Genomic DNA, 57,671 nt, shown 5'->3' on the forward strand with positions numbered 1-57,671 from the left:
TTTGAAGTCATTAGCTCCAGTTTTAGCTGCAGTCGCGAAGCAATAGCTCGAACAAAGAAAAGGGACCTGAAGGTCCCTTTTTTATTTCTGTCCACAACGTGCGAATTCAACGAGATTCATCGTTTTCTTTCTTTTGGTCTCCGTAACGTTGTTTATCAAGTTCGTTCAACTTGTCTAAATCGTTCTTACGGCCCTTATCCATCTGACCAAACTTCATTTTTGCGGTGTACTTTAACGCAGCTATATTACCAACCACTATGCTGACCACTATGATGATAATGACCCAAGGGTTGGTTAGTATTTCTATCATAGAGCCTCCGGCAGAGTGATATTGTGAATGAATTTGGTAGTGACCTTATCCAAATTATTCAATATGACGTCAATCCCTGCAATGCTGTCGATCTGATTTTGCTCAATTAACTGCTTTCTCAGTACTTCAGGTGTCAGATGAGCCAAGCATTGTTGCCCAACCGATTTATGACTGATGTGCCAAGGTTCAATAGCCACACCTCCCAAATCTTGTTGGTAAGGGAAGAAGAAGCCAAAGCTATCTAGGTTGGCTTCTAACCATTGATAGAAAGTTAGCTGATGACCTTCGAAGTATTCCCACGGCTCTAGCTGTAATTGCGTTTCTGGCGGCAACAAGTTACGCGCATAGACATCAAAATCACACCCCCAATGATGGCGACTGCCACCGGGTAGGGCAGACCAACGTAGAATCGCCATTAGCTTTTCTTCATCACTGAGTATCGCTTTTTCTAAAAGCTGAGAGTGGGAATCTAAGATCTTTAAGTCACCAGAAAACTTACCGTTCCAAATGGCTTTTTGACGGTGAAAGTCGCGAAAGCCACTGGCAATTTCCATCTTAAAGCCAGCCTCGGTTGCGGCTTCAATCATCTTCAACAAATCATCGACGACTTCTGGGTGAAGCATAAACGCCTTTTGCCCCACCAACGTGGATTGAAGATGCGAATCGGTGATTCCGGTAAGTTGCTCTGGTGTCATGGGGTTCTCGTTAAATACTACGTGTTCGATGTAAAATCTATTTTGCTAGCAGGTGCTTCAGAGTGTTTTCGTACATGTCGGTCAATTTCTCTAGGTCATCGACTTTCACGCACTCGTTTACTTTATGAATCGTCGCGTTAACTGGCCCAAGCTCAACCACTTGACCGCCCATACGCGCGATAAAGCGACCATCAGACGTACCGCCAGTTGTGAGAAGTGCGGGCTTAGTACTGTTTACGTCGTCAACTGCAGCAACCACTGCGTCTAGCAATGCGCCAGTATCCGTTAAGAACGGGTCGCCATTGAATGTCCATTTTAGATCGTAATCTAAGTCATGCTTATCCAGCGTTTCAGTCACACGTTGAACAATCACTTCGTTGCTCAATTCAGTACTGAAACGAAGGTTAAATTGAACGTTAAACTCGCCTGGAATCACATTAGACGCGCCAGTACCAGCTGAAACGTTCGGGATCTGGAAACTTGTCGGTGGGAAGTAGTCGTTCCCTTGGTCCCATTCAGTGGTGGCTAACTCGTGGATTGCCAATAGAGATTGATGAACCGGGTTGTTAGCAAGATGAGGGTAGGCAACGTGGCCTTGTGTTCCGTGTACGGTTAGGTCACCAGTGATTGAACCACGACGGCCATTTTTGACTACGTCACCAACCACTTCAGTACTTGAAGGTTCACCAACGATACACATATCGATGTTTTCACCGCGCTCCATCAAGGTTTCAACGACGCGAACGGTGCCGTTGATGAATGGGCCTTCTTCGTCAGAGGTGATCAAAAAGCCAATTGAGCCTTTGTGGTCTGGGTTATCTGCAATAAAGCGTTCAACTGCCACCACCATACAAGCGAGTGAGCCTTTCATGTCAGCAGCGCCACGACCGTGAAGGTAGCCATCTACAATCGTTGGTTCAAATGGCGGCGTATCCCATTGCTCTAGCTTACCTGCTGGCACGACATCAGTGTGGCCTGCAAAAGCAAACAGGGGAGCTTGTGTGCCTCGGCGAGCCCAGAAGTTTGTTGTGTCTTCAAACACCATCACTTCGATTTCAAAACCAAGCGCTTTTAATCGCTCGATCATCACTTCCTGACAGCCTGCATCTTCAGGCGTTACAGACTGGCGGCTGATCAGGTCTTTAGCGAGTGCCAGTACTGGACTGTCTGTCATCCTTGATTATTCCTTTAATTAAGAGTTAAAAATGGTCGCGTATTGGTCTGCTTTGAAACCAATATGAAGTTGGTCTTCAACTTTCAAGATGGGGCGCTTAATCATCGCTGGGTTTTCAATTAACAGCGCGATCGCGTTTTCTTCGTTAAGAGAATCTTTTTGTTCTTGAGTCAATTGACGGAAAGTTGTACCACGTTTGTTTAGTACTTGCTCCCAACCTAGTGCATTACAAAATTCAGTAACCATTGCTGCATCGACACCTTGCTTGCGGTAGTCATGAAAATCAAATGCAATGCTTTCCGCTTCAAGCCATTTCTTCGCTTTTTTAATCGTGTCGCAGTTTGGGATGCCGAACATGGTGATCGTCATAATGTGTCCTTTTGAGTCTTACTTTCTTCTTTCCGAGCCAATTACTTGAATGTGGCTTATTTATTCATTGAGTTGTTAACGCATCCTACCAAGAAGCAACGAAACTGACAAAATGATGAGATGAATAATTTACTTCTTGAAAAAAATAAGGCAGAAATTGCTGGGAAAGGGCGAGTTATTGATCAACCTCAACAAATTACTGTGCAAAAAAGAAATAATGAATCAGCACAATTTTAGGAGGTGTCAATGGAATTGAGTCCTGTTTTTGCAAGGCGGCTGTATTTAGCCTTACTGGTCGAAAGTCTAGAAAGGCCAAATGTGCCTAGGTTAATCGAAAAAACGGGGTGGCCTCGTCGTACAATTCAAGATGTACTTAAGGCTTTACCGGGGATCGGCATTGAACTGATTTTTGTTCAAGATGGCCGACGTCACAATGACGGTTATTACCAGCTTTCTGACTGGGGGCCTTTTGATAGTCAATGGGTTCTTGAGCGAGAGAAAGATATCGCTACTAGTCTTGGATTTCGTGCATAAGCCAGCAACAGCTGGCTTTTTTGTATCTAAACAATCTTATCTATTTTGGCACTGATATGCAGTCCCTAAGACGCTAAATGAAGTGGTAAAGTCTTGCGGTGATATCATATAAACCGTATCGGCATTGAGTTTTGCCGCATTGTTTTTAAGATCGATCATCGCGCCTTGCATCATGGCGTCATTGGTAAAGAACAGGTAACTGTACCAGTGACCTTCACTGCCGGTGAGCTCACCTAAATACTCGCATTGCTCAGGGTTAAATTGGTTGTCGATGCGAATTTCCACGTCAAAGCTTGTTTCACTTGGCAAGGTTGAGGGTGCAGAGCAGCCTGTTAATGCCAATGCGATGCACCCTATCATCACATAATGTCGCATATTATTTCCCCATCACGATGTAAGCGGCAAAACCAATCCAGCTCAGTACCAATAATGCCCAAGGTAATACGGCAGGTTTGCTCGTTGGCGCTTCAATACTTGCTGATTCTTGTTCAACTACGTCATCGAGTTGACGCTGTTTTTCTCTCTGTTGCTTTTTCTTTGCTTTATCGGCTTGTCGATTGCGTTCTTTCTGTTGTTTCTTGTACTGAGCAATGCCTTTTTCAATCCCTTGAGCGATCAGTTTAGTCTGCTCTTTGGTCTGACCAGGCTTTTGGGTTGATTTAGCTATTTTCATCGCTTCAGTTTGGGTTTCTTGAGAAGGAACGGGTGCTGTTGTGTTTTTCTTTTTCATGCTTTTTTATCGACGTCACTGTAAACCTTAACCTAGTTTACCTGCGTAAGATGACGAAATGAACTTTAGTTCTCATCTTTGCCGGGTTGCAACTCTTAAGCGATCGGTTAAAGTGGCGTTTTTATGAAACTAAGAAGACGATATTGTGCGTTACTCATTTGATCAGTACGACGCTCATGGATTTTTGAAAGCGCCAATTATGTTATGGCTAGGTTGGATGTTCCTAGCACGCTCTTGGGTGGTGTTTGCCATGGCAGGAGTAAGTAGAGACAGTGGTAGCAAGATATTAGCGATTGTTTACCCTGACTCTAATACGTTATATCTCGGCCTATCGATGGGTATTCCAAGCTTGTTACTGATGTGGCTGATGGGCTTGCGCCATCCGGATAGAGGCTGGGTGAATCAAATTACCCAACATGGTCGTGCTATGACTTTGATCTTGTGCGGTATTCAATTGGCTCAGACCATGTATCATGTCTACCTCGAACATGGTGTATTCAACTGGGCAAACGCGCTCACAATTACCCTGTTAACTTGGTTTATGATCTATCTTCTAAATGGAAGATGGGTGAAAGACTGCTTCAACGTGCCACAGATTGAGCACAAAGAAGAACAGCCATCAAAAAATTAAGAACAAAAATTTCCCGCACGGGGCTATAAAGAGGATATCTCAATGTCACAAGCTCAAACGGCGATTGTGCCTGAAGCAGGACCATTTGCACTTTACACTCAGTTAAAAGTGAACCAAAACCGTGAAAACGTACTGGCGAAACTGAAAGCGCTACCTGAGCTAGTAAATGAGCTAAATGCGAGCCAACCAGGTGCAGACCTAACGATTTCTATCGCATTCACTAAGTCTTTTTGGCAGCACCTAAACATGCAAATGCCAGAAGAGTTGATCGACTTCCCTGAGCTAGGTGAAGGCGACGTGATTGCGCCTGCATCTGATGTTGATGTACTGATTCACTGCCACTCAACTCGTCACGATTTGCACTTCTATGTACTGCGTAAATTCCTAGTGGATACAGCAGAAGATGTAACAGTCGTCGACGAAACTTACGGTTACCGTTACCTAGATGCTCGTGACATGACGGATTTCGTTGATGGCACAGAGAACCCGAAAGGTGATGCGCGTGCCGACGTTGCATTGATAAAAGACGGCGCTTTCGCTGGTGGTAGCTACGTAATGGTTCAACGCTTTGAGCACAACCTTCCTGCATGGAACCGTTTGAATGTCTCTGCTCAAGAGAAAGTGATTGGCCGTACTAAACCAGATTCTATTGAGCTAGAAGACGTTCCAGCTGCTTCTCATGTAGGTCGCGTAGACATTAAAGAAGAAGGTAAAGGTCTTAAGATCGTTCGCCACAGCTTGCCATACGGCACAGCGACTGGCGCACATGGTCTGCTGTTTATCTCTTACTGCAACACTATCCACAACATCAAAGTGATGCTTGAAAGCATGTACGGCGTGACGGATGGTAAGACAGACCAACTGCTTCGTTTCACTAAAGCGGTAACAGGTGCGTACTTCTTCGCTCCATCACAAGAAATGCTAGCGGAATTGGCGATTAAGTAATTCTTCGCTAACCCTCCAATGATTAAAAAGGCAGAGTGATCTGCCTTTTTTATTTCTTCTCATTCTTGCCTGATAAGACTAACTTACCGTCAGCGGCCTTTTGCCATCAATAGCGCCTTTCTCTAGTTCGTAAAGTGGGCTGGTGCTGTGGCTGCTCCAGCGATGATCTTCGCGTGATTTCTTACGATATTGCGTTGGTGTCACACCAATATAATTCTGAAAAGTCTCATAGAAACGGCTACTCGAGTTAAAACCTACCGTTAAGGCTATGTCCAATATTGTCCGGTCGGTATCACTCAGCAGCGCTCTGGCGTGGTTAATCCGCATCGCTGTTATGTATTGCTTGATGGTCATCTGCATGGTTCGTTGGAATACGTTCATCGCATAATTGGTATGCAGCCCAATGTGCTCTGCGATGTCTTTGATCGTAATCGGCTGGTTATGGTGGGTGGCAATGTATTCCAGCATCTGACTGACGTAAAACTGCGAGTGTTTGGAGACGCCTTTTTTGGTCGACTTCTCTTGTCGATTGATGACCAGTTGCTCCCAGCCATCAAGGCACATTCGCTTTAACATGAGTCCAATTTCATCGATCGCTAACTGTTGACGGCTTTCTGAAGGGTGACTAATTTCTCCAGCCCAACGCGCTAACTCAAATTCACTGACCAATGCATTTGAACTGGACTGCAATACGCAGCCGTGGGTGATCTGATTGACGAAGTCTCGGTTTAGCGTCCAAGACATAAAGTGGTGAATCGGAATATTGATGATCCCCATATTATGACTCTTGCCCGGGTCGGTAAGTCGATGAGGAACCGACGCCCAAAACAGGCCAATCGAGCCTGCTTTTACCACCACAGGGCTGCCGTTAATGATGTACTCGACATCATCGCCAAAAGGAATGTTTACCTCTACTTGTCCATGCCAGTGATAACCCGGCATAGAGTGGGGCGGCCTAAGCTCAATATCGATCTTTTCATAAGATGAGTACAACGACAGAGGGCTCACCGAGACATTGTCGGAGGAATATTTATCCTGAATGACCACTTTCAGTGCATCGGACTCTAACTTAGACATCACCCACCTCTTAGGAAACTGTATAACTTCCTTGTAGCAAATCTGCTAGAGCAAAACTCAGAACAGCCTCAAAAACACGGACTACTCCGTTTTATAAGATTTTATTATGTGACTTAAATCGTTGTGTCAGCTGGGCTCATCGTTAGGTTTTCTCTCTTTTATCCGTAATTTAAACAAAAATGTCCCATTTCCTAAGATTTAGAATTTTCTGATTTTAAATATTAGAAAACGGGAGAGTGATTGGTTTATCTGAGACGAATTCGGTCTTGCGACAGGTGTAACTTAAATGCATCGAAACAAAAGTATGAAAGCAAAAAGGATTCAACTATGAAAAGCCCTAAAATCACATTCATCGGTGCGGGTTCTACGATTTTTGTGAAGAACATTCTTGGTGATGTATTCCACAAACCGGCCTTCAAAGGGGCGCAAATTGCCCTGATGGATATTGATGAAATCCGCTTAGAGGAATCGCACCTTGTAGTGAGTAAGCTGATGGAATCATCGGGTGCTACGGGCACGATCACTTGCCACTTAAGCCAAAAAGAGGCACTGCAAGGCGCAGACTTTGTCGTCATCGCGTTCCAAATCGGTGGGTATGAGCCATGTACAGTGACGGACTTTGAGGTTTGTAAGCGTCACGGTTTGGAACAAACCATCGCTGACACGTTAGGCCCTGGCGGCATTATGCGTTCATTGCGCACTATTCCTCATCTGTGGAGCGTGTGTGAAGACATGACGGAAGTGTGCCCAAACGCCACCATGCTTAACTACGTCAACCCAATGGCGATGAACACTTGGGCAATGTACGAGAAATATCCGCATATCAAACAAGTGGGTTTGTGCCATTCAGTGCAAGGCACGGCGGAAGAGCTTGCTCGCGACCTTGATATCGAATATTCAGACCTTCGTTACACCTGTGCGGGCATTAACCACATGGCTTACTACCTGACGCTCGAAAAGAAAAATGAGCAAGGAGAGTATGTTGATATCTACCCTGATCTGCTGGAGGCATTTGAAGCTGGCAAAGCGCCGAAGCCGGGTCTGCACCACAATGGCCGTTGTACTAACTTAGTCCGCTACGAGATGTTTAAGAAGTTGGGTTACTTTGTGACTGAATCTTCAGAACATTTTTCTGAATACACACCATATTTCATCAAACCAAATCGCCCAGATTTGATTGAACGTTATAAAGTGCCATTGGATGAATATCCTAAACGCTGTGTAGAACAAATTGCTGACTGGAAAAAAGACCTCGAAGACTTCAAAAACGCGGATCAAATCACCGTCAAAGAGTCACATGAATACGCGAGTACCATCATGAACTCGATTTGGACAGGCACGCCGAGTGTTATCTACGGCAACGTGAAGAACGAAGCGTTAATTGACAACTTGCCACAAGGTTGTTGTGTGGAAGTGGCTTGTCTGGTGGACGCAAACGGCATTCAACCTATCAAAGCAGGACGCTTACCAAATCACTTGGCGGCATTAATGCAGACCAACATTAACGTTCAAACCCTGTTGACAGAAGCCATCTTGACGGAAAACCGCGATCGCATTTATCACGCAGCCATGCTTGACCCTCACACCGCTGCAGTACTCGGGTTAGAAGAGATTTATGCACTAGTCGATGACTTGATTGAGGCACATGAAGGCTGGTTGCCAGCGTGGGTGCATCAGTAAATCCAGAATCACAAAATCAATATCAATAAAAACGACAATAACGTGAATATACTGCGCCTTCTCGATGAGGAGGCGTAAGGAGCAACAAATGAGTATCTCTATGAATACCAAGCTAAGCTACGGCTTTGGCGCATTTGGTAAAGACTTCGCTATCACCATCGTTTACATGTATCTGATGTTCTACTACACCGATGTTGTTGGTATCTCGGCTGCCGCAGTGGGAACCATCTTTTTGGTGGCGCGTATTTGGGATGCGGTCAACGACCCGATTATGGGCTGGATCGTGAATAACACACGCTCTCGCTGGGGCAAATTTAAGCCTTGGATTTTGATCGGTACCATTACCAACTCGGTCGTGTTGTTGATGTTGTTTAGTGCGCATCACATCGAGGGACCATGGCTGCTTGCTTATGCTGCAGTGACTTACATTTTGTGGGGCATGACCTACACCTTAATGGATATCCCTTTCTGGTCACTGGTTCCAACACTGACACTAGACAAGCGCGAGCGTGAAGAGCTGGTTCCGTACCCTCGATTCTTCGCCAGTCTTGCATGGATTGTGACGGCAGCTATCGCAATGCCATTCGTGAACTATGTTGGCGGCGACGACAAAGGCTTTGGGTTCCAAGTGTTCGCACTGCTACTTATTGGTTGTTTCCTTGTCTCAACTTACATCACACTACGTAACGTTAAAGAGCGCTACTCGACGGACAAACTGGATACTTCAAAACCTGAAGAAAAAGTCTCACTGAAGAAACTCCTCTCTCTTATCTACAAAAATGACCAGTTAACGAGCGTGCTTTGTATGGCACTGTCATACAACTTGGCCACGAACATCATCACAGCCTTTGCGGTGTATTACTTCACCTATGTGGTCGGTAATGAGGAGCTTTTCCCTTACTACATGGCGTATGCTGGTATTGCTAATCTAATTACTCTGGTTCTTTTCCCTAAACTGGCTCAAATGTTTTCTCGTCGAGTTTTATGGGCGTGCGCATCGAGCTTCCCAATCTTAGGCAGTGCAGTCCTTATCTACGTTGGCATATACGACAAACAAAGCATCTTGCTGATCTCTACTGCGGGTGTGTTATTGCAGATCGGTACGGCGTTGTTCTGGGTGCTGAACGTCATTATGGTGGCGGATACGGTGGACTATGGTGAATACAAGCTAGGTTCACGCTGTGAGAGTATCGCGTACTCAGTTCAAACGCTGGTGGTGAAAGCGGGTTCTGCTTTTGCGGCCTTCTTCATCGGTATCGCGTTGACTGCGGTGGATTATGTACCGAACATGGAACAAAGCCCTGAAACCGTGTTTGGCATGCAATGCATCATGGTCGGCTTGCCTGCGTTCTTCTTTGCTATCGCTTTAGTTGTGTACTTCCGCTTCTACAAACTCAACGGCGCTTATCATCAGGAGATTCAAGATCATCTGACGGAGAAGTACGACCATATTACGACGCAAGAGACGCCAAAAGATCTTACGCGCAAACCTGCTGAGCCGGCAGAAGCACTCTAATCCTAAACAGTCAGCGTAAGCTTATTGTTTACGCTGACCTGTCCACACTACGAACCGCCGTTTTACTTCTCCATCTCTTTTCCAAAAAACACTAAACCTTTCTGAAATTTGGTCGATAAGTATCCAAAGCCTTAATTTCAGGACCAATATTTGTGGCGATCACCGTTAATACCAATGTGGCAGCACTTGTCGCACAGCGTCATTTGACCAGTGCAACCGACATGCTGAACCAATCCATGGAGCGTTTGTCTTCAGGGAAGCGTATTAACAGCGCAAAGGATGACGCTGCAGGTCTGCAAATCTCTAACCGCTTACAATCGCAAATGCGTGGTTTAGATGTTGCCGTGCGTAACGCGAACGACGGCATTTCCATCATGCAAACTGCGGAAGGCGCGATGAATGAGGTGACTAACATCATGCAGCGTATGCGTGATTTGTCGCTCCAGTCTGCTAACGGTTCAAACAGTAAAGCGGAACGAACTGCACTGCAAGAAGAAGTGACGGCACTCAACGATGAGCTAAATCGCATTGCCGAAACCACCTCTTTTGGTGGGCGAAAACTGCTGAATGGCAGCTTTGGTAAGTCGGCATTTCAAATTGGCGCAGCGTCAGGTGAAGCGGTGCAAGTTGAATTAAAGTCGATGCGCAGTGATGGTATTGATATGGGCGGCTTTAGTTACATTGCAAACGGACGCGCAAGTTCTGATTGGCACGTAAAAGATGGTGCGAATGATCTTAGCATGTCATTTACTAATCGCTTTGGGGAAACTGAAACCATTCAGATTAATGCCAAAGCTGGCGACGATATCGAAGAGCTTGCGACTTATATTAATGGTCAAACTGACAAAGTCACTGCATCTGTCAATGAAGAAGGTCAGTTACAACTATTTATGGCTGGAGAAGAAACTTCAGGTACTTTATCGTTCTCGGGGGATTTGGCGAATGAACTGGGGTTGCAGCTAAAAGGTTACGATGCGGTTGATAACATCGACATTACGTCTGTCGGTGGTGCTCAACAAGCGGTAGCTGTTCTTGATACTGCGATGAAGTACGTTGATAGCCACCGTGCCGAACTTGGTGCCTACCAAAACCGCTTTAGCCATGCGATTAATAATCTAGATAACATTCACGAAAATGTAGCAGCATCAAAAAGTCGTATTCAAGACACTGACTATGCGAAAGAAACCACTCAAATGGTGAAGCAACAAATCTTGCAACAGGTTAGTACGACGATTCTTGCTCAAGCAAAACAGGCGCCCAATTTAGCTCTTACCCTGCTAGGTTAATGAATTTAGATATCTAAATTCAGCGCAAAATCAGCCTGTATCGACAGTAATAAAAGAAGCTTTAGTGGAATTTTAAAGTTTTTTTGCTTTTTTATTTACTTCATCACTATTTCCCTCCCAAACGAACTTTTTTTCAAAAAAACGTATTTTTTTCCTCAAGAAATCAGAAGCAGCGCCGTTAATAAAAGTAACTTTGAGAGAACTACTTGGTTTTCCGAGACGTCGGAAACCGCTACATCGGAAAATCAATTGGAGAAATCACCATGGCAGTGAATGTAAATACAAACGTATCGGCGATGACCGCTCAGCGTTACCTAAACAACGCAAACTCAGCTCAACAAACTTCAATGGAGCGTTTGTCTTCAGGCTTTAAAATCAACAGCGCAAAAGATGACGCTGCGGGTCTACAAATCTCGAACCGCTTGAACGTTCAAAGCCGTGGTTTAGACGTTGCGGTACGTAACGCGAATGATGGTATTTCAATTGCACAGACCGCTGAAGGTGCAATGAATGAGACAACCAACATCCTACAACGTATGCGTGACCTATCTCTACAATCTGCAAACGGCTCTAACTCAAAAGCAGAGCGTGTTGCGATCCAGGAAGAAGTAACGGCACTAAACGATGAGCTTAACCGTATCGCTGAAACGACATCATTTGGTGGTAACAAGCTGCTGAACGGCACGTACGGTACCCAGTCTTTCCAAATCGGTGCAGACAACGGTGAAGCAGTAATGCTTAACCTTAAAGATATGCGCTCAGACAACCAAATGATGGGTGGCAGCAGCTACGTCGCTGAAAACGGTAAAGGTAAAGACTGGTCGGTTGCTGGCGACAAAGCAGACCTGACTATCTCGCTAAAAGACAGCTTTGGTGAAGAGCAAGAGTTCACTATCAACGCAAAAGCTGGCGATGATATTGAAGAAGTAGCAACTTACATCAACGGTCAAACTGACCTAGTGAAAGCATCTGTAGGTGAAGATGGTAAGCTACAGATATTTGCGGGTAACAACAAAGTTGATGGTGCAGTATCTTTTTCTGGTGGGCTTTCTGGTGAGTTAGGCCTAGATGAGGGTAAAGCGGTAACAGTAGATACGATCGACGTAACATCTGTTGCAGGTGCACAAGAGTCTGTAGCTATTGTTGATGCGGCACTGAAATACGTAGATAGCCACCGTGCAGAGCTAGGTGCTTTCCAAAACCGTTTCAACCACGCAATCAGCAACTTGGATAACATTAACGAGAACGTGAACGCATCGAAGAGCCGTATCAAAGATACAGACTTCGCGAAAGAAACGACTCAAATGACCAAGTCACAAATTCTATCGCAAGCGTCAAGCTCAATTCTTGCGCAAGCGAAACAAGCGCCTAACTCAGCGCTAAGTCTACTAGGTTAATTCATTAACTTAAGACAGGAACCTCATTGGCTCGTGGTGAGAGATGAGCGAGTAAACCCAGCTTCGGCTGGGTTTTTTTCGTTTTGATGCCTAAGTGGCTAAGCGGTAACCAAAAATAGTGTGCAGGTGAGATGTAAATCACAGTTAAGAGTGTCGATTAAAAAAATCGCAAAAAAAATTAATTTTCTCCTAAAGGATATCCAAAGGTCGCCGTTAAAGGGACTGAGAGAAATGAGATGTACCTAAGTGAGGTGAGAGACACGAGGGTGCATTAGCAAAAGCCTTAAGGAGATCAATTATGGCGATTAACGTTAATACTAACGTCTCTGCAATGACCGCACAGCGTTACCTAAACCAAGCGGCTGAAGGTCAACAAAAATCAATGGAGCGTTTGTCTTCGGGCTACAAAATCAATAGCGCGAAAGATGATGCTGCAGGTCTACAGATTTCAAACCGTTTGAATGCACAGAGCCGCGGCCTAGATATGGCGGTAAAAAATGCAAACGACGGTATTTCTATTGCACAAGTAGCTGAAGGTGCAATGAATGAATCGACCAACATCCTACAACGTATGCGTGACCTATCGCTGCAATCTGCGAATGGTTCAAACTCTAAAGCTGAACGTGTAGCGATCCAAGAAGAAGTAACAGCGCTAAACGATGAGCTAAACCGTATTGCTGAGACAACTTCGTTCGGTGGTAACAAACTTCTAAACGGTACTTACGGTACTCAATCTTTCCAAATCGGTGCAGACTCTGGTGAAGCCGTTAAGCTTTCTATGGGTAACCTACGCTCAGACACGACAGAAATGGGTGGTAAGAGCTACGCTGCAGAAGAAGGTAAAGATGCGTCTTGGAAAGTAGGCGACAACACAGAACTAAGCATGAAGTACACAACTAAGCTTGGTGAAGAGAAAGAAGTTACTATTCAAGCGAAGAAAGGCGACGACATCGAACAGCTTGCGACCTACATCAATGGTCAAAATGAAGATGTAAAAGCTTCTGTTGGTGAAGATGGCAAACTTCAAGTATTTGCTGCGACTCAAAAAGTAAATGGCGAAGTTGAGTTCTCTGGCGGTCTAGCGGGTGAGATCGGCTTTGGCGACGCGAAAGACGTATCTGTAAAAGATATTGACGTGACTTCAGTTGCTGGCGCTCAGGAAGCGGTTGCTGTGATTGATGGCGCACTTAAATCTGTAGACAGCCAACGTGCGTCTCTAGGTGCATTCCAAAACCGATTCGACCATGCGATCAGCAACTTAGACAACATTAATGAAAACGTTAATGCATCTAAGAGCCGCATTAAAGATACAGACTACGCTAAAGAAACAACTGCGATGACGAAGTCGCAAATTCTTCAGCAAGCGAGTACTTCTATTTTAGCTCAAGCAAAGCAGTCTCCTTCTGCAGCGCTAAGTCTACTGGGCTAATTGGGTCGACTAAGCCTAAGTTTTAGGTCACCATAGCGATAGAACTCTATCGCTAGCTATTAAGGTGGAAGGGAGAGTGTGATGGAAATATCCTCTTACGCATCGAACATCCAGCCTTACGGCTCACCTAGTGGCATAAAAGTTGCTAAAGAAAATGGCGGAGACGAAGCTAGAATTTCAAGTCCAACAGGGGCTAGCACTGTAAGTTCAGTGCAAGAACCTGAGCATGACTTCTCTGTTCAAGCGGCATTAGAAATTGCTGAACAGCAAAAAGAGCTGAACAGAGAAGAGCGACAAAAGATTGTGGATCAAATGAATGAGTTTGTTACATCCATCAATAAAGGCGTCGCATTTCGTGTGGATGAAGAATCAGGTAGAGATGTAGTGACGATTTATGAAGCCACCACTGGTGATGTAATTCGCCAGATACCTGATGAAGAAATGCTGGAGATATTACGTCGTCTAGCCGCACATTCTGCTAACACAGGTTTGTTAGTAGAAAAGGTGTAAGTCGTTTTTGAGGTGATTTGATGAGTTTAGGCCCTTTGGGTATGTCTGGTGGCATGGATATTAATTCCATGGTCAGCAAAATTGTGGATGCGGAGCGTGTGCCAAAACAGCAACGCATCGACAATGAGCGAATGAAGATAGACACCAGCATTAGTGCCTATGGGCGACTCAGAGAATCATTGGATACGATGAAAAATCTCATGGCGAATTTTCGTCAAGAGAAAGCATTTGCCGTTCGTAAAGTTGATACAACGGACGATGCTGTCGTGTCAGCAACTGCAACCACTGATGCTATAGCTGGTAAGTATGCTATCGATGTGTTGCAGCTTGCACAGAGCCATAAATTGGCGTCGGATGTTGTTCCTGAAGACGCAAAATTTGGTCCTGGTAAGCTGCAGATTTCATTAGGTGACAAAGACTTCGAAGTTAATGTCAGTGCTGGTACCAAACTAGCCGATGTTGTTCGTGGAATAAATGGGGCCAAGGGTAACCCTGGTGTCCGTGCCTCCATCATTAACGATGTAGAAGGGCCACGTCTGATCCTTGCCTCGAACCAATCAGGCAAGGACCATCAACTTCATATCAATGTTGATTCTGAAGTGGGGAACCCACTTAAGAAATTTGAATACAAAACGTTAGAAGAGCGAGTAAAAGCGCTCGAAGACGCTCGCAATGCAGCGGAAGAGATCATTGGTCCGCTAACCTCTCCAGAAAATGACAAACTCGCTGATCCAAATGCTCCGCAAGAGCTTGATGAGCAAGGTAATCCTATTCCTCCTGAAGAAGCCTCATCTCCGCAGGAAAACGCCTCTGACGCTGATAAGAATGAACCTATTTCATCATTTGGTGCAGAAGCGGCAAAAGCTGGTCAAGCGGCGATAGATCAAGCGCAGAAGAAAGCAGGCATGATGCCTGAAGATAGCATCGGCGGCTGGTCAGAAGCGGCATCTGGTACTTTGCTGGACTCTTATCGCACGCCTGAGCTTGAACTCGATGAAAAAGCGATAGGAAAAGCTCCTGACATCCCTGGCTGGACAAACACCGCATCAGGTACGTTGACGGACTCTTATGTTACTGCGAAAGAAGCGCAGCAACAGCTAGAGCAAGAAAAAGCGGAGATTGAACAAAAAATCGCTGACGAGAAGCAGGAGCTGGACGAAAAAGTAGCTCGTGGTGAACTCACTCAAGATCAAGCTACTCAGATGCACAGGGCAAAGCTTGACCCCAAAGAGCGTGAAAAACTTGAAAAGATTGACGTCGCTGAAGCTAAATTAGAAAAAGCACAAAAATCGTTTGAGACTTACATGGGGATGGCTCAGGTTCAAGCGGGTCAAGACTCTCTAGTCGTACTTGATGGCGTTGCTCAACTTTCTAGCCACAACAACGTCATAGAAGATGCAGTTGAAGGTGTAAGCTTGAGCTTGAAAGGTACGACACCCAAGGACAAGCCTGCCGCAGAAATTGGCGTGGAATATGACAGGCAGAGTGTGCGCCAAGATATAGAGACGTTTGTTTCGGCATATAACAACTTTTATCAAACCTCCAAAGCTTTGTCTGGTGTTGACCCGATGACTGGACAAAAAGGCCCCTTAGCTGGTGATAGCACCGTTAGGAGTGCTGATTCTAGATTGAAGTCAGTGTTTTCGAGTCGCATTGAAAAAGCGCCAGAAAACCTCAAGTCACTCACTGAGTTTGGGGTCACCACCACTCGACAAGGTACTCTAGAGATAAACTATGAGATGCTTGATAAGCAGCTCAACAATAACTTTAACGAACTGGAAAAGTTTTTTGGCGGCAATACAGGTTTTGCTAAGCGGATAGAAGATGCCATTCATGGTATTACCGGAATCACGGGTTCTATCAGAACCAGAGAAAAAAGCCTTACAGAACAAAACTATCGTTTAAATGACGATCAGGCGGCATTAGATCGCCGCATAGAGGGGCTTGAAAAGCGTACCCATGACAAGTTTACAGCCATGCAAGACGCCACAGGCAAAATGCAGGGGCAACTCGGTGCATTAATGAGCGCGTTGGGTTAATAAATGGAATCTGAACTAGCAAGCTTGCGTGACCTCGATCAACTAATTTCTCAAGAATTAGAAAAAGTTGAACTAAATACTGAAGAAATTTTGCGTTTGGTCGATATTAGGGAACAGATGTTGCAAAACCTGCTGCCTATTGTCGAAGGCAATACTGATTTGAAGCAGGATGCGGAGTGGCAAGCAGTGGTCACTCGAACTAAAGAAATTGTTGAGCTGATGCAGTGTGAAACGAGCCAACTAGGGAAGCAGCTTCATAAGCTTCGTTACGGCCAACGTTCTCTTCAGCAGTACAAAAAATTTACATAAAAGAGGAATACTATGCGCGGTTCATTACAGGCATATAAAAAGGTTTCAGTTGACAGCCAACTAAGTGCTGCGTCTCCGCACAAAGTAATTCAAATGCTGATGGCTGGTGCAATTGAACGTTTGATTCAAGGCAAAGCAGCGATGCAAGCAGGCAACATTCCTGCAAAAGGTGAGCGTCTTGGTAAAGCGTTAGACATCATTATTGCACTGCGTAGCTGCTTATCTATGGATGACGGTGGTGACATTGCTTCAAACTTAGATTCTTTGTATGAGTTTATGATTACTCAGATTTCAGCGGCTAACCATCAAAATGATCCTCAGCCTATTGATGATGTGATCGATATTATTCGAGAGATCAAATCAGCATGGGACCAGATTCCACAAGAGTTCCACAACCTAACTGCGGCTGAAGTTGGTATTTAATATCGAAAACAATACTTTATGACAGACATAATGTATTGCTACTGATTGCACAACAGTTGGTGCATTAAAGTTTCAATCGAGCTCACACCTCTTTATTGCTTGGTTGCCTTATTTTTTTATTCAAATAAAATAGAAGTCATTAGTGGCCCTAATGGCTTTTTTTGTTGCTGATTTTCTTATTTTGTCTATCGTTATTTGAGACGGTCTCTTATTCGTTCACTCAAATTCGCTTATCAAGGTTTGGCCGCAACACACCAAAAACAAAGGCAATTATTCTTACTTATGCAAGGTTTGGCAAAGCTGCTTGTAATCGATGACGACGCCCCGAGTCGCTTGAATATAAGCAATATATTGGAATTTGTTGGAGAGAGTTGCGATGCTGTCAGCTCTAAACAACTGGACGAAGTGGATTGGTCTGGTGTTTGGTCTGGTTGTATTGTCGGCAATATATCCAATGCTCAAACGATGACGCAAGTTATTGCTTATTTGAGCCAAGCGCACCATATTCCTTTGCTTGTCATGGGACCGTTACCTCTTTCTGTTGATGAGCTTCCGAACTATGTTGGAGAGTTAGAGCTGCCTCTTAACTTTCCTCAACTGAGCGAAGCGCTGCGACATTGCAAAGACTTTTTGGGACGAAAAGGTGTCAACGTTGTTGCGTCTGCGCGAAAGAATACGCTTTTTAGAAGCCTTGTAGGCCAAAGTCGTGGTATCCAAGAAGTTCGTCATCTGATTGAGCAAGTATCGGGTACGGAAGCAAACGTATTGATCCTTGGTGAATCTGGCACAGGTAAAGAAGTTGTTGCTCGCAATATTCACTACCATTCAGCACATCGCAATGGCCCATTCGTACCGATTAATTGCGGCGCTATCCCGCCTGAGCTATTAGAAAGTGAACTCTTTGGTCATGAGAAAGGGGCATTCACGGGGGCTTTAACATCTCGAAAAGGCCGCTTTGAGCTCGCAGAAGGTGGCACGATTTTCCTTGATGAGATCGGTGATATGCCAATGCCGATGCAAGTCAAATTGCTACGTGTTCTCCAAGAGCGATGCTTTGAACGCGTTGGCGGTAACACGACGATTAAAGTTAATGTTCGTGTTGTTGCAGCAACCCACCGCAATTTAGAGCGCATGATTGAAGAGGGGTCGTTCCGCGAAGACCTATACTACCGCCTAAACGTTTTCCCAATTGAAATGCCCGCTTTAAAATCTCGTAAGCAAGACATCCCTTTGCTTCTACAAGAGCTGATGGCGCGTTTAGAAGCTGAAGGTGGATTGCCAATATGTTTTACACCACGAGCAATTAATTCACTGATGGAGCATCATTGGCCTGGCAACGTGAGAGAATTGGCAAACTTGGTTGAGCGTATGGTTATCCTTTACCCGAATAGTTTGGTGGACGTTAATCACTTGCCAACCAAATATCGCTACAGTGATATTCCAGAGTTCCAGCCGGAAGGAAATCCATTTACTTCTGTAGAAGAGCAAGAGAGAGATGTTTTCCAAGACATCTTCTCTGAAGACTTCAATTTTGACGAACAGAGTGATTTGGACCACAACCTTAATGCTCCGCAAGCTCTACCACCAGAAGGTGTGAACCTAAAAGAGCTTCTAGCTGATTTGGAAGTCAATATGATTAGCCAAGCATTAGAAGCGCAAGGTGGGGTAGTTGCCCGTGCTGCTGATATGTTGGGCATGCGCCGTACAACACTGGTTGAGAAGATGCGTAAATACAATTTACAGCGCTAGCCCTAGTTAAAATCGACAATAAAACCACACTTTTATGAGTGTCAACTTCTTGTCGAAGGGTTAACTTCATGATAAATATAAAGAATAGCTTGGCACGTTAATTGCGTACCAAGCTATTTTAGTATTTAAATGGCGATATCTCGACAGGCAGCAAATGGACAATAAAGCAAACCAGTCCCACTTAGACTCGGTAGAAAACCAAGTTGAGCAGTACAAGCAAGTTCTGGACGTAATGCCTGCCGGTGTCATCTTGCTCGATACACAAGGTGTCGTCAGAGAGGCGAACCCAGAAGCGCATCGTATTCTTGAAGTACCACTCGTCAACGAAAAGTGGTTTAACATCATTCAGGCGGCTTTCGACCCTCGTGAAGACGATGGGCATGAGATCTCCCTGAGAAACGGTCGTAAGGTGAGACTTGCGATTTCGGCCTCGACAACGGGGCAATTGATATTGATCACTGACCTAACAGAAACGCGCTTACTTCAATCACGTGTGAGTGATTTACAGCGTTTATCGTCTTTAGGTCGAATGGTGGCGTCTCTAGCGCATCAGGTTAGAACGCCGCTTTCAAGTGCGATGCTTTATGCCTCTAACCTTGCTGCTCCAAATTTACCACCTGCGACAAAAGAGCGTTTTCAAAGCAAATTAATGGATCGACTGCACGATTTGGAAAAGCAGGTCAATGATATGCTGCTTTTTGCTAAAGGTGGTGATAATAAGGTTATTAAGCCTTTCACGATTGCACAGTTAGTGGCCGAATTTCAGCCCATGGTTGAAACCGCTCTCAAGAACAATCAAATCGATTATTTCCAAGAGGTCGAGCAAGAGGATACGGTATTGCTTGGTAATGCCAACGCTATCGCATCAGCTCTTAGTAACTTAGTAATGAACGCGATCCAGATTGGCGGTAAAGAATCCCAAATTGATGTTTTCTTCCGACCTGTGAATGGAGAGCTGCGAATCTCGGTTCAGGACAACGGTCCTGGCGTTCCTGACGAACTACAAACCAAGATTATGGAACCGTTTTTTACAACACGTTCCCAAGGTACTGGTCTAGGGCTAGCCGTTGTGCAAATGGTCTGTCGTGCCCATGATGGCAGACTTGAACTTCTTTCAGAGCAGGGTGATGGAGCCTGCTTTACTATTTGCATTCCACTCGAGCGAGTGCAAGCAGAGTCTGAATAATGCTGACACTGCGAACAAGAATTACTGGAGAATCGTAATGGCGCAAAGCAAAGTGCTTATCGTTGAAGACGATGAAGGTCTTCGTGAAGCATTAGTAGACACACTTGCTCTAGCTGGCTATGAGTGGTTAGAAGCAGATTGTGCAGAAGACGCATTAGTTAAATTGAAATCCAATGCAGTTGATATTGTTGTCTCTGATGTCCAAATGGCAGGGATGGGTGGGCTCGCTTTACTGCGTAACATTAAGCAAAATTGGCCTAACTTACCTGTTTTGTTGATGACAGCGTATGCCAATATTGAAGATGCGGTATCAGCGATGAAAGATGGCGCCATTGATTACATGGCGAAACCTTTTGCGCCTGAAGTGCTGCTCAACATGGTGAGTCGTTACGCACCTATCAAATCGGACGATAATGGCGATGCCGTTGTTGCTGATGAAAAGAGCCTTCAATTACTTGCTCTTGCAGATAAAGTTGCTCGTACTGATGCAAACGTGATGATCCTTGGACCAAGCGGTTCGGGTAAAGAGGTGATGTCGCGCTACATCCACAATGCGTCAAACCGTAAAGACGGTCCGTTTGTTGCCATCAACTGCGCTGCAATTCCGGATAATATGCTTGAAGCAACGTTGTTTGGTTACGAGAAAGGTGCCTTCACTGGCGCGGTACAAGCGTGCCCGGGTAAGTTCGAGCAAGCACAAGGTGGCACTATCTTATTGGATGAAATCAGTGAGATGGACTTAAACCTACAAGCAAAACTGCTGCGCGTATTACAAGAGCGTGAAGTGGAGCGCTTAGGTAGCCGCAAGAGCATTAAGCTAGATGTGCGTGTACTTGCAACCAGTAACCGCGACCTTAAACAGTATGTGTCAGAAGGCAACTTCCGTGAAGACTTGTATTACCGCCTCAATGTGTTCCCAATTTCATGGCCTGCATTATGCGATAGAAAAGGGGATATCGAACCGTTAGCTAAACATCTTGCTGAAAGGCATTGTGGAAAAATGGGAATGCCAGTACCAAGTTTCTCTTACGCTTCAATCGAAAAACTATTGTGTTACCCGTGGCCAGGGAATGTGCGTGAGTTAGATAATGTTGTTCAGCGTGCCCTGATTTTAAGTGACAATGGCGATATCGAAGCTGAGCATATTCTTCTGGAAGGCGTTGACTGGCAGGATGCGAGTAGCCTGCAAAGCGTAGTTCAAAGTGGCAATGTAGTTGTACCAGATGTTAAACCTATCGCGGAAGTGGAACCACTGCGTGGCACGACAAGTAGCGAAGGTTTAGGCGGTGAACTGCGAGACCAGGAGTACGCGATTATTCTTGAAACCCTTATCGAATGTAATGGACGCCGCAAAGAAATGGCAGAAAAGTTGGGCATCAGCCCACGTACTTTGCGTTATAAACTTGCCAAAATGCGTGACGCGGGTATAGAAATTCCGGGTTAATGCATGGGTAAATAGCCATGAGACAAAAGAGTAGCTACACTATTGAGCCTATTGTCTTATGGCACGCTACTTGCTGCGTCAATAAATAGATTTATATTAGTCGTCAAACTTTTGGCTTAGAGGTGACAATGAAAATTGATGGTCTTCAATCACAAATGCGTGCCATGATGGTAGAGGCGAGCAATACTGCTCCCGTTGCAACTGGTGCAAAAGTGGGCGCAGATTTTGGTGATCTTTTAACTAAAGCCATCAATAACGTTAACTCATTGCAAAAAGCGTCTGGAGATCTACAAACTCGCTTTGACCGCGGTGACGCTGACGTATCCCTTTCTGACGTTATGATTGCACGAAACAAATCTAGCGTCGCATTCGATGCAACTGTCCAAATTCGAAATAAACTCATTGAGTCTTATAAAGACCTCATGAACATGCCAGTTTAATTTTAGGTAACAAGTGTGGCAGAACAGTCTACAGATTTAACCGTCTCTGATGGCGGAACCGATGGCGCTCTTGTCTCTAGTTCGGATATAGATGTTGAAGGTCAAAATCCAGATCTAGAAGAGCGCAGTGCATCAAAGTTTGATATGGCAGTAGGTGATCTCGATCTGCTGCGACAAGTCGTACTTGTACTTTCTATCTCTATCTGTGTTGCGTTAATTGTGATGTTGTTTTTCTGGGTCAAAGAACCAGAAATGCGACCACTTGGCGCGTATGAAACTGAAGAACTTATCCCAGTTTTAGACTACTTAGATCAGCAAAAAATCAATTATAAACTTGATGGTAATACGATTTCCGTCGAAGCGAGCGACTACAACTCAATTAAGTTGGGAATGGTTCGTGCAGGTGTCAATCAAGCGACTGAGGCTGGCGACGATATCCTTTTGCAAGATATGGGTTTTGGTGTGTCTCAGCGTTTGGAGCAAGAGCGTTTAAAACTCAGCCGTGAAAGGCAGCTTGCCCAAGCAATTGAAGAAATGAAGCAAGTTCGCAAGGCTCGTGTCTTACTTGCATTACCAAAGCACAGTGTTTTTGTCCGTCACAACCAAGAAGCTTCGGCATCGGTATTTTTAACTTTATCGACTGGAGCAAACCTGAAGCAGCAGGAAGTCGACTCTATTGTCGACATGGTGGCAAGCGCCGTACCTGGGATGAAAACGTCTCGAATTACAGTGACGGATCAGCATGGACGTCTGCTTAACTCTGGCTCACAAGACCCAGTTTCCGCCGCTCGCCGTAAAGAGCAAGAGCTTGAACGCAGCCAAGAGCAATCTTTGCGAGAAAAAATTGATTCTGTTCTTTTGCCTATTTTGGGGTACGGAAACTATACCGCGCAGGTTGATATTCAAATGGACTTCAGTGCCATCGAACAAACACGTAAGCAGTTTGATCCGAATACGCCTGCGACTCGCAGTGAATATGCACTTGAAGATTATAACAATGGCAACATGGTTGCAGGGGTGCCAGGTGCTCTAAGTAATCAGCCTCCTGCAGATGCATCTATCCCGCAAGATGTTGCGCAAATGAAAGACGGTTCGGTGCTAGGCCAGGGCTCAGTACGCAAAGAGTCAACTCGTAACTTCGAGTTGGATACGACCATTCGACATGAGCGTATGCAAACAGGGGTGATTAACCGCCAAACCGTTTCCGTAGCTATCAAAGAACATCGCAATGTTAACCCTGACACAGGTGAGGTGACGTATACACCGCTCAGTGAATCTGAAATTAACGCCATCCGTCAAGTTTTGATTGGTGCCGTCGGATTTAGTGAAGCGCGTGGAGACTTATTGAATGTTCTGAGCGTTAAGTTTGCAGAACCTGAAATGGAACAGTTGGCCGATACGCCAATTTGGGAGCACCCTAACTTTAATGACTGGGTTCGCTGGTTCGCAAGTGCACTTGTCATTATCGTGGTCGTTCTTGTTCTTGTTCGCCCTGCTATGAAGAAACTTCTCAACCCTGCGGCGGATGATGAAGACGAAATGTATGGACCTGATGGTCTACCAATTGGTGCAGATGGTGAGACCAGCCTGATTGGCAGTGATATCGAGAGTAGTGAACTGTTTGAATTTGGTTCAAGCATCGATCTACCAAACCTTCATAAAGATGAAGATGTGTTAAAAGCGGTTCGTGCGTTAGTCGCAAACGAACCAGAGCTTGCCGCTCAAGTAGTTAAGAACTGGATGTTGGATAATGGCTAACGATATTGTTCCTCAAGAAGAAAATGCGGGTGTACCTGCAGAAATTGACCCATCAACCATTTCTGGTGAAGAGAAAGCGGCAATTTTGCTGTTGAGTCTCAATGAACAAGATGCGGCAGGGATAATTCGCCACCTTGAACCAAAGCAGGTTCAGCGTGTTGGTAGTTCGATGGCGAGAGCGAAGGATCTTAGCCAGGACAAAGTTTCTGCGGTACATCGTGCATTTCTGGAAGACATTCAGAAGTACACTAACATCGGTATGGGCAGTGAAGACTTTATGCGTAATGCGCTTGTGGCTGCACTAGGTGAGGACAAAGCGAATAACCTAGTAGACCAAATTCTACTTGGTACTGGTTCTAAAGGTCTTGATTCATTGAAATGGATGGATCCTCGTCAGGTTGCCAGCATCATTGTTAATGAGCACCCGCAAATTCAAACTATCGTATTGTCATACCTAGAAGCGGATCAATCGGCAGAAATCCTATCTCAGTTCCCTGAACGCGTGCGTCTCGACCTAATGATGCGAATCGCCAACCTAGAGGAAGTTCAACCTTCTGCATTGGCTGAGCTAAATGAAATCATGGAGAAGCAGTTTGCTGGTCAGGCTGGTGCACAAGCCGCGAAGATTGGCGGTTTGAAGGCAGCAGCAGAGATCATGAACTACCTCGACAACAACGTCGAAGGTTTGCTCATGGAGCAGATTCGAGATCAAGACGAAGACATGGCGACGCAAATTCAAGATCTTATGTTTGTATTCGAAAACCTTGTCGAAGTGGACGATCAAGGTATTCAAAAATTGCTGCGTGATGTACCTCAAGACGTTCTGCAGAAAGCGCTTAAAGGTGCCGATGACTCTCTACGTGAGAAGATCTTCAAGAACATGTCTAAGCGTGCCGCTGAGATGATGCGCGATGATATTGAAGCAATGCCACCAGTACGTGTTGCAGATGTGGAAGCGGCGCAGAAAGAAATTCTGGCAATTGCAAGACGAATGGCTGATAGCGGAGAAATCATGCTATCAGGCGGCGCGGACGAATTCCTATAATCACTACAGCCCTGCACCATTCTCCGCAGGGCTCATTATCTTCAAAGCTAAGTACACAGTAGGTGCCCCATGGTCGGTGATAGAAAACGTGGCTTTATTCGCCCTGACGAAGAGGATTCGATGGTTGAACCTCAGCGCTGGGGGTTACCAGACTATGCCGATGCCAGCTCTAAGCAGGCGAAAGAGACCGCCTTTAATTATGACCCAGGGTGGGTGCCTAATTTTGATGAGCCTGAAGAAGAGCAAGTTCTTGAATTAACAGAAGAGCAAATCGAGTTAATTAAGCAAGGAGCGTATCAAGAAGGCTTGCATCAAGGCCAAGAGGCTGGTTTTAAGCAAGGCTACGAAAAAGGTAAAGATGAAGGCCTACAAGCAGGCCATGCAGAGGGCTTAGAACTCGGTAAAGTCGAAGGCGTGACTGCAGGTCAAGAGTACATTCAACAACAAGTTGAGACCTTTATTAATCTTGCTAACCAATTTGCTCAACCGCTTGAGTTGATGAATGCTCAGGTCGAAAAGCAATTGGTAGACATGGTGTTGTGCCTTGTAAAAGAAGTGGTTCATGTAGAAGTTCAAACGAATCCTCAAGTCATCCTTGATACGGTAAAACAGTCTGTCGAAGCATTACCAATCAGTGGACACCCGATCACTTTGCATCTTAACCCCGACGATGTATCCATCATTCGCTCTTCTTATGGCGAGAGTGAGTTGGAGTTCCGTAACTGGACGCTTGTAGCAGAGCCTGCGTTAAATCGTGGTGATGTACAGATTTCCGCGGGAGAGTCGAGTATTAACTACCGAATGGAAGAGCGCATCAAGCAAGTGATCCAGAGTTTTTGTGGAGCCAATCGCCATCAAGGAGGCGAGTAAGCCATGCTTGCGTTAGCTGAGCGCCTCAAAAGCTACAAAATCGAAGGGCTTACCACGAGGCCTGTTGCCTCAGGGAAGCTCGTTAGAGTTGTGGGCTTAACACTAGAAGCAACAGGCTGTCGTGCTCCAATTGGTAGTTTGTGCTTGGTTGAAACTATTTCCGGACATATGGAAGCAGAAGTCGTAGGTTTCTCTGGTGACAATCTATTTTTGATGCCGAGTGAGCAAATCACAGGGATTCTTCCTGGCGCGAGAGTGACGCCACTGACCAGCGAAGCGGGCCTGCCGGTAGGCATGGAGCTTTTGGGGCGCGTTATTGATGGCGTTGGTAACCCGCTTGATGGATTGGGGCCTCTGTACACAGAGCAGCGTGCATCTTTCAATGCCGAACCCATCAACCCTCTGTCACGTAAACCGATCTCTGAACCACTCGATGTTGGCTTAAAAGCGATTAACGGTTTGTTGACGGTTGGTAAAGGTCAGCGTATCGGTCTGTTTGCAGGTTCCGGTGTGGGTAAATCGGTAACTCTAGGCATGATGACTCGAGGAACAACTGCTCAAGTTGTGGTGGTTGGCCTGATTGGTGAGCGTGGCCGAGAAGTAAAAGAGTTTATTGAGGAGATTCTTGGCGAAGATGGGCGACGTCGTTCTGTTGTTGTCGCCGCTCCTGCTGACGCATCACCTCTTATGCGTTTGAAAGGTTGTCAAACGGCGCTAACGATTGCCGAATATTTTCGAGACCAAGGCTTAGATGTTTTGCTTCTAATGGACTCACTAACCCGTTTTGCTCAAGCTCAGCGTGAAATAGCTTTGTCGGTCGGTGAACCGCCAGCAACTAAAGGCTATCCACCGAGTGTTTTTGCTAAGCTTCCTGCGCTCGTAGAGCGTGCTGGTAATGGCAGTCCAGAGCAAGGGTCAATTACGGCATTTTTTACAGTATTAACAGAAGGTGATGACCTTCAAGACCCAATTGCTGACGCATCACGAGCGATTCTTGATGGCCACATTGTACTTTCTCGTGAAATGGCGGATGCCGGTCATTACCCTGCGATTGATGTAGAGAAGTCAGTCAGTCGTGTTATGCCGCAAATTACGACTGAGGAGCATGTTCTGATGTCAAAAGCGGTACGTCAGGTATTGTCGATTTGTCGCAAGAACCAAGACTTGGTGTCAATCGGAGCGTACAAGCCGGGCACCGATCCAGCTATTGATGGTGCATTTACCATCAAACCAAAACTGGATGAATACCTACAACAGCGGATGAAAGAGTCGGTTCCTTACGACATGTGTGTGAATATGTTGAAAAGCCTCTTGGGTGGGTAATAGCCTATGAATAATGCGATGGAATTCTTGCTTGAGCAGGCAAAAGAGTGTGAAGACCAAGCAGTGCTTGCACTCAACAAAGCGCGCACTGAGCTAGAAGATTACTACCGCCAAGTAGAACAAATCGAAAAGTATCGTCTTGATTACTGCCAGCAGCTCGTAGACCGTGGTATGGCGGGGCTTACTGCAAGTCAATACGGGCATTTGAATCGATTCCTCACGCAATTAGATGAAACGCTATCTAAGCAGAAGCAAGCAGAAACCCACTTCAAGGAACAAGTAACGAACTGCCAAGATTACTGGTTAAACATGCGCAAAGAGCGCATGTCTTACGAGTGGATGATTGAAAAGCGCGAGAAAGAAAAACAAGCGGCGGAAGCTAAGCGAGAGCAGAAGCAAATGGATGAGTTTTCTACCTTGCTCTACAGCCGAAAGCCACAACGTTTCTGAGTTTTATCACTCGACGGTTTCAAGCAAGGTGCGTAGATAGCACCTTGCTCAATTCCTTCAAACCCTCAAGTGAATCAAGTTCCATTACTACCATTCTTTGAGTCAGTGCCCAAGGGCGCAAATCTATTCGCTAAACAACGTCATCATAATTGTGTGCACCAACATGAACACAGCTACCTAACATTTGTCTCTCCTTCGAACACGAGTGAAAATTTCGTTCTTCTTTCAACCAGGTTAACCACAGTTCAGTTTGGTCTCTTTTTATCTGCTGTTGGCGTGATTTTTGCAGATTAGCTATCAATATCGGGTCTTGTGACCTAAGTTTGCCGCCAAAGTGCAATCCGACAGCGATATGCTCAACGCTGCCGATGATGAGAGTGTTTATATGAATGTGAATTTATCGAATGTTTCTGCAACCAATAAGGTGTCGGTCACCGATTCTTCTAGTAAGGTTGCTGAAGATAACCCTGAAAGCAAAGGTTTTTTTGAAACCTTAGCTGGGGTGTTTAGTGATTCACAAAAAGCAGAGAAGGCGGTGGCAAAATCTGATGCACCTGACGCTTCGGTAGAGACCAAAGATGAAGTGGTTAACGATGCTTCAGCAGACTCAGAAGCTGAAAGCCAAGCAAAAGTCTCTGTGGAAGGTGGTGAAGCTGATAAAGTTGCTTCCACAGAGTCAACCGATGAACTGCTTGAGCAGAGTGAATCCAAAGCAGCAGGTGCACAAAATGGCGACCCCGAAAGTAAATCAATTAAAGCTGAATTAGATACTGCAAGTCGTTCCACCTCTCCAGACTCTAGCGAAATGACAAAGGGAGCGGAGGCGACGTCGACTGGTTCTGAATCAGCTTCACTGGCTGCGAAGCCAACTCAAGACTCTCAAACGAACATTGCCCAAACCAAATCTTCCGAGCAACCACAGACCGAGCAAGTGAAGAGCGCGATGGGAGAAGGTCAGCAGCTACTTGGGCGTATTGAGCAAGCAAACCAAACGCTTCAATCAAACGAGCTTTCTGTAGATAGTGGCAAAGCATTGCCACCAGAAAGCGTTATGGTATCGGCGGGCGCTAGTAATGTGCAAAGTGCTCGCCTAACTTCGGAGCAACAAAAAGCTTTAGCGACAGATACGTCTATCAAAGGGATGGAGACGACTTCTTCGGTTGACCCTGAAAAAGTGATGCTAGACGCTGATGGCAAGCCGCTAGTTGTCGCTTCGAATGCGTCAAACGTACAACATGTGCCAAACATTTCTCAGCCACAACAAGGTGGTGACATCCCATCAGCGGCGCAGATTGATTGGAACTCACCAAGCACACAGGCGGTCCATGCGGAAGCGATGGTAAATGCGACGACCCAAGCAGCCGTCAATGGTCAAGTCGTAGCACAAGGCGCTCAAGCGCTAGTCGGTACAGAAGCTCTTAATCAGGCAATACCACTAGAAACAGCACCACTAGAAAGCGAGGCAGTTGAAGTACAACGCGTAGCTCTTGCTGTGCTGGACGTTATTGATACCAAGTTAGCGCAGGGTGAGCCTCTGTCTGCAAAAGAAATCGAGATAATTGAAGGGCTAAAATCTGGCGAGTTGGTCGCGGATATCCCAGAGCAAGAGTTAGCCCAATTTGTCGCTTTACCTAGTGATGTGAAAGTGGCGATGGCCGAGCATCAAGCAACGCTTAATCAAAGTCGCGTAGCGGCTTCAGCGGTGAGTGCTCAACAAGCGCACCAACTTGCTACGCAAGACCTAAAACATGCAGTAACGCAAGCCAATGTGCAAACAACGGTGACATCAAATGCAGATAAAGCTGCGGCGATGGCGGCAATGCCAGATACCTTGGTTGCAGCCAATATGACCCCTGCAGCGCACGCAGGTGCGAATCCAGACTTAAGTAAAAAGGCAATGAGCGCAAGTCTAGCGGCTGGCGCACTGAAAGGCACTTCACACCAGCAGGACAAACCAGAAGCCCAGCATGGTTTAGCGGGACAAATTCAAGCAGCAGCAGGTCAGCAAGGCGTAACGGCCCAGCAACAAGCGCGAGTTGATGCGGCTCAGCAAGCTCAATTACCACTGCAGCTAACCAAAGAGCTAGCCAATGAACAAGTTGCAGAAAAAGTGCAGATGATGATGACGAAGAATCTTAAGAACCTCGATATCCGCTTAGATCCGCCAGAGCTAGGGCGTATGCAGATCCGCATGACAATGAACAACGATTTAGCCAATGTTCATTTTACGGTTAGTAATCCACAAGCTCGAGATTTGATTGAACAGACGCTACCTCGTTTAAGAGAAATGCTTGCTCAACAAGGTATGCAGCTTGCTGACTCTTCTGTTCAGCAGCAGAGTAGTGGTCAACAACAAGGGTATACCGCATCAGAACAGTCTGGAAAAGGTGGCTCAGAGCGAGGTTTTTCTGGTCAATCAGATGAAAACTTTGATGCTGATGTGAATCTTGATTTGAATGTGACTTCAAAGCGTGATGGAATTAGTTTTTACGCATAAAATATCAGAGTTTTAGCGTCAAATAACATAAGAGAAGAATATGGCAGAAGAACAACCACAAGGTGCTGACGCGCCTAAAGGCAAAAGTAAATTGTTAATTATCATCATTGCAGTCGTCGTATTGCTTGGTGGTGGCGGTGCTGCTGCATTCTTTTTAATGGGCTCTAGTGAACCTGAACAAGCCGCGGTTGAACAAGACGCGCAAGCTGTCGCGGCAGCAAACCCAATCGCTTACGTTAATATTGCGCAGCCGTTTGTGTTCAATGTAACAGGTGATAGCCGGGATCGACTTGTTCAAATCAAAGCACAACTGATGGTTCGTGGTAGTGAAAATGAAAACTTAGCTCGCTATCACTCACCACTTATAGAAAGCTCTCTTCTATCAACGTTTGCTTCTGCTACGGTTGAGCAGCTGCGCTCTCCGGATGGTCGAATTGAGTTAAGAAACCGAGCGACTGACGATATCAAAGCTGCGCTGAATGCTGCGGTTGGTAAACCAGTTATCGAAAAAGTCTTATTTACAGACTTTGTTATTCAATAGGTAAAACGTGACAGATCTATTAAGCCAAGATGAGATTGATGCGCTATTACATGGTGTAGACGATGTTGATGACGTCGATGAACCCATGGACGAAGACACGGGGAGTGCCGTTAACTTCGACTTCTCATCTCAAGACAGAATTGTACGTGGTCGCATGCCGACGCTCGAACTTATCAACGAGCGCTTTGCACGACACATGCGGATCAGTCTGTTTAACATGTTGCGTAAAACGGCAGAAGTGTCGATCAATGGCGTACAGATGATGAAGTTTGGTGAATACCAAAATACCCTGTACGTTCCAACCAGTCTGAACATGGTGCGTTTTCGTCCGTTAAAAGGTACGGCACTGATCACTATGGAAGCGCGTCTGGTGTTTATTCTGGTAGAGAACTTCTTCGGTGGCGATGGTCGTTTCCATGCCAAAATCGAAGGTCGTGAATTTACCCCAACCGAACGACGCATTATTCAATTACTTCTAAAAATTGTTTTTGAAGACTACAAAGAAGCATGGTCTCCAGTCATGGGTGTGGAGTTCGAATATCTTGATTCAGAAGTAAACCCTAGTATGGCCAACATCGTGAGCCCGACAGAAGTGATTGTTGTCAGCTCATTCCATATCGAGGTTGATGGCGGTGGTGGCGATTTTCACGTTGTAATGCCTTATTCGATGGTTGAACCTATCCGCGAATTGCTGGATGCGGGTGTTCAATCTGACAAAATGGAAACAGACGTACGTTGGAGTTCTGCTCTGCGTGAAGAGATCATGGATTGCCCGGTAAACTTTCGTGTGAATTTGCTGGAGAAAGACATCTCTCTACGTGACTTGATGGAACTTCAACCGGGTGATGTGATCCCGATTGAGATGCCAGAACACGCGACGATGTTCATTGAAGATTTACCCACCTATCGAGTCAAAATGGGGCGCTCAGAAGACAAGCTGGCAGTGCAAGTTTCTGAGGAAATCGAGCGTCCACATGTAGTAAAAACGGATTTGGCGTTTTTGGGTAAGGACATTATGTCTGAGCTTGAAAGCGATGATGACGATTAAATTAACACGCCAGTATTTCAATGCCTTTGCTGAATTGATAGCGAAGGTGGAAGAACAAAGAAGATTTAAGACAGGACACAATAATGGAACCAAGTGACGATCAAAAACTTGCTGACGAATGGGCAGCAGCTCTTGGCGAAGATCCATCAGCACCATCAATTGATGTTGATGAAGTGCTTGCAGCGCCATTAGAAGAGTTGAAAGATACCTCTGCGCCTATTTCTGAAGATGAGCGACGTAAGCTTGATACCATCATGGATATTCCCGTGACTATCTCGATGGAAGTCGGTCGTTCTCAGATTAGCATTCGAAATCTATTGCAGTTAAACCAAGGCTCTGTCGTGGAACTGGACCGCTTAGCGGGAGAGTCCCTTGACGTGTTAGTGAACGGTACACTCATTGCTCATGGTGAAGTTGTTGTCGTCAACGACAAATTTGGTATTCGTCTGACGGACGTAATTAGCCAAACTGAACGTATCAAAAAGCTACGCTAGTATGAGAAGTTCAATCAATACACGGTTGATGCAAATGACAGGAGCACTGAGCCTTGCGCTGAGTGCTCCTTATGCATTTGCAGCTGCGCCAAATAGTTTGGATATGGCGACGACATTGGGCTCATTGGTTCTTGTCATTGGTGTCATCATCTTTTTGGCATGGCTGTTAAAGCGTATGCAGGTTCCAGCAATGGGGCAGCAAAAAGGTTTAAGAATTGTCAGCCAGTTACCTGTAGGAACGAAAGAGCGTATCGCAGTCGTGCAAGTCGGAGAAGAGCAATTTCTGGTAGGTATTACCAGTCAATCGATTCAAACCCTGGCTAAACTAGAACAGCCGCTAAAAGAGGATGAGTTGGCGACCAATGCATTTGCTAGTCAATTTAGTCAACTGATTAAAAAGAATGATAAAGGATAATCCAATTAGACTGGTCATCGGCCTTGTTGTCTTGATGCTAAGTCTATTAACGTCGTCAGCCGCGTTCGCTCAAGCCGAAGAAGGCGCATTGCCCGCCAACTTAGCCCCTGGAGGCAGTGTTACAGTGCAAGCGATGGAGAGTGATAAAGGTGCAAGCCACTCGTTATCGGTTTCCAACACGGGCGGCATTCCGGCATTTACCATGACGACCAATCCAGATGGCAGCGAAGATTATTCCGTTACGCTGCAAATTCTGGCTCTGATGACCATGCTTGGCTTCTTGCCAGCGATGGTCATTTTAATGACTTCTTTTACTCGTATCGTGGTCGTCATGTCCATTCTGCGCCAGGCTATGGGTTTGCAGCAAACGCCATCAAACCAGGTCATTATTGGTATTGCGTTGTTCCTTACTTTTTTCGTGATGTCCCCAGTACTCAATGAAGTGAATGAAACAGCCATTCAGCCATATTTAAACGAGCAAGTCACAGCGCGAGAAGCTTTTGATGCAGCACAACAGCCAATGAAAGCATTTATGCTCAAGCAGACTCGCGTTAAAGACCTTGAAACGTTCGTTAATATGTCAGGGGCGGAAGTGACAAACCCTGAAGATGTGTCTATGGCGGTGTTGATCCCTGCTTTTATCACTTCTGAACTTAAAACAGCTTTCCAGATTGGTTTTATGCTGTTTCTTCCGTTTCTTATTATTGACTTAGTGGTCGCGTCAGTACTGATGGCGATGGGTATGATGATGCTCTCGCCTATGATTGTATCCCTGCCATTCAAGCTAATGTTGTTCGTGTTAGTTGATGGCTGGAACTTAATACTATCAACCCTAGCGGGCAGCTTTGCTTTGTAGCTGGGCAAATTTGAAGAGGAATAATTATGACTCCTGAAATGTTTGTCGAGCTTTTCCGAGATGCTTTGTGGATGGTGCTGATCATGGTCTGCGCCATCATTATTCCCAGCTTATTAATTGGTTTAGTCGTGGCAATCTTTCAAGCGGCAACGTCTATCAACGAACAGACATTGAGCTTTTTGCCACGTTTGATTGTGACCTTGTTGGCCCTAATGCTATTTGGTCACTGGATGACGCAAATGCTGATGGAGTACTTTTTTGGTTTGATTGAGCGCTTGCCTCAAGTGCTTTATTAACAAGGTATTGTGATGGAATACCCAACTGACATTGTACTGGATTGGATTGCCAATTACTTTTGGCCATATGTCCGTATATCTTCAATGTTAATGGTAATGACTGTGACTGGTGCACGCTTTGTTTCGCCACGTATTCGTCTTTACCTCGGGTTAGCGATTACGTTTGCCGTGATGCCAGCTATTCCGGCAGTTCCTCAAGATATTGAATTGCTCTCATTTCGTGGTTTCATGACCATCGCTGAGCAAATCATTATTGGCGTTGCAATGGGAATGGTTACTCAGTTTTTGATTCAAACTTTTGTTCTGCTGGGCCAGATATTAGGTATGCAGTCGAGTTTAGGCTTTGCATCGATGGTCGATCCGGCTAATGGTCAAAATACCCCATTGCTTGGTCAACTCTTCATGTTTTTGGCGACCTTATTCTTCTTAGCAACAGATGGGCACCTTAAAATGCTACAGCTGGTGGTGTTTAGCTTTAAAACTCTACCAATTGGTTCAGGCAGCCTGAATGCGGTCGATTATAGAGAGATGGCAAGCTGGTTGGGGATTATGTTTAAAACGGCATTGAGCATGTCTTTATCTGGCATTATTGCGCTACTTACTATTAACTTATCTTTCGGTGTAATGACTCGTGCCGCACCACAGCTAAACATCTTTTCGCTCGGTTTTGCCTTTGCTTTGATGGTTGGTTTGTTGTTGTGTTGGTATATTTTGGCTGGCTTATATAGCCACTACTTACTGTATTGGACAGTGGGTGAGGAGCAAATTTGTAACCTCATTCGCTTGAGTTGTTAGGAGGCTGGTTTGGCAGAGTCAGACGGTCAAGAACGCACCGAAGAAGCCACCCCCCGACGGTTACAACAAGCCAAAGAAAAGGGGCAGGTGGCTCGTTCTAAAGAGCTTGCATCGGCCTCGGTGCTTATCGTCGGTGCTGTATCTTTAATGTGGTTCGGTGAATCTTTGGCTCGTGCTCTGTTTTCTATCATGAGCCGCTTGTTCGCTCTTAAGCGCGATGAAATCTTTGATGTCGCCAAATTGTTTGATATCGCGGGCGGTGCTCTTACTTCCTTACTGCTACCTCTGCTACTGATCCTATTGACGCTCTTTATTGCTGCGGTGATTGGCGCGGCTGGCGTGGGGGGAATCAGCTTTTCTGCAGAAGCGGCGATGCCTAAGTTGTCAAAAATGAACCCACTAAGTGGCCTGAAGCGAATGGTTGGGCTACAAAGCTGGGTTGAGTTGGTCAAATCAATCCTAAAGGTTGGCTTGGTGACAGGGGTGGCGATTTACTTGATCCAAGCATCACAGGCTGATTTGATTCAGCTTAGTATGGATGTTTATCCGCAAAACATTTTCCATGCACTCGATATCTTGCTGAACTTCGTCTTGCTGATCAGTTGTTCGCTATTGATAGTTGTCGCGATTGATATTCCATTTCAGATCTGGCAGCACGCTGACCAACTTAAAATGACCAAGCAAGAAGTGAAAGACGAGTACAAGGATACGGAGGGTAAACCAGAGGTTAAAGGTCGTATCCGAATGCTACAACGTGAAGCCGCTCAACGAAGAATGATGGCTGATGTTCCGCAAGCTGACGTTATTGTCACCAACCCAGAACACTTTTCTGTTGCACTTCGTTATCAGCAAAAAACAGACCGTGCGCCTGTCGTTGTTGCCAAAGGAACCGATCATATTGCGATGAAAATTCGTGAGATTGCGAGAGAGCATGACATTACGATTGTGCCAGCACCTCCTTTAGCGCGTGCACTGTACTACACCACTGAGTTAGAACAGCAGATTCCTGATGCACTATTTACCGCGGTCGCACAAGTACTCGCTTTCGTATTCCAGTTAAAGCAGTACCGCAAGCGTGGTGGACAAAGACCAAAACTCAAGGACTATGAGTTACCTATTCCCCCAGAATATCGACATTAATGCTTAGGGAAATTAGCTAAAGATCAAAGGATTGAGAATTACTTTGATCTTTAGTCATTATTTTGGCGTTTATGCTGGTACACAGATTGCTTAAATCGTGTTTATCAACAACAATACCTAGCACTTACGAATGAGTGCTATCGCTCCCTCGTCCCGTCGAGACGAGCAGACATCAAAGCTGAGACACCACCTAAATATGAAGTTAAGCCTGCCTTTTGCAGATAAGCTGCCCAAAATACCACAGCGTTCAATGCCGGCTATCGGCGCGCCAGTAATGGTACTTGCCACCCTTGCAATGGTGGTCTTACCGATTCCTGCGTTCTTGCTGGATATGTTTTTTACCTTCAACATCGCGCTTGCGATGGTGGTGTTATTGGTTACGGTTTACACACGACGTCCGCTTGACTTTGCTGCATTCCCAACAGTACTTCTTATTGCAACGTTGCTTCGTTTAGCACTGAACGTTGCGTCAACTCGTGTCGTTCTTCTTTATGGTCATGAAGGTGGTAACGCAGCCGGTAACGTTATTGAAGCTTTTGGTAATGTTGTAATTGGTGGTAACTACGCTGTTGGTTTGGTGGTGTTCTTAATCTTGATGATCATCAACTTTATGGTAGTTACCAAAGGTGCAGGTCGTATTTCTGAAGTTAGTGCTCGCTTTACCCTAGACGCTTTACCTGGTAAGCAGATGGCCATCGATGCCGACCTGAACGCGGGACTTATCGATCAAGAACAGGCGAGAACAAGACGATTCGAAGTTACCAAAGAAGCCGACTTCTATGGTTCGATGGATGGTGCGTCAAAGTTTGTTAAAGGTGATGCCATTGCTGGTATCTTAATTCTATTCATCAACATTATTGGTGGTTTATCCATCGGTATGGCGCAGTATGGTTTAGGCTTCTCTGAAGCTATGCAAATCTATACCCTGCTGACGATTGGTGATGGCCTTGTTGCGCAGATACCATCACTTTTACTATCAATCGCTGCTGCGATGATGGTAACCCGTCAAAATACTGATGAAGATATGGGCGAGCAGCTCATTTTCCAGATGTTTGATAACCCGAAAGCACTGATGATCACGGCGGCTATTTTAGGTGTTATGGGTATTGTTCCGGGCATGCCTCATTTCTCATTCCTCTCCCTTGCGGCCATTGCTGGTGGCGCTGCTTATTGGCTAGATAAAAAGCAGAAACAAAAAGCGAAAGAGCCCAAGCCGCCCGCAGAGCTTGAAGGTGGGAACGAACCTATCTCTCAACGAGAACTCTCTTGGGATGATGTGCAGCCAGTGGACATTATTGGTCTAGAAGTCGGATATCGTTTGATTCCGCTAGTGGATAGAGACCAAGGTGGGGAGTTGCTCGAACGGGTTAAAGGTGTGCGTAAAAAGCTATCTCAGGATTTTGGCTTTCTGATTCCAGCTGTACACATACGTGATAATTTAGAACTAACGCCAAATAGCTATCGTATTACGCTAATGGGTGTTGCCGTTGGTGAAGCTGAAATCAAGCCAGACCAAGAACTTGCAATAAACCCTGGTCAAGTTTACGGCATGATCGAGGGTGAACCAACAATTGACCCTGCATTTGGTCTCGAAGCTGTGTGGATTCGCGAAGAACAGAGAGAACACGCTCAAGCCTTAGGTTACACCGTAGTGGACTCTTCAACGGTTCTCGCAACCCATTTAAGCCAATTGCTAACCAATAATGCTTCACAGCTCATTGGGCATGAAGAGGTGCAGAACCTACTTGAAATGCTTGGGCGAAGTGCGCCTAAGCTGGTAGAGAACTTTGTTCCTGACCAACTGCAACTTGGTGTGGTTGTGAAAGTGCTGCAAAACTTGCTTAATGAAGCGGTACCAATTAGAGACATTAGAACCATCATCCAAACCCTGGCTGAGTACTCAAGTAAGAGTCAAGAACCTGACATTCTAACAGCAGCGGTTCGCATCTCTCTTAAACGACTAATTGTCCAGGAAATCAATGGTATAGAGCCTGAGTTGCCAGTGATTACACTGATTCCTGAGCTGGAACAAATCTTGCATCAGACAATGCAGGCTTCAGGAGGAGAATCCGCAGGTATTGAGCCAGGATTGGCAGAGCGTCTGCAATCTTCCTTGAGTCAAGCGACACAAGAACAAGAGCTGAAGGGGGAACCTGCAGTTCTACTGACTTCTGGCGTATTGCGTTCAACATTGGCTAAGTTTGTCAAAAACACAATACCAAGCTTAAGGGTGCTCTCATACCAAGAAATCCCGGATGAAAAACAGATCAGAATTGTGCAAGCCGTGGGTAATTAAATAACCCATTATAATGGATTCGTAGTTTGAAAATTAAACGATTTTTTGCCAAAGATATGCGCTCAGCGTTGCTTCAAGTGAAAGAACAACTTGGAGCGGATGCGGTGATCATGTCGAACAAGAAAGTAGCGGGTGGCGTAGAGATCGTAGCTGCGATAGATGGCGAGTCCAACGCAGCTGCTGGAGAGAGCAGTGCAAAAGCGCTACCTAGTCGCTCTACTACACCAAATCGTTATAGTGAACATCAACAAATGTCTTCTGCCGCCGCGAGCCGTTTTGAAGATCGTCGATTAGATGAAGACAAAATTAGTTTGAACAACAGCACCGAGAAATCGGGTTCGATGACAAAACGCTTTGCGAACATGCTCAAACAGTATAGCCATGGCGCGTCGGAATCTGATGACCATGTGGCTGAAAATGAGGATTCGTTATCAGCGCTGTTGCAAAGACAAACTAAGCACAGAGAGAACTATAACCAGCCAGCTCCTTACCAGCCTGATTCGCCACTGGCCAAGCTTATTGCTCAAGATGATCGATTCAGTCCTCCTAGTCCGAAGCTGGATCCGACACGTTATGATCGCCGTCGACCTTCTGACGAAAAAGATAATTCGCCAAGTGAGCTCGAGAACATGCGAGAAGAAATGACATCGATACGTCGTTTGTTGGAGCATCAAGTCTCTGGGCTTATGTGGCAGGAAGTTGAGCGCCGTGAACCTCTACGAGCAATGCTGATTAAACGGTTAGAACGTATGGGTGTATCTCCGGAGCTAGCGGACCAGATGGCTTGCTATATTCCAGAAGACACGAAACCTTCAAGAGCGTGGAAGGCTCTACTAGCACTGGTCGCTGATCAGATTTCGACACCACGCCAAGATATATTGAAACGTGGTGGTGTTGTCGCACTGCTAGGCCCTACTGGTGTTGGTAAAACGACGACAGTGGCAAAGCTAGCTGCTCGTGCTGCGATGGAGTATGGCGCGGACAACGTTGCCTTAGTGACAACAGACACTTATAGAATTGGTGCACATGAGCAGCTGTCAATATATGGCAGAATTATGGGTTGTCCTGTAAGAGTTGCTAAAGATTCTGATGAATTGGCCGATGTTATATATCAACTACGAAACAGACGTCTGATTTTGGTTGATACTGCAGGTATGGGGCAACGTGATGTTCGTCTATCAGAGCAACTGGATACATTGATGCAAGAGAGTGGAGAGGTCATCCACAGTTACCTTGTATTGCCAGCGACAGCTCAACGACGCGTATTACAAGAAACACTAGACCACTTTAAACGTATTCCATTGTCTGGCTGCATTTTAACTAAGTTGGATGAATCCCTAAGCTTAGGCGAGTTCATTAGCGTAGTTATTCAAAATGCAATGCCAGTCGCGTATATCGCAAACGGACAGCGTGTACCTGAAGACATTGTGATTGCACAACCAAAATACATGATTGCGAAAGCAAACGAACTGTTAGAGAAGTCGACAGAGAACGAACCTCACTTTTGGAATAGTGACAACGAAGGACTCTAGGGCGGCGGACTACTATGACTGAGAATATGATACACGATCAAGCAAGCGGCCTCCGTCGCTTAACACAGCCATCACTCACTAAAGTTATTGCGGTAACGGGTGGTAAAGGTGGTGTGGGTAAATCTAACGTAACACTTGGTTTGGCAATTTGTATGGCACGCCAAGGCAAAAAGGTGATGGTACTCGATGCTGACTTAGGCCTTGCCAATGTCGATGTTATGCTCGGTATTCGCTCAAAACGTAATCTAGGACACGTACTTGCAGGCGAATGTGAGTTAAAAGATGCAATTGTTGAAGGTCCTTATGGTATAAAGATAATACCTGCAACTTCAGGCACACAAAGCATGACGGAATTGTCACCGGCTCAACATGCGGGTTTGATTCGTGCTTTTGGTAGCCTTGAAGATGAAATGGATGTGTTACTGATTGATACAGCCGCGGGTATTTCTGATATGGTTATCAGTTTTTCACGAGCAGCTCAAGATGTGGTTGTAGTCGTTTGTGATGAACCAACTTCAATCACTGATGCTTATGCACTGATCAAGCTTTTAAGCAAAGAACATCAAGTTCAACGCTTTAAAGTTGTTGCAAATATGGTCAGGAGTTATCGTGAAGGCAGAGAATTATTCGCAAAGTTGACGCTAGTCACAGAGCGATTCTTGAATGTGAGCCTTGAACTCGTAGCATGTATTCCATTAGATGATAAAGTACGACAAGCAGTTAAGAAGCAAAAAATCGTAGTGGATGCTTTTCCTCGCTCACCAGCTGCTTTAGCAATCAGCTCATTAGCGAACAAGGCACTGACTTGGCCGATTCCAAAAACGCCAAGTGGCCACTTAGAATTTTTTGTAGAAAGATTGCTGCATCGTAATGAATTCTCAGAGGACCCTTTTGGTGAATAAAGCGCTTACTTATGATCAGCGTGGCAACGTCAATAGCCAGCAGGCTTTCATTGAACGTTATTCTGTGCTGGTCAAACGTATTGCTCACCACCTGTTAGGCCGTTTACCGCCGAGTGTTCAGGTTGAGGATTTAATCCAAGCCGGAATGATCGGTCTTATCGAAGCTCAGCAGAATTATGATGGTTCTAAAGGTGCGAGCTTTGAAACATACGCAGGTATTCGAATCCGTGGTGCGATGTTAGATGACATTCGCAAAGGGGATTGGGTACCACGTTCTGTTCATAAAAATAATCGAGAGATTAATCAAGCGATAGCAGAGCTAGAGGCTCAGCTGAATCGAGATCCTAGTGATGCTGAAGTTGCGGCTCATATGGGGCTTACAATAGAGCAATACCATAACGCGTTGACGGATATTAATTGCTCCAAGCTCATAGGTATCGAAGATCTGGGCGTCTCTGATGATGTCATAACGCCAGCCGAAGATTCGGATGACAATAATCCATTCAAAGGTGTGGCTAATGAATCGTTTAGAAAAGCACTGGTTGAATCAATAAAACAGCTACCTGAGCGTGAAGCTTTGGTACTTTCGCTTTATTATGACGAAGAACTTAATTTGAAAGAAATTGGTGATGTATTAGGTGTGAGTGAGTCTCGCGTTAGCCAAATACTAAGCCAAGCGATGCAACGTTTACGCACTAAGTTGAGTGCGTGGACACAAAATGACTAAAAACACTGATTTTTGATTCAGTGGAGGCAATTTTGAATAAAAACATGAAGATCCTTATTGTTGATGACTTCTCAACAATGCGCCGTATTGTCAAAAACCTACTTCGTGACTTGGGTTTCAATAACACCCAAGAGGCAGATGATGGTTTAACTGCATTACCAATGCTGAAAAAAGGTGACTTCGATTTCGTTGTAACTGACTGGAACATGCCAGGAATGCAGGGTATTGACCTTCTAAAACACATTCGTGCAGATGCTGAATTGAAGCATCTTCCTGTGCTTATGATCACAGCTGAAGCAAAGCGTGAACAGATCATTGAAGCTGCTCAAGCTGGCGTTAACGGTTACATCGTTAAGCCATTTACAGCGGCAACACTAAAAGAAAAACTCGATAAAATTTTCGAACGTTTATAAGTCCTTACTTTTACTCGTTAGCTGAGTCGTCAAATACTTTAAATCTAAAAATAGATGGCTCACTTAACATAATGTAGTAATTAGAAAGAGCAAAACGTAAAAGGGTCTATTCAGGATGATCTCACTAGAGCAGGCGAAGTCTCTCGTCCAGTTATTAGAAAATGGAGAGCAAGAACAAGCAGATGCGCTGGTTGCTTCCATATATGAAGGGAAAGGAAATCCGATGCTTCAAGAAATCGGAACTCTTACACGTGACCTTCATGACTCATTGAAGCAGTTCAATATCGATCAACGTATGACGGAAATCGCTAAAGATGAAATCCCAGATGCAAGGGATCGTCTCCAGTACGTGATCGAGAAAACTGAACTGGCTGCAAACAAGACGATGGATGCAGTGGAATGTTGCCTACCGATGGCGGACAACTTAAATAACTGCTTACAGCAAGTTCGTCCTCAATGGAACGAACTCATGCATGGTCGAATTGAATTAAGTGAGTTTAAAGCCCTCTGCCACCGTATCGATGAACTCCTCGTTCAAGTTGAAGGTGACAGTACAGAATTACGTGGTCAACTAACCGAAATTCTAATGGCGCAAGACTTCCAAGACTTAACCGGTCAAATCATTCGCAGAGTAATTACACTCGTGAATGAGGTGGAAGGGCGTTTAGTGGAAATATTGACGGTCTTTTCGAATAACAAACCAGAAGAAGAAACAGCTAACAAACCTGTTGAAGCTTCTGACACAAAGCAAAAATGCTCAAGTGAAGCGGAAGGCCCAATTCTTCACCCAGAATTGAGGGAAGATGCAGTTTCATCGCAGGACGAAGTCGATGACTTATTGTCCAGTCTTGGATTTTAAAGGTAACGTATGAGCTACGATTTAGACGAAGATATTCTTCAGGACTTTCTAATTGAAGCCGGAGAAATTCTGGAGTTGCTGTCTGAGCAACTTGTAGAGTTAGAAAATAACCCTGAAGATAAAGATCTACTGAACGCTATTTTCCGTGGGTTCCACACAGTAAAGGGTGGAGCGGGATTCCTGTCGCTAGCCGAACTGGTTGATACCTGTCACGGTGCAGAAAACGTATTTGATGTGTTGCGAAACGGCCAACGTTCCGTAACTCCGAGTTTGATGGATACCATGCTAAAAGCACTGGATACTGTTAATACTCAATTCCAAGCAGTTCAAGATCGTGATGCTCTAGAAGCCGCGGATCCGGCGTTACTTGAAGAGCTACATCGTCTATGTCGACCTGAGTCTGAAGATGAGGTCGCCGTTGCTCCTGTTGCTGAACCAGAACCTGTTATTGAACCTGAGCCAGTCGTTATTCCAGAACCAGTGTCAGCGCCAGTTGAAAGCGTTAGTGCAAGCTCTGTTGATGAGATTACGCAGGACGAGTTCGAAAAGCTTCTGGACGAGTTGCATGGTAAAGGTAGTGCTCCAGGCGCACACGCTGCACAGCCTGCAGCAGCACCAGTTGCAAACGCACCAGTGGATAGTGGTGATATCACAGACGATGAGTTCGAGCGTCTACTGGATGAACTACATGGTGCTGGTAAAAGCCCATCTGCATCAAGCTTTGCAACTGAACCTGAAACACCTAAAGCTCCAGAACCAGCTACGCCAGCGCCAACAGCTCCATCTGCAGACAGTGATTTGATGACCGATGAAGAGTTTGAAAAGCTGTTGGATGAGCTACATGGTTCAGGCAAAGGCCCTTCTATCGAAGAGCTTGATTTTGCGACTAAACCAGCTTCCGCAAACTCAACTAACGAACCAGCTGCACCTACTCAACCTTCTGTTGCACCTGCACCAGTTTCAGCTCCGGCTCCAGCACCTAAGCCGGAAGCAAAACCCGTTGCCGTAAAAGAAGAGCCAAAAGCAGCGGCTCCTGCAGTTAAAAAGCCTCAAGCTGAAGCGACCGTTCGTGTAGATACATCAACCCTTGATACCATCATGAACATGGTTGGTGAGTTAGTCTTGGTTCGTAACCGACTATTAAGTCTTGGTTTAAACAGCAATGACGAAGAAATGTCGAAAGCTGTTGCGAACTTAGATGTCGTTACTGCAGACCTTCAAGGCGCGGTGATGAAGACACGTATGCAGCCGATCAAGAAAGTATTTGGCCGCTTCCCTCGTGTTGTACGTGATTTGGCGCGTAACTTACAAAAAGACATCGTGCTGGAAATGCGCGGTGAAGAAACCGATCTAGACAAAAACCTTGTAGAGGCGCTTGCGGATCCACTAATCCACTTAGTACGAAACTCAGTTGACCATGGTATCGAAATGCCTGATGACCGAGCGAAGGCGGGTAAGTCTCGTACTGGTAAAGTGATCTTGTCAGCATCTCAAGAAGGTGATCATATCGAACTGGCTATCGTCGATGATGGCGGCGGTATGGATCCGAATAAGCTTCGTGGTATCGCGGTGAAACGCGGCATGATGGACGAAGATGCTGCAGCACGCCTGTCGGACAAAGAGTGTTTCAACCTCATCTTTGCACCAGGCTTCTCTAGTAAAGAGAAGATCTCAGACATCTCAGGTCGTGGTGTTGGCATGGATGTGGTTAAGACTGCGATCAATACCTTGAATGGTTCAATCGATATCGATTCTGAGCTAGGTAAGGGTACGAAGATCACCATCAAAGTACCGCTAACGCTAGCAATTCTTCCAACCCTAATGGTTGGCGTCGGTGGGCATCCATTTGCACTACCGCTAGCATCGGTTAATGAAATTTTCCACCTTGACCTAAGTCGTACCAACGTTGTTGATGGTCAGTTGACGATTATCGTACGTGATAAATCGCTTCCTCTGTTCTATTTACAGAATTGGTTGGCGCAACGTGGCACAAAAGTCGCAGAGCGTTCTGGCCATGGACATGTTGTTATCGTTCAGCTAGGCAGTCAACGAGTTGGCTTCGTAGTGGATACTTTAATAGGTCAAGAAGAAGTGGTTATCAAGCCACTAGACAACTTACTACAAGGCACGCCAGGCATGGCGGGTGCGACGATTACCAGCGATGGTCACATTGCATTGATTCTAGACGTGCCAGACCTACTCAAACAATACGCAGCTGCGTCTCGTATTTAAGTTGAGTAGAAAGATATAAAGGATAAAAATGGCGATTAAAGTATTAGTTGTTGATGATTCTAGTTTCTTTCGACGTCGCGTAAGCGAGATCATCAATTCAGAATCGCGCCTTGAAGTTATTGACGTTGCAGTAAACGGCCGAGAGGCCGTTGAAAAAGCGAAAACGCTAAAGCCCGACGTCATTACAATGGATATCGAAATGCCGGTGATGGATGGCATCACCGCAGTTCGCGAAATCATGGCGGCAGCACCAACGCCAATATTGATGTTTTCATCTTTGACGCATGATGGTGCAAAAGCGACCCTTGATGCGTTGGACGCAGGTGCTCTTGATTTCCTTCCAAAGAAATTTGAAGACATTGCTCGCAACCGTGATGAAGCAGTGACATTGCTACAGCAGCGCGTTATTCAGATTGCAGCCAAGCGCGCGTTTATGCGTCGCCCAATTGCAAAGCCTGCAGCGACGCCAAGCAGTACAGCTTCTCGCCCAACGGCTTTACGTACTAACGGAACGGCGACGCCAGCGACTGGGCGACCGGTAGCGGCAAAGTTCAGAGCTTCAGGTAAGAAATATCAACTAACGGCAATTGGCACCTCTACAGGTGGTCCGGTGGCACTGCAGAAAATTCTCACCAAATTGCCGGTTAATTATCCACACCCAATTGTTCTGATTCAGCACATGCCAGCGACGTTCACAGCAGCTTTCGCAAGTCGTTTGAATTCTCTGTGTAAGATTCAGGTGAAAGAAGCGGCTGATGGCGACGTGCTGCAAGCTGGTGTAGCGTACCTCGCACCAGGTGGTAAGCAGATGATGGTGGATGGTAGAGCGGGAGCCGCACGCCTTCGTATTATCGATGGCGGCGATCGAATGAACTACAAACCATGTGTTGACGTTACTTTTGGTTCTGCTGCAAAAATTTATGGCGATAAAGTACTTTCAATGGTGCTAACCGGCATGGGTGCAGATGGTCGAGAAGGTGCACGCATGCTTAAGTCTGCTGGCTCGACAATTTGGGCGCAGGATGAAGAAAGCTGCGTCGTATATGGCATGCCTCAAGCCGTCGCTAAAGCAGGGATTTCAACAGAAGACCTACCTTTAGAACGTATTGCAGAGCGCATGTTGGTCGAAGTTGGCTTAGCGTAGGAAAAATCATGATCGTTTGGAGTGTAGCTAACCAAAAAGGTGGTGTAGGAAAAACGACATCGACTGTGACGTTAGCTGGTTTGTTAAGCCAAAAAGGGCATCGTGTATTGATGGTTGATACCGACCCTCATGCATCGTTGACGACCTACCTTGGCTTTGACCCAGATGCGGTGAGTTCAAGCTTGTTCGACCTTTTCCAGCTAAGAACGTTTAACAGTAGTACAGTTCGTCCATTGATTCTTGAAACTCAGGTTGAAGGCATCGATATTATCCCTGCTCATATGTCATTAGCGACGCTTGATCGAGTGATGGGGAATCGCAGCGGTATGGGGCTGATCTTAAAAAGAGCCCTACAAGCAGTCGAACAAGATTACGATTATGTACTGATTGATTGCCCGCCAATACTTGGTGTAATGATGGTAAATGCACTTGCTGCAAGCGATCGAATTTTGATTCCTGTCCAAACTGAATTTTTGGCAATGAAAGGTTTGGAACGGATGATTCGCACTTTGACCATCATGCAAAAGTCTCGCAAAGATGAGTTTAAAGTAACGATCGTACCTACGATGTATGACAAACGCACCAAAGCATCTTTGCAGACATTGACCCAGTTGAAGAAAGATTACCCTGACAAGGTTTGGACTTCAGCAGTGCCAATTGATACTAAGTTTAGAGATGCAAGTTTGAAGCGCTTACCAGCGTCGCACTTTGCATCAGGAAGCCGAGGGGTCTTTGCTTATAAACAGTTGCTGATCTATCTAGAGAGGTTAGCAATTGATGAGTGAACATGAGCCAGTACTTTCGAGTGAGCAAGCACTAGATGACTATTTTAGTGCTTTACTTGATGAAGAGTTTGAATCGCAAGAAAGTCCTCTTGACTTACTAGAACAGGAATTAAGCTCTGAAGAGCCAGAGCCAGAGCCAGAGCCAGAGCCAGAGCCAGAGCCAGAGCCAGAGCCAGAGCCAGAGCTGAAGCTTGAATATTCACAACCAGAATCTTATCAATACCATGAGGTATATTCTCCAGAGCTAGAAGCACCAAATCTTGAGGATGTGCAACGACTTCTTAGCCAGCTTGAGTCGACGAATGTGGTCGCAGAGCTGGATATTGACGATATTCTGGAACAGAACACGATTGATATTGCATCTGAGACCAAGCACCAAGAGGTTGAAGTTGAGGTTGCGGAACAAGTCGCGGTTGAAGAAGAAATTCAAGAATGGACCATCGAAGAGCCTTCTATGCCAGATAGTGCTCTTGAAACGGTCGCCATCGAGCCTGTAGAAGAGATTGTTGAACCGATTGTTGAACCGATTGTTGATACAGACTTAGAGGTGGAAGTCGAGCTCGATACTCAAGCAGGCCCCGAGCCATCAAGAGAGTGGGAGAGTACGCAGCGAAGTGAAGATTTTCAGGTTCTGTACTTTGATGTCAATGGTGTCACTTTTGCGGTTCCTCTGGATGAGCTCGGTGGAATACACAGAATTGCTGAATTGAACCATTTGATTGGTCGCCCGGATTGGTATTTGGGCCTTCAAACCAGCAGAGAGAATCAATACGACGTTGTCGATACCGCTAAATGGGTGATGCCCGATAAGCTTTCGAGCGACGAATACAAAGATAGCTACGAATATGTAGTGATGCTTGGTGAAAGTATGTGGGGGCTGGCAAGTAATCAATTACTTGGCACCGAAACACTAAATGTGGACAAAGTGCGCTGGCGTGAACAAGCAGGCAAGAGACCTTGGCTTGCTGGCATGGTTAAAGAAAAAATGTGTGCTTTAATTCATGTCCATGCACTAATTGGCATGCTAAACGCTGGTTTAGATGTAAAATCACTAAAATAGAATTGTGGTCGGGAACGACATAAACGAGGATTTACTATGTCTCAAGCTTTTGAAGTAGAAGTGAAGAAAGATACATCGAATGACGAAGTTCTTCAGTGGGTGACGTTCCAACTAGAAGAAGAAACTTACGGCATCAATGTAATGCAAGTTCGTGAAGTGCTTCGCTACACTGAAATTGCACCAGTTCCAGGTGCGCCAGATTACGTTCTAGGTATTATCAACCTACGTGGTAATGTGGTTACCGTTATTGATACGCGTTCGCGCTTTGGCCTAATGGAAGGCGAAGTAACAGATAACACTCGTATCATCGTGATTGAATCAGAACGTCAAGTTATTGGTATTCTTGTAGATAGCGTAGCAGAAGTTGTTTACCTACGTTCGTCAGAGATCGACACTACGCCTTCAGTAGGTACTGATGAAAGTGCTAAGTTCATCCAAGGTGTGAGCAACCGTGATGGTAAGTTGCTAATCCTAGTTGATTTGAACAAGCTACTAAGCGAAGACGAATGGGATGAGATGGCTCACCTATAATGATTGAAGACTCCTTCCTTTCAGCCCCGCTTATTATTGGTGGGGTTGTCTTTATTGTCTTAGTCTTGCTGTTATCGGTTGCACGGATACGCTCTGGATTGCAAAAGCAATTGGATCAGCAGCGTGCTCAGTATCGCCATGCAGAGAAAGAGACTCAAAAACTCAATAAACAGCTATTGGAAGTTCGTTCGGTTGTCATTGGATTAGGGCAAAAAGTTTCAGAGCAGCAAGATATCATCCAGCATTTAAGCGAGCGCATACATGAACTTGAGCATGCGGATACAGACGGACGTTTGTATAGCCGAGCAACAAAAATGGTTCAATTGGGTGCTGATATCAATGAGCTGATCGAAGAGTGCGAACTACCAAAAGCAGAGGCGGAATTGATGCTCTCTTTACAGAAGAAGCTTGCAGGTAAGGAAAAAATTCCACCTTTAAGTGGGCACCCTTCTGATGAGCATCGACACCCCTCGCGAGGAAGACGTCGATAAACAAAACTTAGGAGCTTCGGCTCCTTTTTTATTTTTAAAATAAAAGCTTATAACCAGTTATAGTTAATTTTATTAAAATGTGACAGTAAGTTAACAAAAACTCACGAACTTACATACATCATCGCTTTCTTATCCTGTTTTGTCACAACTAAGCTGTGTTAATATAGCGGCTCGTTCATTTTTTAGTTGAAGCCCTATGTTAGAAGTCTCTAACCTAACTGCGATCCGTGATGAAAGGGTCCTGTTTGAAAACCTGCAATTCGAAATTAGACCTGGTGAATTGGTCCAAATTGAAGGACGTAACGGCACCGGAAAAACGACATTGCTACGTATTGTCACTGGGTTAGGTGATAGAGACGAAGGTATCATTAAATGGAAGGGAGAAGAGGTTGAGAAATCTCGTGATGTTTTCCATCAAGATTTACTTTTCTTAGGGCATCAAACAGGTGTTAAGCGTGAACTGACCGCGTTTGAAAACCTGCGCTTTTACCAATCTATCCATAATAATCGTTCCTCTAACGAAGATATCTTTGCTGCGCTCACTCAAGTGGGGCTCGCGGGCAGAGAAGACGTGCCTGTTGCACAGCTTTCTGCTGGACAGCAGCGTCGTGTTGCGTTGGCACGGCTGTGGTTAAGTAATCAAATCTTATGGATTCTGGACGAGCCTCTTACTGCAATTGATAAGCAAGGCGTTAAAGTGCTCGAGTCTCTATTCGCAAGTCATGCAGATAACGGCGGGATCGTGATCTTAACCACGCACCAAGATATGTTTGCAGACAGCCCGAAACTTAGAAAAATAAAACTGGGTGATTGATATGATTTCGGCCATGACTACCATTATCCGCCGCGAGCTTTTGATTGCATTTCGCCGTCAAGCGGACATCTTGAACCCGTTGTGGTTCTTCATCATCGTGATCACACTTTTCCCTCTCAGCATCGGTCCTGAGCCTAATTTGTTAGCACGTATTGCAGCTGGCATTGTTTGGGTTGCTGCGCTGCTGTCTGCCTTATTATCATTAGAGCGTTTATTCCGTGATGATTATCAAGATGGTGCACTTGAGCAAATGATGCTGATGCCGATTCCACTGCAACTTGTTGTGATTTCCAAGGTCATAGCTCACTGGTTACTGACGGGATTGCCTCTGATTTTAATCAGCCCTTTATTGGCGGTTCTGCTTTCTCTTGATTTTAATACTTGGCTATCGATTGTTCTGACATTAGTTATTGGTACACCGACGCTGAGTTTTATCGGTGCTATTGGCGTAGCACTGACGGTTGGGTTGCAAAAAGGCGGCGTTCTTTTGAGTTTGCTCATTCTTCCGCTCTACATCCCGATTCTGATTTTCGCAACGTCCGCAATTGATGCTGCGGCATTAGGTATGTCGTATAACGGACAACTGGCAATTTTAGGCGCAATGCTGATGGGAGCGATGACCCTTACGCCATTCGCCATCAGCGCAGCATTGCGAGTTAGTGTTAACTAACTCAATAAAAGCAATTTAAGCGACGTTTGATCAAAGAATTATTATTAAAGCACTGCTACGGTCTCGGCCGTCTCGACAGTGTCCCTGAAGTAAGAGTGAGAACTTAACATGTGGAAATGGCTACATCCTTACGCCAAGCCAGAAGCAGCCTATCACCTTAGTGGTAAACTGCTCCCTTGGTTTGCAGCATTGGCCCTCGTATGCTTATCGGTTGGTACCGTTTGGGGCCTTGCCTTTGCGCCTTCGGACTACCAACAAGGTGATAGTTTCCGAATCATCTACATCCACGTACCTTCGGCTATTTGGTCGATGGGTGTGTACATGTCTATGGCTATCGCCGCATTTATCGGTTTAGTGTGGCAGGTTCGCCTTTCAGATATGGCTGCACTTGCAATGGCTCCAATTGGTGCGGTATTTACCTTTATTGCCCTACTTACAGGGGCCGTTTGGGGTAAACCAATGTGGGGTACTTGGTGGGTATGGGATGCACGCCTAACTTCAGAGCTTATTCTTCTATTCCTTTACCTTGGCGTTATAGCGTTGTACCACGCGTTTGACGATCAGAAAACAGCAGCGAAAGCAGCCGGCATTTTGGCTATCGTGGGTGTTGTTAACCTACCAATCATTCACTTCTCAGTCGAATGGTGGAACACGTTACACCAAGGCGCGACTATTACTAAATTTGAAAAACCATCCATCTCATCCAACATGCTTTGGCCATTATTGCTAAACATCTTTGGTTTTGCGTTCTTCTTTGGCGCCGTCACTATGGTGCGCTTCCGTAACGAAATTATCAGCAAAGAGAGTCACCGCCCTTGGGTGCGTAAGCTCGCGACTGAAAAAACTCAGTGAGGTAATTGATTATGCATTTTGAATCTCTGAGCGAACTATTTGCCATGGGTGGTTACGCAGCTTATGTATGGAGCGCGTTTGGTATTACATTCTTATCTATGCTTATTCTTCTGATTTCAAGTATCCGCCGTGGGGATGCACTGTTGAAAGAGGTGAAAGCGAAAATTGATCGTCAATCGCGTATCGACGCGGCGAAGAATATGGAGAACACGTTATGAACCCGAGACGTAAAAAGAGGCTAGGCATCGTTTTAGCGATCTTTATCGGTATTAGTGCCACCATCGGTTTGATGCTTTATGCGCTCAACCAAAATATGGATCTATTCTACACGCCGACGGAATTGGTGAACGGTAAACCTGATGGTACAAAGCCAGAAGTTGGTCAGCGCCTTCGAATTGGCGGTATGGTCGTTGAAGGTTCGGTACGCCGAGACCCTGAATCGCTAAAAGTACGTTTTGACCTCCATGACGTTGGCCCTAAAGTAACCATCGTTTATGAAGGTATTCTTCCGGATTTGTTCCGAGAAGGGCAAGGTATTGTTGCTCAAGGCGTACTTGAAGATGCGACTACCGTGAAAGCTTTCGAGGTTCTAGCGAAACACGATGAAGAGTACATGCCACCTGAAATTGCAGAAGCAATGAAGAAAACACATGAACCTTTGCAGTACACCACTGAACAAAAACAAGGAAGCGACCAATGATTGCAGAAATCGGTCACTTTGCCCTCATACTCTCGCTTGCGATGGCGGTGCTCCTAAGTGTGCTGCCATTATGGGGCGCATCAAATAACAACACTATGCTGATGAACACAGCACGACCGCTTTCATGGTCGATGTTTATCATGTTGTTTTTCTCATTTGCTATTTTGTGTTGGGGTTTTTATACCAACGACTTCACGCTGCAATACGTAGCAAGTAACTCAAACAGCCAATTACCTTGGTACTACCGTTTGACGGCAGTTTGGGGGGCGCACGAAGGTTCATTATTGCTTTGGGTGCTTATCCAAGCCGCATGGACAGTTGCTGTGGCGACTTTCAGCCGTGGCATGCCACAAGAATCTGTGGCACGTGTACTTGCTGTAATGGGTATGATCTCAGTGGGCTTCTTACTGTTTATCATTCTTACTTCAAACCCATTCCTACGTACACTGCCATTCTTCCCGGTAGATGGTCGTGATTTGAACCCACTTCTTCAAGACCCGGGTTTGATCGTTCACCCACCAATGCTTTACATGGGTTACGTAGGTTTCTCGGTTGCATTCTCGTTTGCGATTGCGTCTTTAATGACAGGTCGTCTTGATACGGCTTGGGCTCGTTGGTCTCGTCCTTGGACAACGGCAGCTTGGGTATTCCTAACACTAGGTATTGCACTTGGCTCTTGGTGGGCTTACTACGAGCTTGGCTGGGGCGGCTGGTGGTTCTGGGATCCAGTAGAAAACGCATCATTCATGCCTTGGCTGGCGGGTACAGCATTAATGCACTCTCTAGCGGTAACAGAAAAACGCGGTACATTTAAAGCGTGGACAGTACTTCTAGCGATCTCAGCATTCTCATTAAGTTTGCTAGGCACTTTCTTGGTTCGTTCCGGTATCTTGGTATCGGTACACGCGTTCGCGTCTGATCCATCTCGCGGTATGTTTATCCTAGGTTTCCTAGTCTTTGTAATCGGTGGCTCACTCCTGCTATTCGCAGTGAAAGGGGCAGCGGTTCGCGTACGTGGTAATTTTGATTTGGTGTCGCGTGAGAACGCGCTACTTGCTAACAACGTTCTTCTGATTGCTGCGCTAGTCGTAGTATTGGTTGGTACCTTGTTGCCATTGGTTCACAAACAAATTGGTCTTGGTTCAGTATCTATCGGTGCACCATTCTTCGACATGCTGTTCGCATGGTTGATGATGCCGTTTGCCTTCCTATTAGGTATTGGTCCTATGATTCGTTGGAAGCGCGACAATCTATCTAAGCTTATTAAGCCAATGATTGTTTCTGGTGTGCTTGCTTTCGCATTGGCTGCCGTGTGCGTGTACCTGTTCGCTGACTTCTTCTCTGTGATGGCTTACGTCGGTTGGGTGATGGCAATCTGGATCATCGCAATGCATGGCTTTGAGTTGTACGAGCGCGCTACGCACCGTCATAGCTTCGGCGAAGGTGTTCGTAAACTTCAACGTAGCCACTGGGCAATGATGCTGGGTCACATTGGTCTTGCGGTTACCGTGATAGGTATTGCAATGGTGCAAAACTACAGCATCGAACGTGATGTACGCTTGGCACCTGGTGAGCACTTTAAGATTTACGGTTACGATTTCTACTTCTCAGGCTTACGTGACAAAGATGGTCCAAACTACGATGGTTACATCGCGGACTTCGAAATCACCAATGATGGTAAGTATGTGAACACACTACACGCTGAGAAACGTTTCTACCGTACGGCGAAGTCAATGATGACAGAAGCGGCAATCGACCGTGGTATCACTCGCGATCTATACATCGCAATGGGTGAGCGTCTAGACGACAACCGTTCTTGGGCAGTACGTATTTACTACAAACCATTCGTTCGTTGGATCTGGGCTGGTTCATTGATCATGTCTTTGGGTGGTGCACTGGCTATCTCTGATAGACGCTACCGATTCCGAAAAACGGCTAAGAAAGACGAAAAGTCAAAGCTAGCGGAGAAGGAGGCATAAAATGAATAAGAAAGTCTTGTTTATCCCGTTGGTCGCTTTCATGGTATTAGCGGGTATCTTTGCAACTCAGTTAGTTCGCAACCAAGACGGTGACGATCCAACTAAGCTCGAATCTGTATTAGTTGGTAAACCTGTTCCTGAGTTTCACTTAGAAGATCTCGCGGAACCAGGCAAGCAATACGATCAGTCTATTTTCAAAGGCGAACCTTTGCTGCTTAACGTTTGGGCGACGTGGTGTCCGACTTGTTATGCTGAGCATAAATACCTAAACGAATTGGCTGGTAAAGGCGTTAAGATCATCGGTATGAACTACAAAGATGATCGTAACAAAGCCATCGGTTGGTTGAATGACCTTGGTAACCCATACCTGATCAGCTTGTTTGATGGTAGTGGTATGCTAGGTCTAGACCTAGGTGTATACGGTGCTCCTGAAACGTTCATTATCGATGCAAATGGTGTGATTCGTTACCGCCATGTCGGTGATGTAAATCCACGTAACTGGGCGGAAACATTGGAACCGCTTTACACCAAGTTAGTAGAGGAGGCGAAGCAATGAGAAAGTTAATTCTAGCGGCTTTCGCTGCCTTGACGTTTTCTCTTGCTGCCCATGCAGCGATTGAAGTGTATGAGTTTGATAACCTAGAGCAAGAACAGCAGTTCAAAGAACTTGGTCATACTCTGCGTTGTCCAAAATGTCAGAACAACACAATCTCTGATTCGAATGCGGAGTTGGCTCAAGACCTACGCCACAAAGTGTACGAAATGACCAAAGAAGGTAAGTCGAAAGATGAGATCGTGGATTACATGATTGCTCGTTATGGTAATTTCGTGACTTACAATCCTCCGTTTACTTTTGCGACTGCAATTCTGTGGCTAGGGCCGCTAGCAGTGGTACTAGGTGGCTTTGGTTTGATCGTGCTACGTAGCCGAAAATCAAAAGCGAAAGCCGTACAAGCTAATGATGAGCAATGGGACGCGGATAAAGAGGCGCGCCTTAAATCACTGCTTGATGACGAGAACAACGGAGATAAGAAGTAATGACACTATTTTGGATTTCTACCGTTGTTCTAACGCTGATAGCGTGTGCGTTAGTTGCACTACCATTGCTTAAGCAAAAAGCCAACAACGATGAAGTGTTACGTGATGAACTCAACAAGGCGTTCTATAAAGACCGCCTTTCTGAACTTGCTGAAGAAACAGATGAAGGTCTGGTTGAGAGTCAAGATGACCTGATTTCAGATCTAAAACAATCTCTTCTGGATGACATTCCAGGAGAAAAAACGCAGAAAGAAACCAAGGTTTCCCCGATTGCCGTCTTGATTCCATCTGTGATTCTGACTGTAGCTCTGAGCTATGGTTTGTACTACAAGTTTGGTGCTTCTCAAGATGTGGTGCAGTGGCAAGAGGTGACATCTAACCTTCCTGAGCTTTCTAAAAAGTTGATGTCTGCTTCATCTGAGCCATTAAGTGATGATGAAATGGCCGACTTATCTTTGGCGCTTCGTACTCGTCTACACTACCAGCCAGAAGATTCGACAGGTTGGTTGCTACTAGGTCGTATCGCTCTGGCTAATCGCGATGTAACAACTTCAATTGATGCAATGGAAAAAGCATACAAACTAGAGCCGAATGATCCTGATGTCCAACTTGGTTACGCGCAAGCTCTAATGCTTTCTCAAGACGACATGGATCAGGCGACAGCGCGTTCGCTGCTAGGTAAGTTGATGCAGCAAGATTACGTCGATCTACGTGTATTCTCGCTACTTGCATTTGATGCATTCGAACGTCAAGATTTCCCAGCGGCAATTAAGTACTGGGGTATCATGCAACAAATGATTGGTCCAGAAGACAGCCGTTATGAAATGCTGGGACGCAGCATTGAAAGTGCGCGTAAGCAAATGGGCGAAGCGGTGTCACCAGATAAGAGTGTGGCCGTTACCATTAAGGTTGCACCTGACGTGCAGCTGGATCCAAGTGCGGTATTGATTGTATCGGTTCATCGTGCAGATGGCTCTCCAATGCCAGTTGCTGCAGCCCGTTACCCATTGGGTACATTCCCTCGCACCGTTGTATTGGACGATGGCAATGCAATGATGGATGGTCAAAAGCTTTCTTCACTGGATAAGTTGATCGTACGTGTTCGCGTTGACTCTGACGGTAATGTAGCAACACGTGATCAAGATTGGCACGGTGAAAGCCAAGTTGTTGATTTTGGTCAGCCAGTAGAAGTTACCATTAATAACCAATATCAATAGTTGTAACGCTTATTGTATGCGCTGCCCATAGTGAATGTGTTTACCACTTTGTGGTACGCCCACCAACTATAGAGTAGAATGACGAAGGTCAGCTTTGCTGGCCTTCGTTTATTTTTATACCCAAGTGACTTTTTATACACGCTTTAGCTTGTATGCTGCAGCTAAGGACATTTAGGTATAGTAATAGTTCGTATGGAACAGACAATGTATAACAAGGGTAAATCTGCCTTTTTGCTACTTCTTGCCGTTGGCTTAACTGGTTGCTCATCTGCACCTGAAGAAGTAACAAGCGAAGAAAGTGAAGTTAATAACTCGACCTCTAGTGTTTATGATCCACTTGAAGGCTTTAACCGAGCAATGTGGGAAATAAACTACGATTACCTAGACCCATATCTAGTACGCCCAATTTCTCTAGCTTATGTCGATTACACACCTGTACCTATTCGATCGGGGATCGCGAACGTACTAGCAAACTTAGATGAACCTGCGAGTGTCGTAAACAACCTAGTGATGGGTAACGGCACGAAAGCGGTGGATCACTTTAACCGTTTTTGGATTAATACTACTTTTGGTATCTTTGGGGTGTTTGATATAGCAACTGCCGCAGGTATTACTAAGTATGATAATAAAGCCTTTAGCGATGCGGTAGGTCACTATGGCGTAGGTAATGGGCCATATTTTATGATACCGGGTTATGGACCTTATACATTGCGTGAAGTGACAGATACGGTTGATGGCATGTATGTGCCGCTTTCTTACCTTAACTTCTGGGCAGGCTTAGGCAAGTGGGCGCTTGAGGGCATGGAAAAACGTGCATTGGTGGTACCACAAGAAGCGCAGCTTGAAGCGTCGCCAGATCCATACGTGTTAACGCGTGATATTTATCTCCAACGTCAAGATTTCAAAGCAGAAATCAACAATACTGATGACGTGGATGAAGACGAAGAAGCATACTTGGATGAGTACTTGGAAGAAGACTTCTAAACGCATCAGTAAGTCGAAAAACAAAAAGGCTTGGTTTTTACCAAGCCTTTCTTTTTATCGGTAACTTTCGTTTATCGATAAATAGCGTTCAAGTTAGAACTTGTAGTTCGCTTGAACACCAATCAGCCAAACGTTACCAGTTACTTCACCTTCAAATGTTCCACCAAAAGCTGCTGCAGCATTGTCAGAAGCATCACGAGGCTCACTGATAGGTGCATCTTTTGCGAAAATGTATGTGAAGCCAGCATCTAATGTCAGGTTCTTAGACCACTCATAACCAGCACCAACACTTAGCCATAGACGGTCAGTCTCTGGAATTGTCGTCGTACGGTACTTGTCATCAACAGCTGACATGTCGTACGCAACACCTGAACGCAGTGTCCATTTTTGATCTAGTTTGTAAGTTGTACCTACAGCAAAGCGGTAGTTATCTTCCCAGTTTTCAGTTTTTACTAGTTGATCGGCATTACCGCCAAACTCAGGGATATTTGCAACTAGTTCTTTAAAGCTGCTCCAATCTGTCCAGTTAATGCTTGCGTGTACTGCTAGTTGGTCATTTAATTGGTGGAAACTTGCTAGTTCTGCAGTTGCAGGAAGCGCTAACTCCATAGAACCGTTGTAACGCGGTTTCGCGACAGGAGCCACAAGGTCGAACCCTAAACCTTCAGCATGCCCTTCAAGGTTTAGCTCAACTTCAGATTTGTAAGCAAAGCCAATGCGGTTATCTTCGTTGATTTGCCATGCAGCACCAACTTGCCAACCCCAAGCTTTGTCATCACCTTCCATGTATTTAAGTGTTTTGCCTGCATATGGACCCATATGAGGAGGCATTACCGCACCAATACTGCCGTCAGCGATAACGTAACGAATACCACCACCAATGCTAAATGCTTCGCTTAGCTTGTATGCCGCGTTTAGGTTCGCCTCCATTGACGTTACGCTCGCTTCGTTGCCGAAGTTCGCTGCAGCAAAGTCTTTACCTAAGTTAGTTTCCATGCCGTAGTTCGTACCGAACGCAAGACCAATAGCAAACTTTTCATTGTA

The 57,671-nt window shown here is 45.5% G+C and carries 61 protein-coding genes (2 of these 61 running past the window's edge); 53 read left to right on the forward strand and 8 right to left on the reverse strand.

What is annotated here, in order from left to right; translation table 11 throughout:
- Window positions 1–46, forward strand: partial view of an outer membrane protein assembly factor BamC gene (gene bamC / locus BSZ04_RS12275; protein ID WP_045389980.1) — the end only. The gene continues 971 nt to the left of window position 1, outside the view; only the last 46 of its 1,017 coding nucleotides appear in the window; its start codon lies beyond the left edge, outside the window; it ends in the stop codon at window positions 44–46.
- Window positions 47–106: 60 nt separating this feature from the next.
- Here bamC and BSZ04_RS12280 read toward each other — a convergent pair whose 3' ends face one another.
- The 4 genes from BSZ04_RS12280 to BSZ04_RS12295 are packed head-to-tail and all read right to left on the reverse strand — an operon-like array spanning window position 107 to window position 2,548.
- Window positions 107–310: a DUF2897 family protein gene (locus BSZ04_RS12280; RefSeq protein ID WP_010449659.1), complete on the reverse strand. Its 204-nt coding sequence runs from the start codon at window positions 308–310 to the stop codon at window positions 107–109.
- A complete protein-coding gene (locus BSZ04_RS12285; protein ID WP_088880487.1) occupies window positions 307–1,005 on the reverse strand; it encodes a M15 family metallopeptidase in 699 nt (232 codons plus the stop codon). The genes BSZ04_RS12280 and BSZ04_RS12285 overlap by 4 nt, the downstream gene beginning before the upstream one ends.
- Before the next feature lie 37 nt (window positions 1,006–1,042).
- Window positions 1,043–2,179, reverse strand: coding sequence for a succinyl-diaminopimelate desuccinylase (gene dapE, locus BSZ04_RS12290; RefSeq protein ID WP_088880488.1), 1,137 nt, complete (start codon window positions 2,177–2,179; stop codon window positions 1,043–1,045).
- A gap of 18 nt (window positions 2,180–2,197) precedes the next feature.
- Window positions 2,198–2,548 (reverse strand): ArsC family reductase, encoded by a 351-nt coding sequence (locus BSZ04_RS12295; protein ID WP_088880489.1) that lies wholly within the window; start codon window positions 2,546–2,548, stop codon window positions 2,198–2,200.
- A 246-nt stretch (window positions 2,549–2,794) separates the two neighbouring features.
- Between BSZ04_RS12295 and BSZ04_RS12300 the strand changes: the two genes are divergently transcribed.
- Window positions 2,795–3,082 (forward strand): winged helix-turn-helix domain-containing protein, encoded by a 288-nt coding sequence (locus tag BSZ04_RS12300; RefSeq protein WP_010449652.1) that lies wholly within the window; start codon window positions 2,795–2,797, stop codon window positions 3,080–3,082.
- Between the two features lie 36 nt (window positions 3,083–3,118).
- Here BSZ04_RS12300 and BSZ04_RS12305 read toward each other — a convergent pair whose 3' ends face one another.
- Window positions 3,119–3,457, reverse strand: a complete 339-nt coding sequence (locus BSZ04_RS12305; protein WP_088880490.1) for a DUF4156 domain-containing protein — start codon at window positions 3,455–3,457, stop codon at window positions 3,119–3,121.
- Between the two features lies 1 nt (window position 3,458).
- Complete coding sequence (locus BSZ04_RS12310; protein ID WP_010449649.1) at window positions 3,459–3,812, reverse strand: DUF2956 domain-containing protein; 354 nt, start codon at window positions 3,810–3,812, stop codon at window positions 3,459–3,461.
- A gap of 145 nt (window positions 3,813–3,957) precedes the next feature.
- Between BSZ04_RS12310 and BSZ04_RS12315 the strand changes: the two genes are divergently transcribed.
- Together BSZ04_RS12315 and BSZ04_RS12320 are read left to right on the forward strand one after the other, a co-directional pair.
- Window positions 3,958–4,443 carry a DUF2919 domain-containing protein gene (locus BSZ04_RS12315; protein ID WP_038886646.1) on the forward strand — a complete coding sequence of 162 codons (486 nt, stop codon included), beginning with the start codon at window positions 3,958–3,960 and terminating at the stop codon, window positions 4,441–4,443.
- 42 nt (window positions 4,444–4,485) lie between these two features.
- Entirely contained in the window at window positions 4,486–5,388 is a 903-nt protein-coding gene (locus BSZ04_RS12320) for a Dyp-type peroxidase (RefSeq protein ID WP_010449646.1), read from the forward strand.
- Window positions 5,389–5,466: 78 nt separating this feature from the next.
- On the opposite strand, the gene melR is transcribed toward BSZ04_RS12320, so the two are convergent.
- A complete protein-coding gene (gene melR, locus BSZ04_RS12325) occupies window positions 5,467–6,465 on the reverse strand; it encodes a transcriptional regulator MelR (RefSeq protein ID WP_088880491.1) in 999 nt (332 codons plus the stop codon).
- A gap of 327 nt (window positions 6,466–6,792) precedes the next feature.
- Between melR and melA the strand changes: the two genes are divergently transcribed.
- From melA to BSZ04_RS12575, 49 genes are all read left to right on the forward strand, one after another.
- Window positions 6,793–8,145, forward strand: a complete 1,353-nt coding sequence (melA, locus tag BSZ04_RS12330) for an alpha-glucosidase/alpha-galactosidase (protein ID WP_088880492.1) — start codon at window positions 6,793–6,795, stop codon at window positions 8,143–8,145.
- 88 nt (window positions 8,146–8,233) lie between these two features.
- Window positions 8,234–9,661 (forward strand): melibiose:sodium transporter MelB, encoded by a 1,428-nt coding sequence (gene melB / locus BSZ04_RS12335; RefSeq protein ID WP_088880493.1) that lies wholly within the window; start codon window positions 8,234–8,236, stop codon window positions 9,659–9,661.
- 152 nt (window positions 9,662–9,813) lie between these two features.
- Window positions 9,814–10,947 carry a flagellin gene (locus BSZ04_RS12340; protein WP_010449644.1) on the forward strand — a complete coding sequence of 378 codons (1,134 nt, stop codon included), beginning with the start codon at window positions 9,814–9,816 and terminating at the stop codon, window positions 10,945–10,947.
- 263 nt (window positions 10,948–11,210) lie between these two features.
- Window positions 11,211–12,344 (forward strand): flagellin, encoded by a 1,134-nt coding sequence (locus BSZ04_RS12350; protein ID WP_088880494.1) that lies wholly within the window; start codon window positions 11,211–11,213, stop codon window positions 12,342–12,344.
- 298 nt (window positions 12,345–12,642) lie between these two features.
- The gene (locus tag BSZ04_RS12355) at window positions 12,643–13,773 is read left to right on the forward strand and encodes a flagellin (protein WP_088880495.1); all 1,131 of its coding nucleotides are present in this window, start codon (window positions 12,643–12,645) and stop codon (window positions 13,771–13,773) included.
- 81 nt (window positions 13,774–13,854) lie between these two features.
- Window positions 13,855–14,283, forward strand: coding sequence for a flagellar protein FlaG (gene flaG, locus BSZ04_RS12360; protein WP_088880496.1), 429 nt, complete (start codon window positions 13,855–13,857; stop codon window positions 14,281–14,283).
- Between the two features lie 20 nt (window positions 14,284–14,303).
- The gene (fliD, locus tag BSZ04_RS12365) at window positions 14,304–16,322 is read left to right on the forward strand and encodes a flagellar filament capping protein FliD (RefSeq protein ID WP_038884883.1); all 2,019 of its coding nucleotides are present in this window, start codon (window positions 14,304–14,306) and stop codon (window positions 16,320–16,322) included.
- A gap of 3 nt (window positions 16,323–16,325) precedes the next feature.
- Window positions 16,326–16,631, forward strand: a complete 306-nt coding sequence (locus tag BSZ04_RS12370) for a flagellar protein FliT (protein WP_010449635.1) — start codon at window positions 16,326–16,328, stop codon at window positions 16,629–16,631.
- Window positions 16,632–16,643: 12 nt separating this feature from the next.
- Window positions 16,644–17,054 (forward strand): flagellar export chaperone FliS, encoded by a 411-nt coding sequence (fliS, locus tag BSZ04_RS12375; RefSeq protein ID WP_010449633.1) that lies wholly within the window; start codon window positions 16,644–16,646, stop codon window positions 17,052–17,054.
- A gap of 282 nt (window positions 17,055–17,336) precedes the next feature.
- A complete protein-coding gene (locus BSZ04_RS12380; protein ID WP_088880497.1) occupies window positions 17,337–18,803 on the forward strand; it encodes a sigma-54 dependent transcriptional regulator in 1,467 nt (488 codons plus the stop codon).
- A 154-nt stretch (window positions 18,804–18,957) separates the two neighbouring features.
- Window positions 18,958–19,989, forward strand: a complete 1,032-nt coding sequence (locus BSZ04_RS12385) for a sensor histidine kinase (RefSeq protein WP_010449629.1) — start codon at window positions 18,958–18,960, stop codon at window positions 19,987–19,989.
- A gap of 37 nt (window positions 19,990–20,026) precedes the next feature.
- On the forward strand, window positions 20,027–21,433 hold the full coding sequence (locus tag BSZ04_RS12390) for a sigma-54-dependent transcriptional regulator (RefSeq protein ID WP_038884879.1): 1,407 nt from the start codon (window positions 20,027–20,029) through the stop codon (window positions 21,431–21,433).
- 128 nt (window positions 21,434–21,561) lie between these two features.
- Window positions 21,562–21,873, forward strand: a complete 312-nt coding sequence (gene fliE / locus BSZ04_RS12395) for a flagellar hook-basal body complex protein FliE (protein WP_010449625.1) — start codon at window positions 21,562–21,564, stop codon at window positions 21,871–21,873.
- 15 nt (window positions 21,874–21,888) lie between these two features.
- Window positions 21,889–23,631 carry a flagellar basal-body MS-ring/collar protein FliF gene (gene fliF / locus BSZ04_RS12400; protein ID WP_010449622.1) on the forward strand — a complete coding sequence of 581 codons (1,743 nt, stop codon included), beginning with the start codon at window positions 21,889–21,891 and terminating at the stop codon, window positions 23,629–23,631.
- Entirely contained in the window at window positions 23,624–24,676 is a 1,053-nt protein-coding gene (fliG, locus tag BSZ04_RS12405; RefSeq protein ID WP_010449620.1) for a flagellar motor switch protein FliG, read from the forward strand. Before fliF ends, fliG begins: the two co-directional genes overlap by 8 nt.
- 69 nt (window positions 24,677–24,745) lie before the next feature.
- Window positions 24,746–25,546 (forward strand): flagellar assembly protein FliH, encoded by an 801-nt coding sequence (gene fliH / locus BSZ04_RS12410; RefSeq protein ID WP_088880498.1) that lies wholly within the window; start codon window positions 24,746–24,748, stop codon window positions 25,544–25,546.
- A gap of 3 nt (window positions 25,547–25,549) precedes the next feature.
- Window positions 25,550–26,869, forward strand: coding sequence for a flagellar protein export ATPase FliI (gene fliI / locus BSZ04_RS12415; protein WP_010449616.1), 1,320 nt, complete (start codon window positions 25,550–25,552; stop codon window positions 26,867–26,869).
- Window positions 26,870–26,875: 6 nt separating this feature from the next.
- Window positions 26,876–27,319 (forward strand): flagellar export protein FliJ, encoded by a 444-nt coding sequence (fliJ, locus tag BSZ04_RS12420; RefSeq protein WP_088880499.1) that lies wholly within the window; start codon window positions 26,876–26,878, stop codon window positions 27,317–27,319.
- A 385-nt stretch (window positions 27,320–27,704) separates the two neighbouring features.
- Window positions 27,705–29,816 carry a flagellar hook-length control protein FliK gene (locus BSZ04_RS12425; protein ID WP_088881594.1) on the forward strand — a complete coding sequence of 704 codons (2,112 nt, stop codon included), beginning with the start codon at window positions 27,705–27,707 and terminating at the stop codon, window positions 29,814–29,816.
- A gap of 40 nt (window positions 29,817–29,856) precedes the next feature.
- Window positions 29,857–30,357, forward strand: coding sequence for a flagellar basal body-associated protein FliL (gene fliL / locus BSZ04_RS12430; RefSeq protein ID WP_010449610.1), 501 nt, complete (start codon window positions 29,857–29,859; stop codon window positions 30,355–30,357).
- 7 nt (window positions 30,358–30,364) lie between these two features.
- Window positions 30,365–31,405: a flagellar motor switch protein FliM gene (fliM, locus tag BSZ04_RS12435; RefSeq protein ID WP_010449607.1), complete on the forward strand. Its 1,041-nt coding sequence runs from the start codon at window positions 30,365–30,367 to the stop codon at window positions 31,403–31,405.
- An 83-nt stretch (window positions 31,406–31,488) separates the two neighbouring features.
- Complete coding sequence (gene fliN, locus BSZ04_RS12440) at window positions 31,489–31,899, forward strand: flagellar motor switch protein FliN (protein ID WP_010449605.1); 411 nt, start codon at window positions 31,489–31,491, stop codon at window positions 31,897–31,899.
- A 1-nt stretch (window position 31,900) separates the two neighbouring features.
- A complete protein-coding gene (gene fliO / locus BSZ04_RS12445; protein ID WP_029561024.1) occupies window positions 31,901–32,314 on the forward strand; it encodes a flagellar biosynthetic protein FliO in 414 nt (137 codons plus the stop codon).
- Window positions 32,301–33,170: a flagellar type III secretion system pore protein FliP gene (fliP, locus tag BSZ04_RS12450; protein ID WP_010449602.1), complete on the forward strand. Its 870-nt coding sequence runs from the start codon at window positions 32,301–32,303 to the stop codon at window positions 33,168–33,170. The genes fliO and fliP overlap by 14 nt, the downstream gene beginning before the upstream one ends.
- Window positions 33,171–33,196: 26 nt before the next feature.
- On the forward strand, window positions 33,197–33,466 hold the full coding sequence (fliQ, locus tag BSZ04_RS12455; RefSeq protein ID WP_005433008.1) for a flagellar biosynthesis protein FliQ: 270 nt from the start codon (window positions 33,197–33,199) through the stop codon (window positions 33,464–33,466).
- A 12-nt stretch (window positions 33,467–33,478) separates the two neighbouring features.
- On the forward strand, window positions 33,479–34,261 hold the full coding sequence (fliR, locus tag BSZ04_RS12460; RefSeq protein WP_010449599.1) for a flagellar biosynthetic protein FliR: 783 nt from the start codon (window positions 33,479–33,481) through the stop codon (window positions 34,259–34,261).
- 9 nt (window positions 34,262–34,270) lie between these two features.
- Window positions 34,271–35,401, forward strand: coding sequence for a flagellar biosynthesis protein FlhB (flhB, locus tag BSZ04_RS12465; RefSeq protein ID WP_010449597.1), 1,131 nt, complete (start codon window positions 34,271–34,273; stop codon window positions 35,399–35,401).
- A gap of 196 nt (window positions 35,402–35,597) precedes the next feature.
- Entirely contained in the window at window positions 35,598–37,697 is a 2,100-nt protein-coding gene (flhA, locus tag BSZ04_RS12470; RefSeq protein ID WP_010449595.1) for a flagellar biosynthesis protein FlhA, read from the forward strand.
- A 26-nt stretch (window positions 37,698–37,723) separates the two neighbouring features.
- Window positions 37,724–39,229 carry a flagellar biosynthesis GTPase FlhF gene (flhF, locus tag BSZ04_RS12475; RefSeq protein ID WP_038884871.1) on the forward strand — a complete coding sequence of 502 codons (1,506 nt, stop codon included), beginning with the start codon at window positions 37,724–37,726 and terminating at the stop codon, window positions 39,227–39,229.
- Between the two features lie 14 nt (window positions 39,230–39,243).
- The gene (locus tag BSZ04_RS12480; protein ID WP_029561023.1) at window positions 39,244–40,131 is read left to right on the forward strand and encodes a MinD/ParA family protein; all 888 of its coding nucleotides are present in this window, start codon (window positions 39,244–39,246) and stop codon (window positions 40,129–40,131) included.
- Window positions 40,124–40,858 (forward strand): RNA polymerase sigma factor FliA, encoded by a 735-nt coding sequence (locus BSZ04_RS12485; protein ID WP_010449591.1) that lies wholly within the window; start codon window positions 40,124–40,126, stop codon window positions 40,856–40,858. The genes BSZ04_RS12480 and BSZ04_RS12485 overlap by 8 nt, the downstream gene beginning before the upstream one ends.
- Window positions 40,859–40,902: 44 nt before the next feature.
- Window positions 40,903–41,271 carry a chemotaxis response regulator CheY gene (gene cheY / locus BSZ04_RS12490; protein WP_017635949.1) on the forward strand — a complete coding sequence of 123 codons (369 nt, stop codon included), beginning with the start codon at window positions 40,903–40,905 and terminating at the stop codon, window positions 41,269–41,271.
- Window positions 41,272–41,386: 115 nt separating this feature from the next.
- On the forward strand, window positions 41,387–42,130 hold the full coding sequence (locus BSZ04_RS12495) for a protein phosphatase CheZ (RefSeq protein ID WP_010449590.1): 744 nt from the start codon (window positions 41,387–41,389) through the stop codon (window positions 42,128–42,130).
- Window positions 42,131–42,139: 9 nt separating this feature from the next.
- Window positions 42,140–44,362 carry a chemotaxis protein CheA gene (locus BSZ04_RS12500; RefSeq protein WP_088880500.1) on the forward strand — a complete coding sequence of 741 codons (2,223 nt, stop codon included), beginning with the start codon at window positions 42,140–42,142 and terminating at the stop codon, window positions 44,360–44,362.
- A 28-nt stretch (window positions 44,363–44,390) separates the two neighbouring features.
- Complete coding sequence (locus BSZ04_RS12505; RefSeq protein WP_010449588.1) at window positions 44,391–45,506, forward strand: protein-glutamate methylesterase/protein-glutamine glutaminase; 1,116 nt, start codon at window positions 44,391–44,393, stop codon at window positions 45,504–45,506.
- 8 nt (window positions 45,507–45,514) lie between these two features.
- Entirely contained in the window at window positions 45,515–46,291 is a 777-nt protein-coding gene (locus BSZ04_RS12510) for a ParA family protein (RefSeq protein ID WP_038884864.1), read from the forward strand.
- The gene (locus tag BSZ04_RS12515; RefSeq protein ID WP_088880501.1) at window positions 46,284–47,351 is read left to right on the forward strand and encodes a chemotaxis protein CheW; all 1,068 of its coding nucleotides are present in this window, start codon (window positions 46,284–46,286) and stop codon (window positions 47,349–47,351) included. Before BSZ04_RS12510 ends, BSZ04_RS12515 begins: the two co-directional genes overlap by 8 nt.
- Before the next feature lie 36 nt (window positions 47,352–47,387).
- Window positions 47,388–47,882, forward strand: coding sequence for a chemotaxis protein CheW (locus BSZ04_RS12520; protein WP_010449585.1), 495 nt, complete (start codon window positions 47,388–47,390; stop codon window positions 47,880–47,882).
- Complete coding sequence (locus BSZ04_RS12525) at window positions 47,882–48,373, forward strand: DUF2802 domain-containing protein (protein WP_010449584.1); 492 nt, start codon at window positions 47,882–47,884, stop codon at window positions 48,371–48,373. Before BSZ04_RS12520 ends, BSZ04_RS12525 begins: the two co-directional genes overlap by 1 nt.
- Window positions 48,374–48,569: 196 nt before the next feature.
- A complete protein-coding gene (gene ccmA / locus BSZ04_RS12530) occupies window positions 48,570–49,187 on the forward strand; it encodes a cytochrome c biogenesis heme-transporting ATPase CcmA (protein WP_010449583.1) in 618 nt (205 codons plus the stop codon).
- A 1-nt stretch (window position 49,188) separates the two neighbouring features.
- Entirely contained in the window at window positions 49,189–49,857 is a 669-nt protein-coding gene (gene ccmB, locus BSZ04_RS12535) for a heme exporter protein CcmB (protein ID WP_088880502.1), read from the forward strand.
- A gap of 108 nt (window positions 49,858–49,965) precedes the next feature.
- Window positions 49,966–50,709, forward strand: a complete 744-nt coding sequence (locus BSZ04_RS12540) for a heme ABC transporter permease (RefSeq protein ID WP_010449580.1) — start codon at window positions 49,966–49,968, stop codon at window positions 50,707–50,709.
- An 11-nt stretch (window positions 50,710–50,720) separates the two neighbouring features.
- Window positions 50,721–50,927, forward strand: a complete 207-nt coding sequence (gene ccmD, locus BSZ04_RS12545; RefSeq protein ID WP_010449579.1) for a heme exporter protein CcmD — start codon at window positions 50,721–50,723, stop codon at window positions 50,925–50,927.
- On the forward strand, window positions 50,924–51,409 hold the full coding sequence (ccmE, locus tag BSZ04_RS12550) for a cytochrome c maturation protein CcmE (protein WP_010449578.1): 486 nt from the start codon (window positions 50,924–50,926) through the stop codon (window positions 51,407–51,409). The genes ccmD and ccmE overlap by 4 nt, the downstream gene beginning before the upstream one ends.
- Window positions 51,406–53,388, forward strand: a complete 1,983-nt coding sequence (locus BSZ04_RS12555; protein ID WP_010449577.1) for a heme lyase CcmF/NrfE family subunit — start codon at window positions 51,406–51,408, stop codon at window positions 53,386–53,388. The genes ccmE and BSZ04_RS12555 overlap by 4 nt, the downstream gene beginning before the upstream one ends.
- Before the next feature lies 1 nt (window position 53,389).
- The gene (locus BSZ04_RS12560) at window positions 53,390–53,944 is read left to right on the forward strand and encodes a DsbE family thiol:disulfide interchange protein (protein WP_010449576.1); all 555 of its coding nucleotides are present in this window, start codon (window positions 53,390–53,392) and stop codon (window positions 53,942–53,944) included.
- Window positions 53,941–54,426, forward strand: coding sequence for a cytochrome c-type biogenesis protein (locus tag BSZ04_RS12565; RefSeq protein WP_010449575.1), 486 nt, complete (start codon window positions 53,941–53,943; stop codon window positions 54,424–54,426). Before BSZ04_RS12560 ends, BSZ04_RS12565 begins: the two co-directional genes overlap by 4 nt.
- Window positions 54,426–55,643, forward strand: coding sequence for a c-type cytochrome biogenesis protein CcmI (gene ccmI / locus BSZ04_RS12570; protein WP_010449574.1), 1,218 nt, complete (start codon window positions 54,426–54,428; stop codon window positions 55,641–55,643). The genes BSZ04_RS12565 and ccmI overlap by 1 nt, the downstream gene beginning before the upstream one ends.
- Window positions 55,644–55,847: 204 nt before the next feature.
- Window positions 55,848–56,627 (forward strand): MlaA family lipoprotein, encoded by a 780-nt coding sequence (locus tag BSZ04_RS12575; protein ID WP_038884327.1) that lies wholly within the window; start codon window positions 55,848–55,850, stop codon window positions 56,625–56,627.
- 93 nt (window positions 56,628–56,720) lie between these two features.
- Here the strand turns inward: BSZ04_RS12575 and BSZ04_RS12580 are convergent, their stop codons facing one another.
- Window positions 56,721–57,671, reverse strand: partial view of an outer membrane protein transport protein gene (locus tag BSZ04_RS12580; RefSeq protein WP_071234604.1) — the 3' portion only. It continues 363 nt past the right edge of the window; only the last 951 of its 1,314 coding nucleotides appear in the window; the start codon falls outside the window, past its right edge — the gene reads right to left on this strand; its stop codon occupies window positions 56,721–56,723.

Source organism: Vibrio rotiferianus (assembly GCF_002214395.1).
In the GTDB taxonomy this organism is placed as follows: Bacteria; Pseudomonadota; Gammaproteobacteria; order Enterobacterales; family Vibrionaceae; genus Vibrio; species Vibrio rotiferianus.

Coding starts and splice junctions, on each gene's coding strand:
- BSZ04_RS12280 (WP_010449659.1), bottom strand. CDS start 310: ATGATAGAAATACTAACCAACCCTTGGGTCATTATCATCATAGTGGTC.
- BSZ04_RS12285 (WP_088880487.1), bottom strand. CDS start 1,005: ATGACACCAGAGCAACTTACCGGAATCACCGATTCGCATCTTCAATCC.
- dapE (WP_088880488.1), bottom strand. CDS start 2,179: ATGACAGACAGTCCAGTACTGGCACTCGCTAAAGACCTGATCAGCCGC.
- BSZ04_RS12295 (WP_088880489.1), bottom strand. CDS start 2,548: ATGACGATCACCATGTTCGGCATCCCAAACTGCGACACGATTAAAAAA.
- BSZ04_RS12300 (WP_010449652.1), top strand. CDS start 2,795: ATGGAATTGAGTCCTGTTTTTGCAAGGCGGCTGTATTTAGCCTTACTG.
- BSZ04_RS12305 (WP_088880490.1), bottom strand. CDS start 3,457: ATGCGACATTATGTGATGATAGGGTGCATCGCATTGGCATTAACAGGC.
- BSZ04_RS12310 (WP_010449649.1), bottom strand. CDS start 3,812: ATGAAAAAGAAAAACACAACAGCACCCGTTCCTTCTCAAGAAACCCAA.
- BSZ04_RS12320 (WP_010449646.1), top strand. CDS start 4,486: ATGTCACAAGCTCAAACGGCGATTGTGCCTGAAGCAGGACCATTTGCA.
- melR (WP_088880491.1), bottom strand. CDS start 6,465: ATGTCTAAGTTAGAGTCCGATGCACTGAAAGTGGTCATTCAGGATAAA.
- melA (WP_088880492.1), top strand. CDS start 6,793: ATGAAAAGCCCTAAAATCACATTCATCGGTGCGGGTTCTACGATTTTT.
- melB (WP_088880493.1), top strand. CDS start 8,234: ATGAGTATCTCTATGAATACCAAGCTAAGCTACGGCTTTGGCGCATTT.
- BSZ04_RS12350 (WP_088880494.1), top strand. CDS start 11,211: ATGGCAGTGAATGTAAATACAAACGTATCGGCGATGACCGCTCAGCGT.
- BSZ04_RS12355 (WP_088880495.1), top strand. CDS start 12,643: ATGGCGATTAACGTTAATACTAACGTCTCTGCAATGACCGCACAGCGT.
- flaG (WP_088880496.1), top strand. CDS start 13,855: ATGGAAATATCCTCTTACGCATCGAACATCCAGCCTTACGGCTCACCT.
- fliD (WP_038884883.1), top strand. CDS start 14,304: ATGAGTTTAGGCCCTTTGGGTATGTCTGGTGGCATGGATATTAATTCC.
- BSZ04_RS12370 (WP_010449635.1), top strand. CDS start 16,326: ATGGAATCTGAACTAGCAAGCTTGCGTGACCTCGATCAACTAATTTCT.
- fliS (WP_010449633.1), top strand. CDS start 16,644: ATGCGCGGTTCATTACAGGCATATAAAAAGGTTTCAGTTGACAGCCAA.
- BSZ04_RS12380 (WP_088880497.1), top strand. CDS start 17,337: ATGCAAGGTTTGGCAAAGCTGCTTGTAATCGATGACGACGCCCCGAGT.
- BSZ04_RS12385 (WP_010449629.1), top strand. CDS start 18,958: ATGGACAATAAAGCAAACCAGTCCCACTTAGACTCGGTAGAAAACCAA.
- BSZ04_RS12390 (WP_038884879.1), top strand. CDS start 20,027: ATGGCGCAAAGCAAAGTGCTTATCGTTGAAGACGATGAAGGTCTTCGT.
- fliE (WP_010449625.1), top strand. CDS start 21,562: ATGAAAATTGATGGTCTTCAATCACAAATGCGTGCCATGATGGTAGAG.
- fliG (WP_010449620.1), top strand. CDS start 23,624: ATGGCTAACGATATTGTTCCTCAAGAAGAAAATGCGGGTGTACCTGCA.
- fliH (WP_088880498.1), top strand. CDS start 24,746: ATGGTCGGTGATAGAAAACGTGGCTTTATTCGCCCTGACGAAGAGGAT.
- fliI (WP_010449616.1), top strand. CDS start 25,550: ATGCTTGCGTTAGCTGAGCGCCTCAAAAGCTACAAAATCGAAGGGCTT.
- fliJ (WP_088880499.1), top strand. CDS start 26,876: ATGAATAATGCGATGGAATTCTTGCTTGAGCAGGCAAAAGAGTGTGAA.
- BSZ04_RS12425 (WP_088881594.1), top strand. CDS start 27,705: ATGAATGTGAATTTATCGAATGTTTCTGCAACCAATAAGGTGTCGGTC.
- fliL (WP_010449610.1), top strand. CDS start 29,857: ATGGCAGAAGAACAACCACAAGGTGCTGACGCGCCTAAAGGCAAAAGT.
- fliN (WP_010449605.1), top strand. CDS start 31,489: ATGGAACCAAGTGACGATCAAAAACTTGCTGACGAATGGGCAGCAGCT.
- fliO (WP_029561024.1), top strand. CDS start 31,901: ATGAGAAGTTCAATCAATACACGGTTGATGCAAATGACAGGAGCACTG.
- fliP (WP_010449602.1), top strand. CDS start 32,301: ATGATAAAGGATAATCCAATTAGACTGGTCATCGGCCTTGTTGTCTTG.
- fliQ (WP_005433008.1), top strand. CDS start 33,197: ATGACTCCTGAAATGTTTGTCGAGCTTTTCCGAGATGCTTTGTGGATG.
- fliR (WP_010449599.1), top strand. CDS start 33,479: ATGGAATACCCAACTGACATTGTACTGGATTGGATTGCCAATTACTTT.
- flhA (WP_010449595.1), top strand. CDS start 35,598: ATGAAGTTAAGCCTGCCTTTTGCAGATAAGCTGCCCAAAATACCACAG.
- BSZ04_RS12480 (WP_029561023.1), top strand. CDS start 39,244: ATGACTGAGAATATGATACACGATCAAGCAAGCGGCCTCCGTCGCTTA.
- cheY (WP_017635949.1), top strand. CDS start 40,903: ATGAAGATCCTTATTGTTGATGACTTCTCAACAATGCGCCGTATTGTC.
- BSZ04_RS12495 (WP_010449590.1), top strand. CDS start 41,387: ATGATCTCACTAGAGCAGGCGAAGTCTCTCGTCCAGTTATTAGAAAAT.
- BSZ04_RS12500 (WP_088880500.1), top strand. CDS start 42,140: ATGAGCTACGATTTAGACGAAGATATTCTTCAGGACTTTCTAATTGAA.
- BSZ04_RS12505 (WP_010449588.1), top strand. CDS start 44,391: ATGGCGATTAAAGTATTAGTTGTTGATGATTCTAGTTTCTTTCGACGT.
- BSZ04_RS12510 (WP_038884864.1), top strand. CDS start 45,515: ATGATCGTTTGGAGTGTAGCTAACCAAAAAGGTGGTGTAGGAAAAACG.
- BSZ04_RS12515 (WP_088880501.1), top strand. CDS start 46,284: ATGAGTGAACATGAGCCAGTACTTTCGAGTGAGCAAGCACTAGATGAC.
- BSZ04_RS12520 (WP_010449585.1), top strand. CDS start 47,388: ATGTCTCAAGCTTTTGAAGTAGAAGTGAAGAAAGATACATCGAATGAC.
- BSZ04_RS12525 (WP_010449584.1), top strand. CDS start 47,882: ATGATTGAAGACTCCTTCCTTTCAGCCCCGCTTATTATTGGTGGGGTT.
- ccmA (WP_010449583.1), top strand. CDS start 48,570: ATGTTAGAAGTCTCTAACCTAACTGCGATCCGTGATGAAAGGGTCCTG.
- ccmB (WP_088880502.1), top strand. CDS start 49,189: ATGATTTCGGCCATGACTACCATTATCCGCCGCGAGCTTTTGATTGCA.
- BSZ04_RS12540 (WP_010449580.1), top strand. CDS start 49,966: ATGTGGAAATGGCTACATCCTTACGCCAAGCCAGAAGCAGCCTATCAC.
- ccmD (WP_010449579.1), top strand. CDS start 50,721: ATGCATTTTGAATCTCTGAGCGAACTATTTGCCATGGGTGGTTACGCA.
- ccmE (WP_010449578.1), top strand. CDS start 50,924: ATGAACCCGAGACGTAAAAAGAGGCTAGGCATCGTTTTAGCGATCTTT.
- BSZ04_RS12555 (WP_010449577.1), top strand. CDS start 51,406: ATGATTGCAGAAATCGGTCACTTTGCCCTCATACTCTCGCTTGCGATG.
- BSZ04_RS12560 (WP_010449576.1), top strand. CDS start 53,390: ATGAATAAGAAAGTCTTGTTTATCCCGTTGGTCGCTTTCATGGTATTA.
- BSZ04_RS12565 (WP_010449575.1), top strand. CDS start 53,941: ATGAGAAAGTTAATTCTAGCGGCTTTCGCTGCCTTGACGTTTTCTCTT.
- ccmI (WP_010449574.1), top strand. CDS start 54,426: ATGACACTATTTTGGATTTCTACCGTTGTTCTAACGCTGATAGCGTGT.
- BSZ04_RS12575 (WP_038884327.1), top strand. CDS start 55,848: ATGTATAACAAGGGTAAATCTGCCTTTTTGCTACTTCTTGCCGTTGGC.